This window comes from Streptomyces sp. NRRL B-3229, from assembly GCF_000719505.1.
In the GTDB taxonomy this organism is placed as follows: Bacteria; Actinomycetota; Actinomycetes; order Streptomycetales; family Streptomycetaceae; genus Streptomyces; species Streptomyces griseorubiginosus.
This window is the reverse complement of record NZ_JOGP01000022.1, coordinates 55,225-112,895: the sequence shown is the minus strand read 5'-3', so window position 1 is coordinate 112,895 and position 57,671 is coordinate 55,225. Positions and strand designations below refer to the sequence as shown.

Here is a 57,671-nt window from a genome sequence, read left to right as displayed (position 1 = left end):
ATCTGGCGGGCCGCGCGGGAGAGCGCCTCGCCGGCGCGGGGCCGGTCACCGCCCTCTCTGGCCGCGTGCGCGGCGATGACGAAGTACTTCTGGGCCGTGGGTTCGAGGCCGACGTCGTGGGACATCCAGCCCGCGAGGACGGCCAGGTTGGCGGCGACGCCCCACAGGCGCCGCTGGAGATGGTCGGGGTGCCGGTAGGCGAGCATGCCGCCCACCTCGTTGAGCTGGCCCACGACCGCCTTGCGTTGCAGCCCGCCCCCGCGGGCCGCGTCCCAGGCCCGGAACACCTCGACCGAGCGCTCCAGTTCCTCGATCTCCTGCGACCCGATGGGGGCGGCCTCGTAACGGTCGAACCCGGCGGGGTCGGCGTGCAGGGGGTCGTCGAACTGGGGGGCATCGGCGCTGAGGGCCGGATCGGTGTGCAGCCAGTCGTACATGGCACTGCTGAGTACGGATCCCGCGGTGAGCGCGGCACCCGCGCCCACCAAGCCGCGTCGGTTGAGCATGAGGTCCATTCCCGTGAATTCGGTGAGGACCGCAGCGGTTCGGTCGGGCGCCCATGGCATGCCGTCGGGAGCTTCCGCGCTCCCGTCGCCCTGCCGTTTCCCCGTACGCCCGTGCCGGACCAGACCGAGGTCCTCGATGGTCACGACACGGCCGAGACGCTCGGTGAACAGGGCCGCCAGCACCCGCGGCACCGGATCGCGCGGGATCTCTCCCATGTCGATCCAACGCCGGACCCGGGAGGTGTCGGTCGAGAGCTGGGGGTGGCCCATGGCCGCCGCCTGCCGGTTGACCAGCCTCGCGAGTTCACCCTTGGACCAGCCGGCCAGGCCGAACAGGTCCGAGAGTCGGGTGTTGGGTTGTCCGCTCACGTCAAGCCCCCAGGTTCTCGGCTGAGTTGACAGTAGCCCCGTGTCAGTTGCTCCGGGACTATTCGCCAGGGTTCGCCAGGGTGCGCCAGATGGTGTGCCACGCGGCATATGCGGTGAGGTAGGAATGCGCCACCCCGACCCGGACCGCACAGGGACATTCCCCAGGGTGCACCCGGTGATCCGGGTCGGGCAGCGCACCGCCTCCCCAGGCACCACGCACCGCAGATCCACGCACCACAGATACACGCACCAGAGCTCCTCCAGCACCACCGCTTCTCCAGGCACAGCAGGCACACGAAGGGATCTGTCTCTCCCATGTACGCAGCATCGTCCTCCGTGTCCGCCCCGCCCCGGTCGCCGCATCTCCGCCCGGCGGGTGGCGGCCCCTACCTCGACCCCGCGCGGCCGGCGGCCCCCGTACCGGGTACGGGCAGGACACGGCGCGTTCCGGGGCTCGGCACCCAACCGCTCAGCGGGAGACTCGACTTGTCCGGCCCCCAGGGCGCCCAGCTGCGCACGGCGATCGCGTCGGTGCACCGGATCTGCCCGGAGTTCGCTCCGGTGCAGGTGCTGCGCCGCAGCGGGCGCTCCGTGCTCCTGGTCGGTACGACGGGACGCAGCACGGCCGTCGCCAAGTGTTTACTCGACCAGTCCCCGGTATGGGCCGAACGGATCCGGCACGAGATAGCCGCTTACCGCTCGTTCGTCCGGCACCGGCCCCCGGTACGCGTCCCCAGGCTGATCGCAGCGGACCCGGACAACTGCACCCTGGTCATCGAACGGATGCCCGGCCGGGTCGCGGCGCTGCACCGGCACCCGGCGGAGGCCCCGCCGCGCGCGGACATCAGGGCGGCCCTCGGCTCGGTATGCCGGCTCAACGCCTGGCGGCCACCGGCGGGCACCTTCGACGCCCCGCTGGACTACGCGGCGCGCATCTCCCGCTACCACGAACTGGGACTGCTGACCGACCGGGACCTGGGCGACCTCCAGAAGCTGCTGCACGGCATCGCGCACTCGGCGGGCCGGCAGGGCATGGGCCAGTTCTGCCACGGCGACGCCCTGCTCTCGAACATCCTGCTCTCACCGGCCGGTCCAGTGCTGGTGGACTGGGAGCACGCGGGCTGGTACCTGCCGGGCTACGACCTGGCGACGCTGTGGTCGGTCCTCGGCGACGCCCCGGTGGCGCGTCGTCAGATCAGCCAGATCGCCCAGTCGGCGGGCCCGGCCTCCCGGGACGCGTTCCTGGTGAACCTGATGCTCGTCCTGACCCGTGAGATCCGGACCTACGAGACGGCCGTGCAGCGTTCGATGCACGACACGACCCCGGCGGCACCGGCCGTGGCCCACCCCGGTGCTGCGCCGTCCGGCGAGGAACAGCGGCTGCTGCTGAGGCGGCTGCACGACGACTGCCAGCTGGCCCGTCGGGCCGTACGTGCGGCGGTCGGCACTCGCTGACGGGGCGATGGCCCGCGGAGCGCAAGTGGAGCGGCGCCCCGCGGGCCTCTGCATGTCCGGACGCCTTCGCGGCCCCGGCCATTGGTGTACACCACTGACGCCCCGCAGGCCCGCGGGCCACCGCCACGAAACTCCCGCGGACCCGGATTGACATGGGAAATCCCCTGCCCCTGGGCATGATTGACGGATCGTCGACGAGCCGGTAGCACTGACGCACGCCCGGCCCCGCTCGGCTCATCGCGCTCGATCGCCCCAGGAGGACGCATTGCGAGGATCCGCCACCACCCCCCACAGAGCCACCCGGAGAGTCTTCGGCACCCTGGCCGGCACCGCCCTGCTGCTGCCCCTGCTCGGCGCCGCCCCGGAGCAGTCCGGGGACTCCGCCGCCGGGCTCCAGCAGGCCTTCGCCGCGGCGGCCGCCGAGTACCACGTGCCGCAGAGCGTCCTGCTCGGCGTCTCCTATCTCCAGTCCCGCTGGGACGATCACGCCGGGGCGCCCAGCGTGACCGGCGGCTACGGACCGATGCACCTCACCGACGCCCGGTCCGCACTCGCCTCGGCACCGCACCACAGCGAGGGCACCGAGGACGCCCGCGGCGACAGTGCCCGCGCGGCCCTGCTCCCCGACCGGAAGGTGCCGCCGGCCGGCGAGGTCCCGGCCCGGCTGGAGACGCTGCCGAAGGCGGCCGACCTGTCCGGCCTGAGCCCCGAGGACCTGCGGACCGACCCCGCGGCGAACGTCGCGGGCGGTGCCGCGCTGCTGGCCGCGGCCCAGAAGGAACTGGGCGAGCCGCTGACCGAGGACCCCGCGGACTGGTACGGCGCGGTGGCCCGTTTCTCCGGCGCGGACGACAGCGGGACGGCGGCCGCGTACGCCGATGACGTCTACGACGTCCTGCGCACCGGCGAGGCACGCACCACCGACGCCGGTCAGCAGATCGCCCTGGCCGCACGCCCCGACCTGGTCCCGGACACGGCGCAGCTCGCCCGTGCGGGCCTCAGGAAGCCGAAGGCGGGCGCCACCGAGTGCCCGAGGACGGTGTCCTGCGAGTGGATCCCGGCGCCCTACGAGGAGTTCGGCGACAACGACTACGGCAACCACGACCTCGGCAACCGGCCGGCCTCGCAGAGCATCAAGTACATCGTCATCCATGACACGGAGGGCGCCTGGGAGGGTGTCCTCAACCTGGTGCAGGACCCGACCTATGTGTCGTGGAACTACAGCCTGCGCTCGACCGACGGTCACATCGCCCAGCACGTGAAGGCGAAGGACGTCGCCTGGCACGCCGGCAACTGGTACATCAACGCCAAGTCGATCGGTCTGGAGCACGAGGGCTTCCTGGCCAATCCGGACGCCTGGTACACCGAGGCGATGTACCGGTCCTCGGCGCGGCTGGTGAAGTACCTCTCCGCGAAGTACGGCATCCCGCTGGACCGGCAGCACATCCTCGGCCATGACACCGTGCCGGGGCCGACGACCGCGACGATCCCGGGCATGCACACCGACCCGGGCCCCTACTGGGACTGGCGGCACTACTTCGAGCTGCTGGGCCACCCGATCCGGGCCACCGCGCCCAAGCAGGGCGGACTGGTCACGATCCGGCCCGACTACGCCACCAACCAGCCGCAGTACACCGGCTGTGTCACCAGCGGCCGGCCCTGCGCGTCCCACGGTTCGAGCGAGGTGCGGCTCTACTCGGCCCCCGACGAGAACTCCGCCCTCATCACGGACATCGGCCGGGGCGGCCGGCCCCCGACGACCGACGTCAACGACCTGTCGTCACGGGTCTCGACCGGCCAGCAGTACGCGGTCGCCGGCCGGGACGGCGACTGGACGGCGATCTGGTACCTGGGCCAGAAGGCCTGGTTCAGGAACCCGGCCGGCAACCGGACCGCGGTGAACGCCGCCGGTCTCGTGATCACCCCGAAGAAGGGCCTCGACAGCGTCCCGGTGTACGGCCGCGCCTACCCCGAGGCCTCCGCGTACCCGGCCGGCGTGCCCGCGCAGGCGGTGTCGCCACTGCCGTACAAGGTGCTGAAGGACCAGAAGTACGTGGTCGGGGACCGCGTGCCCGGCGAGTACTACTACGCGGTCACCTTCGCGACGGACACGCACAAGGTCGTGGTCGGCAAGGATCTCTACTACGAGATCCAGTACGGCCACCGGGTGGCGTTCGTGCGGGCGGCGGACGTGGACGTGAAGCTCTCGCTGACGCGCTAGGCGGGACAGCTCCGCCGGTAGGTCACATCGGGCAGGTGGCGGCTCCACTCCTCGCGGGTGAGGCCGCCACCGGCACGTCGGCACACGGTTGCGGCGGCTCGGTCCGGTCCGACGAGGTAGGTCCGCGGCGGTGTGTGATCGCCCACCGCGTGGAGGCTGTCGCCGTCCGCACCGAAGGCCAGGGCCGTGACCGTGTCGCCCGGGGTCGGCAGGGGTGATCCGATGCGGCGCCGGGACGCCACGTCCCACAGCTGGAGGGTGCCCTCGTCGCCGGCGACCGCGAGGGTCCGGCCGTCGGGGGCGAAGGCCAGCGCCGAGACGTACTGGTAGGTGGTGGTCTCGGGGTCGGCGAGCACCCCGAGGCGCCGGTGCAGGCGACCGTCCCACAGCTCGACCCGGCCGGACCCGTCGCCGACCGCCAGGTGTGTGCCGTCGGGGCTGAAGGCCAGCGCACTGCCGCCGCTGGGCAGGCGTCCGGCGGGCAGCCGGGTGCCCGAGGGAAGGCGGTAGGCCTCCCCGCCGGTGGTGACGACGAGGTCGCCGTCAGGATGCAGGGCGACCGCTCCGCCGGTGCTGGTCAGGGTCCGGGTGGTCGCGCGCCGCTCCAGGTCCAGGATCCGGACGCTGCCGACCGAGGGACTCGGCAGGTCGGTCAGCAGCAGGGAACGGTCGCCGGGACCGAAGGCGAGGTGGGCCGGCGGGGTCCGGCCGAGGTCAGAGGTGGTCAGGACCGTGGAGACTCGGCGGTGCGGGACGTCGTAGAGCCAGAGGCGTGGCGGTGCGGGCCGCGCGTTCGACGACTCGATGCCGTAGGCGAGGGTGCGGCCGGTGGAGTCGAAGGCGAGGTGGGCGGCGCACCCGTACAGCTCCACCGCCGGGTCGGGGACGCGGCAGGGGGCCGTGCCGAGGTCGGTCAGGGGCCGTCCCCTGGCGGTGAGGAGCCGGAAGCGGATGCGGGCGCCGTCGGGGTCCGGGCGGGCCGTGGCCAGGAGTGCGCCGTCCGGGCTGTAGGCCATGCCGATGGTCTGCGTGGTCGTCCAGTCGGGAGTGACCGCGTCGCCCAGGACGAGGGTGTGCACGCTGGGGCCCCAGGTGCCCTCGGGACCGCCGAGGTAGCGCAGGGTCCGGCGCGCGGGGTCGAGGCGGATGTCCTTGACGGTCTCGCCGGCGAGCCGGTGCCGGAAGACCGGGAAGACAGGGGTGGCCAGCCTCCAGACCAGGATCTCCTCGCCGTCGGAGGCGGCCATGAAGGCTCCGTCGGCGCTGAACCGGGCGATCTTCAGACCGGGGTACTCGAGGTCGGCGATCCGGCGGCCGGTGTCGATCCGCCAGGCCCGGAAGCCGGTGGGGCCGACGACGCCCAGGGCACGCCCGTCCGGACTGAAGGTGATCTGTTCCTGGAGGCACTGCCGGGCGGTCGTCCTGGGCAGCCAGGGGGCGCTGATCTCCCGGCGCGTCCCGACGTCCCACAGTCGGAGCCGGGCACCGGGGACGCACAGGGCGAGACGGCGGTCGTCGGGGCTGACCGTCGCGTCGGGTGTGGACCGGTAGGTCTGGATCGAGGTGCGCCTGTCCTGTCGGAGTTCCGCCACGACGGCCATGAGCCGGGGCCAGCCGATGTCGCTGACGTCGACGCTCGCGGGACGTAGGGGGTCTTCGATGTCCAGCAGTTTCCGGCGGGTGCGCGGGTCCCAGAGCTGGGTGTGGCCTCGGGTGCCCAGACGGTCGTAGACCACGAGGGTGCGGCCGCTGGGACTCATCTCCACTCCGCCGTCGGCGTCCGTGAGGGGGGTGCGGTCCTGGCGGCCGGTGGCGAGGTCGCGGACGGTCACGCGGGTGCCGTCGAAGACCGGGAGCCAGGTGGTGTCGCCGTGCGGAAAGCCCGCGTTCTCCATCGTCGCGCCGAGGCCGGGCTGCCGGCTCAGGTTCCGGTGGGTGCTCACGTCCCAGCGGGTCACCCGGTCGGTGCCGACGCTGATCAGGGTGCGTCCGTCGGCGCTCAGCCGGCGCATGGTCCGCTTGCCGCCGTCCGGATCGGTGAACACGTCCTGCTCGCGCTGGTCGGCCGCCGCGAGTAGCGCGGACCGGGTCTCGGGCAGGTCGGCCACCCGCCACGCCGCCAGGCCCAGCCGCATCGAGGTGACCGGGTCGGAGAGTCTGAGGCTCTCGGCCACGCCGACGAGCCGGCGGGCCTCCGCCTCCAGCCGGCGCCGCTCGCCCTCCCGGTTCTGCTGCCAGGCCACGAGTCCCGCGAGCAGGCAGAGGGTCACCAGCACGGACAGGGCGCCGACCCGCCCACGGCGACGGAACCGCTCACGCCGACGTGCGTGTACGGCGGTCCGGAGGAACTCCCTCTCCAGCGGGGTGAGTTCCGCGGAGTCGCCGGTGAAGTGCTCCTCGGCGGCGGCCAGTCGCCCTCCCCGGTACAGGGTGTCCGGGTCGCGCCCGGCTCCCGCCCAGGTGCCGGCCGCCTCGGTGAGCAGGCGTTGGGCGCGCAGCCGTTCGCGGTCCTCGTCGATCCAGGTGCGCAGCCGGGGCCAGGCGGTGAGCACGGCCTCGTGGGCGAGGTCCACGGTCTCGCCGTCGACGGTGATCAGCCTGGCGCGGGCGAGCTGTTCGAGGACGTGGGGGGTGTCGGGCCAGTCGGCGCCGGTGAGTTCGGCGCGGTCGGCGGGATGCCGGGTGTCGGGGGTGCCCTGGCCGGGGGTGACGAGGCGCAGCAGGACACGGCGGGCGGTGTCGGCCTGCGCCGGGCTGAGGCTCGCGTGGAGTTCCTCGGCGGTGCGGGCGATGGCCCCGTGGATGCCCCCGGCCGCCTCATAGGCCGCTTCGGTGAGTGTCCGGCCGTGGCGTCGGCGCCAGGTCTCCAGCAGGGCGTGGGACAGCAGGGGCAGCCCGCCCGGCTCGTCCGCGAACTCGTCCAACAGCCGTGCCGTGAGGGCGCGTTCGACGACCAGGCCACCGAGGGCGGCGGGCCGGACGATGGTCTCGCGCAGTTCGTCAGGACCCATGGGTGCGACCAGCAGCGTGGCGTCCTGGGCGGCCTCGGCGAGCCGGCGGTGGCGGGTGAGATGGCCGTAGAAGTCGGCGCGTACGGCGATCACGACGCGGGTGCGCCGTCCGGCGGCGGGGAGGAGCAGGTCGAGGAAGCGGGTGCGCTCGTCCGGGTCGGTGCAGAGGGTGAAGAGTTCCTCGAACTGGTCGACCACGATCAGGGACGCCTCGGACCCCAGGGTCTCGCCATGGGTCCGGGCGGGGTGCGGCCCCGGGGAGAGGACCTGCGTGCGGCCGGCCGTCCTCGGGATCAGACCGGCGCGGAGCAGGGAGGACTTGCCGCTGCCGGAGGGGCCGGCCAGGACGACGACGGGGTGGTCGGTGACCATTCCGGCGAGCCGGTCGACCAGCCGGTCGCGGCCGAAGAACCGCTCGTGGTCACCGGTGTCGTACCGCGCCAGGCCGAGGTAGGGGGCCCGGCCCGGGTCGTCGGCGGCCCGCCGTTCCTCGGTCGCCTCCTCGGACGCCTGCTGCCAGCGCCGCTCCCAGTCGGCGGGGTCGCCGTCGCAGGCGGAGACGTAGGCGAGGGCGACCTGGAGCGAGGGGAGCCGGTCGCCTGCCGCGGCCTGGGCGAGGGTCGCCGGGGAGTAGTGGGCTCGGGCCGCCATGGCCCGGTAGGTGGGACCCCCGGCTTCCTGGCGTAACTTCCGCAGTTCGTGGGCGAATCGGGCGACAGGGCCCTCGGTCGGGTCCAGCGGTCGCTCGCGTCGCCCCATGACTCTCCCCCTGCGTTCCCGTCGGCGCGGCCGGTGGCCGATCTTCGCACGCTAGGGACGGACGCCGGTGCGGGGCAGGGCAGTTCCGCCCGTGCGGCAGAGGCGTGTGGCTGGAGGCCGGGAATTGTCTGGAGTGGTGAAAGGGGGCTGCCGGACAATTCCGGGGTCACGAAGACTTGGATCACGGCACCCCGGGGCTTCGCCGAGGCGGGCGGAGCGGGGGATCCCGGGTGTGACCGTGCGGGGCCGGACGACCGACCGTGCCCGCGGGCGGCTCCGGAAGGCCAGGGACGGGGGAACTGGCCTTCCGGAGCCCACGGCGACACCGCGCAGGAGGCGTTCAGCCCTGCTGGAACAGCTCCGCCGGCAGGGGCTTGAGGAGGGCGTACAGATCGTCCGTGATGGGGCGGTCCCAGGCGGCGATGGTCACCAGGACCTGGTCGCTGCGGTCGAACTGGACGCAGGAGATCCGGCTCTCGGAGAGCTTGAGGCGGCGCACGATCAGGAGGTTGTCGCCCTGCATCACCGGTACGTCCTCGGTGTCGGTGACGGTCACCTCCTCGTCGTTCTCCAGCGCGATCAGCAGCTGCGCCACCTCGAAGGGGACCTGGCCCTCGGGCACCTCACGCGCCGGGGAACCCTCGGGGAGGTTGCCGATGATCATCGCGGGGCCGCGGCCGCCGAAGAGGTCGTAGCGCAGGAAGACGCCCTGGCAGGTGCCGTCGGGGGCGGGCAGCAGCCCGGCGCCGAGGTTGCCGGGCCAGTCGCCCGGATCCATGGCCAGTACGTCGAAGTCTGGACCGGCGGGGGTGGCGCGACGGCGGAGGAACGACATGCGCCCATGGTAACGGGGTGTACAGGTTGTCGGGCGACTGCGGGTAGTGGGGGCTGGTCGCGCTCACGCGGCGGAGCCGCACAGTGATGCGGCCCGCGCCCCTAGGTGGGATCACTCACCGGTCGTAGACCAGTACGGTCCGTCCCCAGCTTGCGGCAGACCGCTGACAGGAGGCGGACCGCCGCCTGCTCGTCCGTGTTCAGTTCCTTCGCGATCTCGCTGTCCGTGTGGCCTCGCGCCGCCAGGTCCGCCGCTCGGCGTTCGCGGGCCGTGAGGGTGTCCGTCTCCGTACTGTGCAGGCGGCGGGGGCGGAGGCCGGCGGCGGCCAGTTCCTCGCGGGCGGTTTCGATCAGTCCGTCGGCTCCGCACTGCACGGCGGTGTCCAGGCCGCGGTAGAGGTTCTCCGCCGCCTCCCGGGCGCGGCCGGAGCGGCGGAGCTCCGTGCCCAGGGCCACCAGCGCGCAGGCGAGTTCATACGCGGCCGGGGAGCGTTCCAGGTGGGTGACCGACTCCTCCAGGAGCTTCACGCGGGCCGAGCCGGGCACCACCTCGGCGGCCAGCCGCAGCGCCTGGCCGACGGCCGACGGGGCGCCGAACTGGCGGGCTCGCGCCACCGCTTCGAGAGCGGTGACGACCGCGCGGTCGGGGGCCTCCTGGCTCTCGGCGCGGGCGAGGTGGAGCTGCCACGGGCACCAGGAGGGGTTGCGCACACCGCGGGGTTCCAGGCGTCGGCCCGCGGCGGCCAGTTCGACGGCGGCCTCCTTGGTGAGGCCGCGGGCCAGGAGCAGTTCGCCGTACACGGTCTGGGCGTCCGGGAAGACCACGGCGGCCGGGAAGGGCGCCCCGAAGCAGTGGTCGTCGGCGACCTGGGCGGCCTCGGTGACCCGGCCGCGGGCGAGCAGGACCTCGATGAGGACGCCCAGGGCGTACCACTGGGCCGGGGTGCCGGGACCGACGCGCTCAGCCAGGCGCAGTCCGGCGCGCACGAAGTCCTCGGCCTCGGCGAGACGGCCGCGGCGGTAGCGGACGTAGGCGAGGAGGGTGTAGGCGAAGGAGAGGTGGCCGCCTCGCCAGCCCTGGCGTTCGAAGTCGGCGATCCCGGCGGCGAAGAGTTCCTCGGTGCGGCCGGGGCGGTCGGCGTAGGTGAAGGCGAGGGCGACCAGCACCGGCACTTCGAAGCCGCGGTCCGGCTCGGCCCAGCCGAGGCCCCCGGCGAGGGCCCGTTCGGCGTGGTGCAGGGCGATGTGGGCGGGCTCGCCGCGCAGGACGGCGTCCCAGGTGCGCAGGCCGATGATGTACCGCTCGGTGAGGTCGCGGCCGGTGAGGCGGTCGGCCAGGCGGGCCATGCGGCGGGAGCGGGAGGGGTGGTCGGGTTCGTCGGCGCGGAAGGCGTCCCACATGAACTGCTCGGCGACCATGCGCAGTTTGACCCGGGCGTCACCGGTGACCTTGATCTCGCGGGCCAGGGTGTCGGAGGCCTCGGCGAGCCGGTCGCTGTGCGCGAGGACCTGGGAGAGCCGGTAGACGATGCGGTGGCGCAGGTCCGGTGCGGTGATGGGCTCTTCGAGGGCGGCGCGCAGGAGGTTGACGGTGGTGGCCGGTTCGGTCAGCAGGGAGGCGCTGCCCAGTTCGTACAGGACGGCGGCGCGGTCCCCGAGGTCCGGGGGTTCGCGCAGGGCACGGGCGAGGTAACGGCGGGCCGCGTCGGGAGCGCCGGAGCGGAGGGTCTCGGCGGCGGCGGCGCGCAGCTGCTGGACGACCCAGGGGTCGCCGTCGGGGTGGGTCTCCAGGAGGTGGCGGGCAGCCGCGGCGGCGCCCCGTCCGTCGTCGACCACGCACCAGGCGGCCTGGCCGTGCAGCGCGACGCGGACGCCGGGCGGGATGGCCCGGTAGACGGCGGTGGCGATGAGCGGGTGGACGAACTCCAGGGACTCGACGCCGGTGAGGATACGGGCGCCGCGCAGCGCGTCGGCCGCGTCGGCGGCCTCCTCGTGGCCGAGTCCGGCGACGGCGGCCGCGAGGTGGGGGTGGATCTCGGTGCCGAGGACCGCGCAGGCCCAGGCGAAACGGACCGTGGAGGTGCCGAGGCGTTCGATGCGGGCGATCAGGCCGCTGCCCTTGACGGCGGCCGCGAGATCGCGGAGGAGGTGGGCGGCGTCCTCGGTCGGGGTGACCCCGCGGTCGTGGACCTTGGCGGTCAGCTCGACGGTCTCGAACGGGTTGCCCGCGGTGACGGCCCAGCACTCGCGGCAGAAGGCGTCGTCGGCCCGGGTGCCCAGCGTCTCCCGTACGAGGCTGGCGACGGCGGCGGCGCTCAGGGGCTCCAGGTCGAGGGGGCGCCCCCCGGCGCGGCCGGGCAGCGCCCTGAACGGCTCGGCGTGGTCGGGGAGTTCATCGGGCCGGTAGGCGACGACGACCAGGATCGGGAGCTCTTCGGCACGGGGTGCGAACGCGGCCAGCCAGCGCAGGGATTCGGGGTCGGCCCAGTGGGCGTCGTCGAGGACGAGCACCATCGGGGCCCGCAGGACGGCGAGATGGGTGAGCACCCAGTCGAGTCCGTCGCGCAGGCCCTGCGGATCGGGCGGTGCTCCGTCGGTCGGGGCGCACAGGCCGAGGGCGGGTCCGACGATGTCGTACCAACTGCCCAGCTGGGCACGGAGATCCGCTTCGGCGGCACCGGCGAACTGCGGCTGGAGGAGTTGCCGGGCGACATGGAAGGCGACCCGCTGCTCCTGGTCGCCACCGCGGGCGGCAAGGACGGTGCAGCCCCGGGCGGCGGCGCGGCGGCGGACCTCGGCGAGGAGGGTCGTCTTGCCGATGCCGGGGCGGCCGGCGACCGCGAGCAGGGCGCCGCGCGCGCGTGCATGCGGTTCGGTCCCGTCCGTGCGCAGCCCGGTGAGCTCTCCCAACGCCTCGTCCACAGCGGAGAGTTCGCTCTCCCGCTCCAGGAGAGTCCTTCTGCTCCGCGCACTGCGCTGCGTCATGGCGCACCCCCCGTCACGGTGCTGGACCCGCGCGGGGAGCGAGCGCACACCGTGACCTACAGGCAGCTCAGCGTACGCCTCCTGAGTGCCGCGCGAGCCCGACTCGACGCACTCCGGTCGGCGCTAGCAGAGGTGTTCGCACAGAACGGTGAATCCGTGGATCAGTGCTCCGGCGGCTACGGCGGAGCCGGCGCGGACGTCGGCATCGAGCACCGCGTTCGCGTGGGTCAACCGGCCGGTGGTGAACAGCAGTTCGCCACGGATTTCGGTGATCGGCCTGTTGCGGTCACGCCCTCCTGGCACGGCGTGCCGGCGGGGTCGGTCAGGTCGTCGGCGACCCCGCCGCAGCTGTCGTTCAGGCTCGCGCCGCCCGGTGGACGCGGGTCACGTGAGGTCGAACTCGCCCTCCCGCGCTCCTGACACGAACGCGCCCCACTCCGCCGGGGTGAAGATCAGGGAGGGGCTCTCCGGCCGGTGGCTGTTGCGCATCGCGATGAACCCCTCGACGAAGGCGATCTGGACATCCCCCAGACCACGGCTGCTCGAGTGCCAGTCGGCGTTGCTCAGGTCCAGCTCCGGCTTGTCCCAGCCCATGAGCGGCTGCTGCTGGATGGTGGTCTCCGCCACGTCCGTGCTCCTCCCGATCGCTTCGTCCGCGGCCAGCCTAGCGATCGGCCTCGGCCGCCGACAGGCCACGTGAGGGGGACCTTTGCGCGGGCATTTCACGCATCCGGGGGCTGGGACCCCACCAGCCACATCGAGAAGAACTGCGAGCCGCCGCCGTAGGCGTGGCCGAGCACCCTGCGGGCGCCGTCCACCTGGTGCTCCCCGGCCTGTCCGCGGGCCTGGAGCGCGGCCTCCGCGAAGCGGATCATGCCGGAGGCGCCGATCGGATTGGTGGAGAGCACTCCGCCCGACATGTTGACGGGCAGGTCCCCGTCCAGCTCGGTCGCCCCGGCCTCGGTGAGCTTCCAGCCCTCGCCTTCGTCGGCGAAGCCGAGGTTCTCCAGCCACATGGGCTCGTACCAGGAGAACGGCACGTACATCTCGACGGCGTCGATGTCCCGGCGCGGGTCGGTGATCCCGGCCTGCCGGTACACGTCGGCCGCGCAGTCCTTGCCGGCCTGCGGCGACACGGCGTCCTTGCCGGCGAACAGGGTCGGCTCGCTGCGCATCGCGCCGCCCAGCATCCAGGCCGGGGGCCGGGGCGCGCGGGCCGCACCCGCCCGGTCGGTGAGCACCATCGCACAGGCGCCGTCGGAGGAGGGACACGTCTCGGAGTAGCGGATCGGGTCCCAGAGCATGGGCGAGGCCTGGACCTTCTCCAGGGTGATGTCGTGTTCGTGCAAGTGTGCGTACGGGTTCTTGAGGGCGTTGCGGCGGTCCTTGTACGCCACCAGCGAGCCGACCGTGTCGGGGGCCCCGGTGCGCCGCATGTACGCGCGCACGTGGGGTGCGAAGAAGCCGCCCGCCCCGGCCAGCAGGGGCTGCTGGAAGGGGATCGGCAGGGACAGGCCCCACATGGCGTTGGACTCGGACTGCTTCTCGAAGGCCAGGGTGAGCACGGTGCCGTGCACGCGGGCCGCGACCAGGTTCGCGGCGACGAGGGCGGTGGAGCCGCCGACGCTGCCCGCCGTGTGCACCCGCAGCATGGGTTTGCCCACCGCGCCGAGCGCGTCGGCCAGGTACAGCTCCGGCATCATGACGCCCTCGAAGAAGTCGGGCGCCTTGCCGATCACTACGGCGTCGATGTCGGCCCAGGTCAGCTCGGCGTCCTCCAGGGCCCGGACGGCAGCCTCCCGGACGAGCCCGGCGATCGACACGTCCCGGCGCGCGGCGACGTGCTTGGTCTGGCCGATGCCTACGACGGCCACGGGCTCCTTGCTCATCGCGGATCCCCTTCGAGTACGGCGACCAGGTTCTGCTGGAGACAGGGCCCGGAGGTGGCGTGGGCGAGGGCACGGTCGGACTCGCCCCGGTGGATCCGGGCGGCGGCCTCGCCGATGCGGGCGAGGCCGGCGGCCATCATGGGGTTGGCGGCGAGGGCCCCGCCGGACGGGTTGATCGTCACACCGTCACCGAGCCTGAGCGCCTTGCGCAGGACGACCTCCTGCGAGGTGAACGGGGCGTGCAACTCGGCGGTGTCGACGGGCCGTTCGAAGACACCGGCCTTCTCGGCGGCCAGCCGGGTCGAGGGCGAGTCGGTGAGGTCGCGGACGCCGAGGGAGTGGGCCTCGATGCGGTGGTCGATGCCGCGGATCCACGCGGGGCGCTCGCACAGCTCCCGGGCCCGCTCGCCCGCCGCGAGGACGACGGCGGCGGCTCCGTCGCCGATGGGCGGGCAGTCGCCGGTGCGCAGCGGCTGTACGAGGTAGTCCCCTTGCGGCACCGGTCCTCTGAGCTGTGCGTGCGGGTTGTCGGTGCTGCGGCTGCGGGCGCCGATCGCGGCGAGTTCGCGCTCGTCCGTGTCGCCCGCGTCGATCAGCGCCTGGGCCTGGAGGGCGGCGAGGGCGACGGAGTCGGGCCACAGGGGGGCGACGTAGTAGGGGTCGAGCTGCCGGGTGAGCACATCACGCAGGGAGCCGGGCGAGGACTTGCCGTAGGAGTACACCAGCGCGGTGTCGGCGTCCCCGGACACCAGCTTGGTCCATGCCTCGTACAGGGCCCACGCCCCGTCGGTCTCGACGTGCGACTCGGAGATGGGCGGCCAGGCGCCCACGCCGTCGAGGGCCAGGGTGAAGGAGAAGGCGCGGCCGGCGAGGTAGTCGCAGGACCCGGAGCAGGTGAAGCCGATGTCGGCTGTCTTCAGGCCGGTCCGGTCGAGGACCTCGTGCAGGACCGGCATGAGCATCTCCACCTCGGACAGTTCCGCGGTGGAGCGCAGGGTGTCGGACTGGGCGAAGGCGACGACCGCGATGTCCCGGCTCACAGCAGCTCCTTGTAGGTGTCGTACTCCGCGTCGGGTTCGCCGGTCGGCCGGTAGTGGTCGGGATAGCGGCCGTCCTCGGTCCACACCGGCTCGACCCTCAGGCCCATGCGCACCTGGTCGTAGGGGATCCCGCCGATCCGGCCGTGCAGGGCGAGGTCGGCGCCGTCGAGGGCGATGTGGGCGTAGACGTACGGCACTTCGATGTCGAGGTTCTTCGCCTTGATGTTGACGATGCAGAAGGTGGTGACCGTGCCGGCGGGACCCACCTCGACCTGTTCCGAGGTGGCGACCCCGCAGGTGGGGCAGGCGCCCCTCGGGGGCACGTAGACCTTGCGGCAGGAGGGGCAGCGCTCGCCGACGGCCCGCCGTTCGGATTCCAGGGCCTTGATGTAGGCGGTCTGGGCGCGGCCCGGTGAGTAGGTGTAGTCGAGCCGGGCCTCGGCGACGATGCCGGTGACCGGGTCGTCGAATTCGCCCACATGGACGGTGACTTCGGCGGCGTCCGTGTGGTCCGGCTCGAAGCAGGCGATGTCGGTGATGGCGCCGACGCGTTCCTCGGCCCAGCGGATGCGGACCCGCATGCCGGTGTGCACGGCCTCGGGGCCGGGGGCGTCGAGGGCGTGCAGCAGGGCGGTGTCGGCGTTGTCGAGCCTGACCAGGACCCAGGCGAAGGGGGTGTCCAGGGGCTGCCCCCGGCGCGGGGCGGGGTTCCAGGCCCAGGTGGTGACCGTGCCGGTGAGACCGACGTGGACGAGGTCGCTGAGTTCGTCGGCGGTGACGGGGTCGTACTCGACCGGGGGGACCAGGGTGCGGCCGTCCCGTGTCTTCACGCCGAGGACGACCCGTTCGCGCAGGGCGGTCAGGAAGGCGCTCTGGACCGGGCCGAGGGAGCGGGTGAAGGGGAACTCGACGACGAGGGGGGCTTTGAGGACTTCGGGCATGCCCGGGCTCCTTCAGTGGCGTTGGTAGTCGGGCGGTCGCTTCTCGGCGAAGGCACGGGCGCCTTCCTTCGCGTCGGCGGTGTCGAAGATCGGCCAGCCCCGCTTGAGTTCGGCGGCCAGGCCCTCGCTCTCCGTCAGCTCGGCCGTCTCGTAGACCGATGCCTTCACCGCCTCCACCGCCAACGGGCCGCAGGCGTTGACCAGTTCGGCGATCTCCAGCGCCTTGTCGAGCGCGGTGCCGTCCGGGACCACGTGTCCGATCAGGCCGATGTCGGCGGCCTCCCGCGCGGTGTACGGGCGGCCGGTGAGCAGCATCTCCAGCGCGTGGGTGCGCGGGATCTGGCGTTGCAGCCGGACCGTGGAGCCGCCGATCGGGAACAGGCCGCGCCTGACCTCGAAAAGGCCGAAGGTCGCGGACTCGCCGGCGACCCGGATGTCGGTGCCCTGGAGCATCTCGGTGCCGCCTGCGACGCAGTGGCCCTCGACGGCCGCGATCACCGGCTTGCGGGGGCGGTGGTGGCGCAGCATGGCCTTCCAGTGCAGGTCGGGATCGGCGTCGAGCCGCTCCCGGTAGTGCTCGCCCTCGATGCCCTTGCCGGCCAGCGCCTTGAGGTCCATGCCGGCACAGAACGTGCCGCCCGCGCCGGTGAACACGATCGACCGGATCGAGTCGTCGGCGTCGGCCTCCACCCAGCCGTCGTGGAGGCCCACGAGCATCGGCAACGAGAGCGCGTTCTTCGCCTCCGGCCTGTTGAGCGTGAGCACCAGCGTGGCGCCCTCGCGGCGGATGTCGAGGTGTTCCGTCCCAGCCATCGCCCGTCTCCCCTCTGCCAGAACGAGAACAGGTTGCAGGAGCCGCCGACGCACTTCAAGGGTTTTCTGACAGACAGTCAGATTTCTTCGCGCGAACTCTTCACAGTCACGCCGCCCTTTGCTCTGATGACCGGCGAACCGTCACAGAACCAGGCCGTGTGGGGTCAGGAGGAGCGGTGGAGTACAACCTTGCCGACCTGTTCGAGTCGGTCGTCGACGTGGTGCCGGACCGTGAGGCGCTGGCGTACCTCGACATTCCCGGTACGGGCACGGAGCGCCGGTTGACGTACGCGGAGCTGGACGCCGCGGCCAACCGCATCGGTCATCATCTGCTGGACAGCGGGATACGGGCGGGCGAGCATGTGGGGCTGCACCTGTACAACGGGGTGGAGTACGTGCAGACGCTGCTGGGCTGCCTGAAGGCTCGGATCGTCCCGGTCAACGTCAACTACCGTTACGTCGAGGAGGAGTTGGTCTACCTCTACCGGGACGCGGATCTGGTGGGGCTGGTCTTCGACGCGGAGTTCACGGACCGGGTGGCGGCCGCGCAGCCCCATGCCGAGGGCCTGCGGCACCTGGTGCGGGTCGGTACGGCCACGGACCAGGGCGGGCTGTCCGCGATGCCCTTCGCCGAGGCCGAGACCGCAGGATCACCGGAGCGCGGCTTTCCCGCGCGCTCGGCCGACGACCAGTTCATCATCTACACCGGGGGCACGACCGGGATGCCCAAGGGGGTGATGTGGCGTCACGAGGACCTGTTCTTCTCGGGGTTGGGCGGCGGCGCACCCACCGGGGAGCCGGTCGGGCGGCCCGAGGAGCTCGCCGAGCGGGTCGCCGCGGGCGGAGCCGGCATCACCTTCTTCCCGACTCCCCCGCTGATGCACGGAACCTCCACCCTGACCACGCTCATCGGCTTCAACTTCGGCCAACGGGTCGTGCTGCACCGCAAGTTCGTGCCCGAGGAGGTGCTCAGGACCGTCGCGGCGGAGAAGGTCAGCGCCATGTCGCTGGTGGGCGACGCGATGCTGCGGCCCCTCATCGACGCGCTGGAAGGGCCCATGAAGGGCACCGACATGTCGTCCCTGTTCAGCGTGTCCTCGTCGGGCGCGATCATGTCGGACACCGTGAGCCGGCAGTTCCGGGCGCTCGTGCCGAACGCCATGCTGCTCAACAACTTCGGCTCCTCCGAGTCCGGCTTCAACGGCACGGCCACCGAGGACTCGGGTCCCGAGCGCGGCTTCCGCGTCCGGGTCAACGCCCGTACCCAGGTGGTCGACCCCGCGACCCGTGAACCCGTGGCCGTCAGCGAGGTGGGGCGGGTCGCGCAGTGCGGCCATGTGCCGCTCGGCTACTACAACGACCCGCGGAAGACGGCCGAGACCTTCTTCGAGAAGGACGGTGAGCGCTGGGTGCTGCTCGGCGACATGGCCACCGTCGACGAGGAGGGTGTGGTCACCGTCCTCGGGCGGGGCTCGCAGTGCATCAACACGGGCGGCGAGAAGGTGTACCCCGAGGAGGTCGAGCAGGCGCTCAAGGCCCATCCGGACGTCTACGACGCGCTGGTGGCCGGGGTGCCGGACGTGAAGTGGGGACACCATGTGGCCGCCGTGGTGCAACTGCGCGAGGGCGCGGGCGGGATGTCCCTGGACGAGCTCCAGACGCACTGCCGTACCCGGCTCGCGGGCTACAAGGTGCCGCGTCAGCTGGTGATAGCGGACGCCATCCACCGCTCCCCGAGCGGCAAGGCGGACTACCGGTGGGCGCAGAAGGTGGCGGTGGCGGCCGACGGGTGAGGGCCTGATCCCGGGCGTGATCCCGACCCCGCGTGCGATTGAACGGAACGTGACGTGCGACCGTACTGATGGTGGCAGGCTCGGTCACCGGGCCCTGTTCGTCATGCCGTCGCGGCAGGACCGCACGTCACAGCAAGACCGCACGGAAGGACCACCGGGTGTCACTCTTCACTCGCTCTCGCCAACTGCCGGGCACCGCTGGGGGCGAGGCGGACGCGGACAGCGGGGGTGCGACGGGGGAAGAAGTGACGGAAGGGACAGGTGAGGGGACTGCGTCGGCGCAGGATGCGGCCGAGGCCCCTGCCGGGGTGACTGCGTCGGCGCAGGACGCGGCTGAGGCCCCTGCCGGGGACACGGCGTCGGCACCGGACCCGGCCGAGCCCCCCGCCCCGGACGTGACCGACTCCCCCCTCTCCACGGACGTACGCGACTCCCCACGCCCCGGCTGGTTCGGCTGGCGCCGCCGCTACCCCCGTACGGCACGCGGGGTGTCCGTCGGGACGAGCGTGCTGGCCGGGCTGCTGGTCCTGCTCGTGCTGCTGTTCCCCAACCGGCTCGACCACATGAACGTCCGGTCCTTCTTCAGGCTGCCCGTGGAGGCGATCGTCCTCGCGGCCGTGCTGCTCGTGCTGCCGCCGAAGGCGCGCCGGATCGCGGCGGTCTGCTCCGGGGTGTTCCTCGGCCTGTTCAGCCTCCTGAAGTTCATGGACATGGGCTTCTACCAGACCCTGGCCCGGCCGTTCGACCTGGTCTTCGACTGGATCATGCTGGGGAACGCGACGGACTGGCTGAGGGAGTCGTTCGGCCGCACCGGCGAGGTGCTCGCGATCATCGGGGTGATCGTCCTGATGATCGCGGTGCTCGCGCTGTGCACGCTCGCGGTGATACGGCTGTCGAACGTCATGTCCCGGCACCGCCCCGTGGCCGTGCGCACCACGCTCGTCCTGGCGACGGTGTGGGTGACCTGCTTCATGGTCGGCGTGCAGTTCGGCGGGGTCACCTTCGCCACGAAGGGCAACACCGAGTTCCTCGCCAACCGGGTCCAGCACCTGCGCAACGGGCTGGGGGACGCCAAGGTCTTCGAGAAGGAGTCCGCGGTCGACGCCTTCGCGGCCACTCCTCCCGACCAGCTGCTGAACGGGCTGCGCGGCAAGGACGTCATGTTCACCTTCATCGAGAGCTACGGCCGGGTGGCCATCGACGACCCGGCGATGGCACCGGAGATGGACGCGACGCTGAAGAAGGGCGACGAGACGCTCAAGTCGGCCGGGTTCGCGTCCCGCAGCGGCTGGCTGAGGTCCCCCGTGACGGGCGCCGGCAGCTGGATGGCGCACTCGACGTTCCTGTCCGGCCTGTGGGTCAAGAACCAGCAGCGGTACCTGAACCTCACCTCCAGCAAGCGGGCGACCCTCACCAGCTACTTCCAGAAGACCGGTGACTGGCGCACGGTGGGCATCGTGCCGGGTGTGCGCAAGTCCTGGCCCGAGGGCAAGTACTTCGGCCTCGACCACATCTACGACTCCAAGCACCTCGGCTACAAGGGCCCCTACTTCAGCTGGACGCCGGTGCCGGACCAGTTCAGCCTGGAGGCCTTCCAGAAGCTGGAGCACGGCAAGAAGAACCGGGACCCGATCATGGCGGAGATCATCCTGGCCTCCAGCCACAACCCCTGGTCGCCGATCGCCCACACCATCGACTGGAACGACCTCGGCGACGGGACGATCTTCGAGCAGATCAAGAAGGAGGGCACCAACCCGACCGAGGTCTGGAAGAGCCAGGAGCGGGTGCGCACCGAGTACCGCAAGGCCATCCAGTACTCCGTGGACAGCCTGACCCAGTGGATGCAGCGTTACGGCGACGAGCGGACGGTCCTCGTCTTCCTCGGCGACCACCAGCCCGTGCCGACCGTCACCAAGGGCTCCACCAACTGGGACGTGCCGATCACGATCGTCGCCAAGGACCCGAAGATCCTGGACCGGGTGGCCGACTGGCACTGGACCGACGGCCTCAAGCCCGCGGACAACGCCCCGGTCTGGGCCATGGACAAGTTCCGGGACCGCTTCATGACGGCGTTCGCGAAGTGATGGCGAGCGGGAAATGACGGCGAGCGCGTCGCGGAAGGACGTGCGTCCTCCCCAAGGGCCTCCCGACAGCCCTCCGTCAGCCCGCGAACCGGTCCCGCAGCTCCCGCTTGAGGATCTTCCCGCTCGCGTTCCGCGGGAGCTCGTCCACGAAGAGGACCCGCTTGGGTGCCTTGAAGTGGGACAGCTTCTCGCGGGCGTGGGTGAGGAGTTCGGCCTCGGTGACCTCGCCGCGCGGGACGACGACCGCCGTGACGGCCTCGATCCAGCGCTCGTCGGGCAGGCCGATCACGGCGACCTCCGCGACGGCGTCATGGGTGTAGAGCGCGTCCTCGACCTGGCGTGAAGCGACCAGCACACCACCGGAGTTGATGACGTCCTTCACCCGGTCGACGATCGTGAAGTAGCCGTGCGCGTCCCGCACCGCGAGGTCTCCGGAGCGGAACCAGCCGTCCCGGAAGGCCGCTTCGGTCTCCTCGGGCTTGTCCCAGTACCCCTCGCACAGCTGCGGCGACTTGTAGACGATCTCCCCCGGCGTGCCGTCGGGCACGTCCTTGCCGTCCTCGTCGACGACCCGCGCGTCGACGAAGAGGACCGTTCGGCCACAGGAGTCCATCCGCCCCTTGTGCTCGTCGGGCGCCAGCACGGTCGCCAGCGGGCCGATCTCGCTCTGGCCGAAGCAGTTGTAGAACGCCAGCTTCGGCAGGCGCTCCCGCAGCCGTTCCAGAACCGGCACCGGCATGATCGAGGCGCCGTAGTACGCCTTGCGCAGCCCGCTGAGGTCGCGGGTGTCGAAGTCGGGGCGGTTGGCCAGGCCGATCCACACCGTCGGCGGGGCGAACAGACTGTCCGCGCGGCCCTGTTCGATCAGCTCGAAGAGACGGTCGCCGTCCGGCGCGTCCAGGATGACGTTCGTCGCGCCGACCGCGAGGTACGGCAGCAGGAAGACGTGCATCTGGGCCGAGTGGTACAGCGGCAGCGAGTGCACGGGCCGGTCCCCCGCGCTCAGGTCGCAGGCGGTGATCGCGCTCAGGTACTCGTGCACCAGCGCGCGGTGGGTCATCATCGCGCCCTTCGGCAGGGCCGTCGTCCCGGAGGTGTACAGCAGCTGGACGAGGTCCTCGCTGCGGGGTTCGGGCCCGTCGTACGGCGCGCTCGCGTCGAGGCGTGCGAGCAGGGAGCTCTCGGCGTCCCGCAGCGGCAGGGTGCGCACTCCGGTCGGGAGCCTGTCCATGAGGTCGGGATCGGCCAGGACGAGCGTGCTGCCCGACTGGCCGAGCAGGTACGCGAGATCGTCCCCGGTGAGGTTCTGGTTGACCGGCACATGCACCAGCCCGGCCCGGGCGCAGGCCAGGAAGGCGATGAGATAGGCGTCGGAGTTGTGGCCGTAGGCGCCGACCCGGTCGCCGCGCGAGAGGCCCTCACCCAGCAGGACACTCGCCGCGCGCGAGACCGCGTCGTCGAGTTCCTCGTAGGTCCACGAGCGCTCGCCGTACTCCACCGCGACGCGCGCCGGGGTGCGCCTGGCGCTGCGCCGCAGCACCCCGTCAACCGTACTTCCCTGTCCAGGCGTCATACGGGACAACCTACCGGTTGGTACGCTCAACCGCTCCTTCCCTCAATGACGTTGGGAGGCACGATGCGCACCCGCCCCAGACGCACGGTCGTCGCGGCCGTGGCCCTGTTCGCCGCCGTCGGCACACTGCCGGCCGCAGCCGCGCAGGACCAGTACCAGGAACAGCGCCATCCGTCCCACGGCGGTCTGTCCGCCACCATCCGCTACACCGAGTACGGCATCCCGCACATCCTCGCCAGGAACTACGCAGACCTGGGCTTCGGCACCGGATGGGCGCAGGCCGCCGACCAGGTGTGTGCCCTCGCCGACGGGTTCGTGACCGTACGCGGCGAGCGCTCGCGGTACTTCGGGGCCGACGCGGCCGCCGACTCCGCACTCTCGTCCGCCACGAAGAACCTCTCCAGCGACCTGTACTTCCGCGGGGTGCGGGAGGCGGGCACGGTGGAGAAGCTGATGGCCCAGCCCGCGCCGCTCGGTCCCGGCCGTGAGGTGAAGGAGCTGATGCGGGGCTTCGCCGCGGGCTACAACACCTGGCTGGAGAAGAACCGGATCACGGACCCGACGTGCCGGGGTGCCGCATGGGTGCGTCCCGTGTCGGTCCAGGACGTGGCCGCCCGCAACTTCGCGCTCGCCGTGCTCGGCGGCCAGGGGCGGGCCGTGGACGGCATCACGGCCGCCCAGCCACCCGCGTCCACCACCCCGCCGGCCGGCACCACGTCCACCGGCACCTCGTCGGCCGGCGCCACCGGTACCCCGTCGGCCGGCACCTCGTCCACCGGTACGCCGTCGGGGGCCACCCCGGACGCCCAGGACGCCGCCCGGGCCGCCCGTGAGCTGTTCGCCGCCGACTCCGCGGACATGGGCTCCAACGCAGTCGCGTTCGGCGGGTCCACGACGGCGAACGGCCGCGGGCTGCTGTTGGGCAACCCGCACTACCCCTGGCAGGGCGGCCGCCGCTTCTGGCAGTCGCAGCAGACCATCCCGGGCGACCTGAACGTCTCCGGCGGCTCGTTGCTCGGTTCGGCGACGGTCTCCATAGGTCACAACGCCCAGGTGGCCTGGAGCCACACCGTGGCCACCGGCGTCCCGCTCAACCTGCACCAGCTGACCCTGGACCCGGCGGACCCCACCGTGTACCTGGTGGACGGCAGGCCGGAGCGGATGACCGAACGCAGGGTGACCGTCGCCGTCAAGGACGGTGCACCGGTGACGAGGACCCAGTGGTGGACGCGGTACGGCCCGGTCGTCACCTCGCTCGGCGCCGCGCTCCCGCTCCCGTGGACGGCCACGACCGCCTATGCCCTGAACGACCCCAACGCCACCAACCTGCGCGCCTCCGACACCGCCCTCGGTTTCAGCAAGGCCCGCGGCACGGCCGACGTGCTCGACGCGCTGAAGCGCACACAGGGCCTGCCGTGGGTCAACACGATCGCCGCGGACTCGCGGGGCCACACGCTGTTCACGCAGTCCCAGGTGCTCCCCCGGATCACCGACGAGCTGGCCCAGCGCTGCTCCACTCCTCTGGGCAGGGTCACCTACCCGGCCTCCGGGGTGGCGATCCTCGACGGCTCCCGCGGCGACTGCGCCCTGGGCAGCGATCCGGACGCCGTACAGCCTGGGATCTTCGGGCCCGCGAAGATGCCGGTCCTCAAGGACGCGCCGTACGCGGAGAACTCCAACGACAGCGCCTGGCTGGCCAACGTGCAGCGTCCGATCACCGGGTACGAGCGGGTCTTCGGCACCATCGGCACCCAGCGCTCGATGCGTACCCGAGGGGCGTTGCGGGACGTGGCCGCGATGGCCGCGCGCGGTCAGTTGACCGTACGGGACCTCCAGGCACAGCAGTTCGCCAACCGGGTGACCGCGGGCGACCTCGTCGCGGCGGACGCGGCGAAGGCGTGTGCGGCACTGCCGGGCGGGACGGCAACCGGCAGTGACGGCAAGGCCGTTGACGTCGGTGCGGCCTGCGGGGTGCTCGCGGCCTGGGACCGCACCGCGGACACCGGCAGCCGGGGCGCGCTCCTCTTCGACCGGCTGTGGCGGAGGCTGCCGGTGTCCCAGTTGTGGAAGGTGCCGTTCTCGGCGGCCGACCCGGTGGGCACGCCGAGCACGCTCAACACGGACGCTCCGGCCTTCGCGGCAGCGCTCGCGGACACCGTCACCGAGCTGAGGGCGGCCGGCATACCGCTCGACTCCCGGCTCAGCGAGCACCAGTTCGTCGTGCGGAACGGGAAGCGGATCGCCGTGCCGGGCGGGACCGAGTCGCTGGGCGTGTGGAACAAGGTCGAGCCGGTCTGGGACCCGGCGAACGGCGGGTACACCGAGGTGACGACCGGGTCCAGCTACATCCAGGCGGTCGGCTGGAACGGCAGCCGCTGCCCGGTGGCACGGACGCTGCTGACGTACTCCCAGTCCTCGAACCCGGACTCGCCGCACTTCAGCGATCAGACACGGCTGTTCTCGGCGGAGCGCTGGGTGACGTCCCGGTTCTGCGAGAAGGACATCCTGTCGTCGCCGGCGCTGCGGGTCGTCCGGGTCCGCTCCTGAGGCCCTGAGGCTCACACCGGCCGGGAGCGCCCCTCCCAGTACGGGTCCCGCAGGCGTCGTTTGTACAGCTTGCCGTTGGGGTCGCGGGGCATCTCGGTGATGAAGTCGACGCTCTTCGGGCACTTGTAGCCCGCGAGCCGTTCGGCGCAGTGGGCGAGGAGGTCGGCGGCCAGGTCCGGCCCGGGGGTGTGCCCCGGGGCCGGTTCCACCACGGCCTTGACCTCCTCGCCCCAGTCGTCGTGCGGGATGCCGAAGGCGGCGGCGTCGGCGACGGCGGGGTGCTGAAGGAGCACGGACTCGATCTCGGCGGGGTAGATGTTGACCCCGCCGGAGATGATCATGTCGATCTTGCGGTCGCGGAGGAAGAGGTAGCCGTCCTCATCGAGGTAGCCCAGGTCGCCGACGGTGAAGAAGTCGCCGATGCGGTTCTTCCGCGTCTTGGCCTCGTCCTTGTGGTAGGCGAAGCCGCCGGTGTTCATCTTCAGGTACACGGTGCCGAGTTCACCGGGCGGCAGCCGGTTGCCGTCGTCGTCGAAGATCGCGAGTTCGCTGATGGGCCAGGCCTTGCCGACCGTCCCGGGCTTCTTCAGCCAGTCCTCGGCAGTTGCGAAGGCTCCACCGCCCTCGCTGGCCGCGTAGTACTCCTCCACGCAGGGCCCCCACCAGTCGAGCATCGCCCGTTTCACGTGGTCGGGGCAGGGGGCGGCACCATGGATGGCGTGCCGCATGGACGACACGTCGTAGCGCGCCCGGACCTCGGCGGGGAGGGCGAGCAGGCGGTGGAACTGGGTCGGGACCATGTGGGTGTGAGTGCACCGGTGGGCGTCGATCAGCCGGAGCATCTCCTCCGGGGTCCACTTGTCCATCAGCACCAGCGGGTGGCCGATGTGCAGGGACGCGGCCGCGAACTGGAGGACGGCCGTGTGGTAGAGCGGTGAGCAGACGAGGTGGACGTTGTCGTCGAAGGGCCGGATGCCGAAGATGCCGAGGAAGCCGCCCAGGTACGCCTCTTCCGGGGTCTTGCCGGGCAGGGGCCTGCGGATGCCTCGGGGGCGGCCCGTCGTGCCCGAGGTGTAGTTCATGACCCAGCCGAGCTCGCGGTCTGCGGGCGGCGACTCCGGCTGCCCGGCGAGGAGTTCGGCGTACGGCCGGAAGCCCTCGACCTCGCCGACGGCGTACCGGTGGGTCGCCGGAAGGCCCGCCTCGTCGGCCGCGTGCCGTGCCGCGTCGGCGAAGCGCTCGTGGGCGAGGAGCACCTTGGCGCCCGAGTCGGCGACGATCCAGGCGATCTCGGGGGCGACGAAGTGGTGGTTGATCGGCACCAGGTAGAAGCCGGCCTGGCTGGCGGCGAGATGGGCGGTGAAGAACTCCGCGCTGTTGGGCAGGACCACGGCGAAGGCGTCGCCGCGTTCGAGCCCGGCGGCGCGCAGGCCGTGCACGAACTGGTTGGCGGCGGCGTGCAGACGGCCCGCGGTCCAGGACCAACCGTCGGGGGCGATGAGGACCGTGCGCCGGGGATCCTGGGCGGCCTGGGCCCAGAAGCCCGCGGGGGGTGTGCTCGTCACTGGCCGCTCCTTCCGGCGATGCGGTTGATGCGATCGACGGCTTCCTCGAAGCCGCGGGTGAGGTCGTCGAAGACGGCCTGGACACTGCGTTCGCTGGTCATCCGGCCCACGATCTGCCCGACGGGCGTCCCGAGCAGGGGCTCGACCTCGTACTTCTGGATCCGTGAGACGGCGTCCGCGACCAGCAGCCCCTGGAGGGGCATGGGGAGGGTGCCGGGTCCGTCGGCGGAGTCCCAGGCGTCGGTCCATTCCGTACGGAGCTGACGTGCGGGTTTCCCGGTCAGGGCGCGGGAGCGGACGGTGTCGCCCGAGCCGGCCGCGAGGAGCTTCTCGATCAGCTTGGGTGAGGGCAGTTCGGCCTCTGTGGTGGTCAGCCACAGGGAGCCCAGCCACACACCCTGGGCTCCCAGGGCCAGTGCGGCGGCCACCTGTTGTCCGCTGCCGATGCCGCCGGCCGCGAGCACGGGCAGTGGGGCCACGGCGTCGACGACCTCGGGGGTGAGCACCATGGAGGCGATGTCCCCGGTGTGGCCGCCGGCCTCGTAGCCCTGCGCGACCACGATGTCGATGCCGCCCTCCTTGTGCTTGAGGGCGTGCCGGGCGCTGCCCGCGAGGGCGGCGACCAGGACGTTCCGCTCGTGGGCGCGGGCCACCACGTCGGCGGGCGGGGAGCCCAGGGCGTTGGCCAGCAACCGGATCGGGTAGTCGAAGGCCACGTCCAGCTGATTGCGGGCGACCTGCTCCATCCAGCCCGTGATGCGCCACCCGGACACCTCGCCCTCGGCGAGTTCGGGGACGCCGTACCTGGCGAGGGTGTCCCTGACGAACTGCCGGTGGCCCTCGGGGATCATCGCCTCGACGTCGGCCTCGGTCACGCCCTCGACCTTCTTGGCGGGCATGACGACGTCCAGGCCGTAGGGCTTGCCGTCGACGTGGGCCTCGATCCAGTCGAGGTCGCGTTTGAGTTCGTCGGGTGCCGTGTAGCGGACCGCGCCGAGCACCCCGAAGCCGCCGGCCCGGCTGATGGCCGCGGCGACGGCGGGGAACGGCGTGAAGCCGAAGACGGCGTGCTCGACTCCCAGTGTCTTGCTCAGCTCCGTCTGCATGGGCGCAGGATGCCGCAGTCCTCCGGACGACGGAAGAGGTTTTCTGATGCTCCGTCAGATTCAGTTCGCGACGCGACGGACCAACCCGCGTCAGCTCGCCCGCAGAACCCTCTCCGGCGAGGCGCATCCGGCCGACGGGGCGCGGATCGAGGTGAACGGGTGGACCACCGCCACGGATTGAACATCCGGTGGGGTCCGGCCGCCAGACCGAGAAGTACGCCGTGGCTGCCCCCAGGAACGCGTTCGAGGCACGGCGCCGGCCAACTTCGCGATGAGAGCGCCCGTTTGATTTAGCGTGTTTTGGCCTTACTCATCGCATGATTCCGTCTTCATCATTACCTATTCGGATTCATCCGTTCTGCTCTACGCTTGGTGCCGGGAACGAGCGGGGTGGGGGCGCCATGGGGGGATCAGGGCTTCCGGACATACCCGGAGCGGGCCGTGCACCGGCCCGTCGAGCCGCGGAAGTGCAGCAGTGGAACGCAGGCTTGCAGGGTCGACTGCACAGTCCGGGAGATCTTCCGGTCGCTTCCGGCCCGGACAGGCAGGAATGCTGGGACATGTTGGGCGCGGCCTTGCGTGTGCGACTCAGCGAGAAGGCCGGGAGTGTGCTCGAGTGGTGGGCGTCACAGGACAGTGCCGGCGGTGTCAGCGCGGTGGTCCTGGGAACGTCCGGACTGTGTGTGACGGACCCGATCACGAAGCCGGACGGTACCCGGGCGCACCGGCTTCAGACGATCCGGCTCGCCCCAGGCTCGTTCGCTCACCAGTCCTTCACCGGTGCACCCGCCGTGGGCGGGACATGCGTCCGGGTCGGCGGCACCACGGGCGCCCGCCAGGGACCCGGGCCACTGGCGGCTCAGCCGCCCGAACTCGTACTGCCGCAAGGCGCACGTGACCTGCTGGGGAATCTGCCCGAGGGCGCTCAGCGCTTCCTCCAGAACCCGTTCCTCGGAGACGACCGAAGGGTGTACGCCCACTGGTACTACGAGGAGCGGGTGGAACTGGCTCACTCCGACATGTGGGTGTGGTGCTGTTTCACCGCGGACCGCACGGTGACAGTCGCCGCGGGGCACCGGCGGCTCGCGCGGGGCATGCATCCCCATTGCGCCGTCTGGACCGTGCTGTGCCGACGGGCTGCCGTCCTCCGGGCCGGGTAGCGGGGTGGTCGGTATGCGGAGGCGGACCTTCAGCGAACTTTCGGGCCAGGACCCGTACGAGATCCTCGGGGTACCTCACGACGCGACGCCGGAGCAGATCGGGCGCTCCCGTCGCGAGGCCCTCAAGACCTGTCATCCGGATCTTCACCACGGCGACGTGGAGCGCGCCGCACTGATCAATGCCGCCCACGACGTCCTCAAGGACCCGGCCGACCGCGCGGAGTACGACCGCTGGGTCCGTGAGCAGCAGGCGCCGCCGGAACCCGAGCCGCGCGTCGAGGACCGGGCTGCGTGGGAGGAGGAGACGGTCGAGGACGTGGCCTCCCACCCGGGCTCCGGTCCAGCCCCGGGACCGGGCCCGGCGGGCTGGCACGGCGGTGCCTGGCAGAACGTCCCGCACGGCCCGGGAGCGGAAAGGTGGCTGCCGTTTTCCGCGCCGACCGGTCCACAGCACGTATGGCACAACTTCATGCCTGTCTCGCCGGCCCGGCCGCCGTCCGCGTTCATCCCGGCCTGCGTCGTCGCCATGCTGACCTTTCTCCCCTTCGGCATCGCCGCGTTGATGGCCTCGTCGCAGGTACGGACCCGATGGGCCAGGGGTGACGTCGCGGGCGCCCAGGCCGCTTCCCGCCAGGCGTTGCGGAGGTGCGCGTACGCCTACGCAGTGGCCCTCCTGTACGTCGTGGTCCTGTGGGCGGCCACGAAGAGCAGTACGCCATGAGTACCTTCGAAGCGCTGGCCGTGACCGTCGTGGCACTGCTGCCGGGAGCCCTCTACGTCTTCGCGGCAGAGCGCCAGACGGGCATCGTGCGATCCGGCCTGGCCGATCGCACCCTGCGCCTGACTGCGGTCTCCGCTCTGTGTCACTGGGCACTCGCCCCGCTCACCTGCTGGATCGTCGCGGACGTCTGGCGCACGGGACGTCTGAGCCGGCATGCCGTCCCCTGGAGCCTCTGGTGGCTCCCCGCTCCCTACCTGCTGCTGCCGTTTCTGCTGGGCACGGCGGTCGGTGTCGGGTTCCGGCACAGGCACCGCTGGGCCCTTGTCCTGTACGGGCACACCCCCGAGCCGAGGGCATGGGACGCGTTCTTCAGTCACGCTCCGAGCGCCTGGCTGAGAATCAGGCTCAAGGACTCTGCCGCCGGAAACCACGGATGGATCATCGGAGTGTACGGCCGTGACCGGGACGGGCGGCTGGACTCCCGCGCCTCGGGCTATCCCGAAGCCCAGGATCTCTATCTGGCCGACACCGTGGAAAGCGACGATCAAGGCCGGTTCGTGCTGGGGCCCGACGGCCGTCCGAAGCTACGGCACACCGGCCTGCTGGTGTCGTGGCAGGAAATCAGTCATATCGAAGTCATCAGGGGGTAGTCCATGCCGGACCGCGAGAACGACACGGAGCACGGCGACGCGACCGATCCCACCGAGTCGGTGGCGACCGGCGAGGGCCGCGGGTACGGCAGGTCCCCGCACACCGCCGACCAATTGCCCCTCCCACCCGCCTGGGCGATCGCTCCGGCGCCGCCCGAGCCGTCGGCGGAGCCGGGCGGCCCGGACACCCAGCCACAGATCACCGCCGACGACGACTCGTGACAGACCATCAGGCTCCTGTGTGGACGAAGGCTCCCCAGTCCCAGGGATTCGCCATGACCGGGCCGCCGCGGCCTCGCAGGAGCGCCCGTTGCGCGCCCGTGAGTGCCGCTGCCAGGTCCTGACCCGCGTCCCAGCGCTCGTACAACTGCTTCAGCAACGGGCCCGTGATGTTGTCGAACACCGTCCACTGAGTGGAGAGGACGGATCCGAAACCCGCCTGGAGAAGTGCGGTGGGCAGGCCGATCGCCTCATCCGGCAGTTCCGTCCCGACCCGGGCGGTGGAACAGGCGCACAGCAGGGCGGTACGGGCCCGTCCGGGTCCTCGCGCCAGGAGGTCCCGGACGGACAGCCGACCGCCCGCGCATCCGAGGCCGCTCTCCAGAGGCGTGTCCGGCAGCGACTGCGCGTGTCCCGCGAAGTGCAGTACGTCGCACTCGTCCAGGGCGCGCAGCAGCCTTTCGGGAGTGGCCTCCTCGCCGGAGAGCAACCAGGGGCGGACACGGGTCAGCTTCCGTACGGCGTCGAGCTCTACGCGAGCGTCGGGCCGGCCGACGGGACCGTCCGACAGTGGGGGTTCGGTGGCCAGGAGGAGAGCGGGGGCGGATGCAGCCGCCTGTCGTGCGGCCGTCAACACACCCACGCTGGGCGCGTAAGACAGCACCGTCTCCTCCATGAGGAACCACCAGTCGTCGACACGCGGCGCGGCACACACGCCCGCGGCGTGCAGCGGAAGCATGCCCAGTAGCCCACCGGGCAGAAGAACCGCACACCCACAGCCGCGCAGTTCGGCGGCGACGGGCCTCATGGCGCAGTGCCACAGCTGCTCCACCAGACGGCGGGCCAGCCTGCCGCTGGTCTCGCCGGTGCGGGGGGACCGCTCTCCCGGTCGCAGGGTGTCCGCCTCCCCGAGCAGCACCAGCAGATTCCGAACCGTCTGCCGATCGAGGTCCGGCAGGTCCACCCCGATCGGGGCATCATGGGCCTGCGCCCCGGCGGGCACGATGAGGGCAGCACCGCCGTCGGCCGCGGCCACGAGGAAGACCAGTGCGGTCGAGTCCGCCGCCGAGCACACATCCTGCCAGGCCGCCGGCAGCGACCGCGCGATACCGTCACGGCGGCGCAACCGCTCGGCCAGGAAGGCGTACTCCCGGTGCGTGGATTCCGCCCGGGCCGGATCCCCGGTCGGCGCCGAAGACATCGCGGCCCGACGCTGCCTGTCCAGCTCTCCGGCGAGCTGTGCAAGACGCAGCGCGTCCGTGTCGTCCTCGCCGGGCGTACTGCCGAGAGGGGTCAGCGCCTCCGAGAGCAGCACGGCACGCGCGCTCTCCAGGACCACCACCGCGTCGGCGCGGTCATCGGGATCGGCGGACAGGGCCAGTTCCCGTACACAGTCGGCCGAGACGTCGGCGGCCTGAGCGAGTACCTGTTCCTTCTGACTCCGGTCCCGTTGCAGTCGGGTCAGCGCGGGCAGCACGCGAAAGGCCTCGCCGTATCTGCGCGCCGAGTCCCGGCGCCTGCCTCGGTGCCGCAACCAGCCCGCGTGCTGGGTCGCCGCGTCCCAGGACGCGCGCAGGTTGCCCTGGAGCCCGGCCCTGTATGCCTCCTCATAAGCGCGGGCCGCAGCGGTCGCCGCGGCAGAATCCCTGCGATCGGACTCAGCCCGCAGCATTCGGGCTGACGCAAGGGTCTGGAGAAGCCCCGCGCGTACCAGGGGGTCCGCTGTCTCCGGCCGGTCCAGGACCTCGGTGACCAACTGCTCCGCACGGAGAAGGTCCTCGGGGCCGCCACGGGCGATGAGCGCGTTGGCGAGCAGACTGCGGGAGCCCCACCAGGTCAGGACTGAACCGGCGTCGGCGGTCGGGGGAGGCAAGCCCTCCAGCAGGCGGAGGGCTTCGTCGATGTCGGCACCTCTGCGTTGTTCCACCGGGGTGTCCTGCCACCGGTAGGTGAGAAGGTGCGCGCGGACGCCGGCCCACTCGGGCGGCAGAGGACGCGTCGCTCCGGGGTCCCGCCGACGCCCCGCCACCTGCTCGGTGAGTGCGATCGCCTCGGTCAGGTCGGCACGGACTTCGGCCCACCGCAACTGCTGTTCCCGTCCGGGCAGGAGCATGACCTCGCGGTCCTGGTTGTAACGCATCCCGAGGATGCCGGCCAGATGGCAGCGCACCTGGTCGAGGTGGTCCGCCACCGCGGCCCGCCCGGCGGGAGGCAAGTCCTGCGCGGCGTTGAGGCAGGAACGGAAGGCTGCGACAGCCTCGTCCAGAAGTGCTCGGTCGCTGCCACCGAAAGCGATGAATCGGGCAGTGCCCAGGTACTCCCACACCCACAGACGACGCAGGGGTCCCGGCTCGATGTCCAGCACCCCTTGGGAGAACACCTGTTGCCTCAGGCCATGTCCTACGGAAGCGGCTGTCCCGGCCGTCGCCAGCCGGGACAGGATCCAGCGGCGCAAGGCGACTGCGGCATCGACCGGCCGGTCGGTCGGCGGGCTCTCCAACTCGTCGTGCAACCAGATGGCCTCCTCCAGCAGGTCCGGTCCCGCCGGATCCGTCACGGCCAGTACTTCCCGGGCCCTGGCCAGCAGGGCGTTCCGATCCCTGTCGATTCCCTGCCGCTCAGCCACCCCAGCCGCCGGGGCCGATCGCGGGCGGGGGCTGGGGGTGCACGATCTGGCCGTGGGCCAGCCAGCGATAGAGGGTGAAGTGGTACGGAGCGGGCCACACGCGCAGAGCCACCGGGGAACTGCTCCCCAGGGTGAGATACACGCAGGTCGCGTCACAGGTGGACATACGGATGTCCTCGAACCAGATATCGATCCACTGTTGCCGGCCCTGGACCGCGAAACGGTGATTCGTCAGGTACATCCGTCCGGCTTCGACGGGACGATATCGGGCGGCCGCTTCCTGCATAGCGCGCTGTTTCCGGGCGTGGTTTCCTATTGCGCTCCCCATGGTCATGGCGAGACCGACGAAACCGAATCCGAAAGACGTCGTGTGAAGGTAGGTGCCGTCCCCCTCCAGGTACTGAAGCACCTGGGTGTCCTCCTGAGCGAAGCAGCCCTCTCCCGCCGGCAGATGCACCGGAACCTGTATGGCCGCGGGGCGCCACCCTGACGTGAGTCCCTGCGCCAACCGGTCCGCCGCAGCCATGGCGGTGTGCGCCTGCTCCGCCGACTGCTGCCACATCCAGTCGTTCATACTTCCCCCCAATCCATCTCACACTACACCCGGAATGCGATATTCAACGGAAAAGGGATTGAAATCGCAAAGGTGTACGGAATAGGGCCTACAATTCCGCGCCGGAGACGGTCGATGTGCCGCAAAGGGCCCCCGTCGGGGCCGGACTCTCAAGCCCCTCTAATCCGACGCGTCATCAAGCACCGCCATCGCCGCATTGTGCCCCGGCACCCCGCTCACCCCTCCCCCGCGCACCGCGCCCGCCCCGCACAGCAGCACGTTGGCGTGCCGGGTCTCCACGCCCCAGCGGCCGGTGTCCTCCTGGGCGTACGGCCAGGACAGTTCGCGGTGGAAGATGTTGCCGCCGGGCAGCCTGAGGTCGCGCTCCAGGTCGAGCGGGGTCTTGGCCTCGATGCAGGGCCGGCCGTCCGCGTCGGTGGCCAGGCAGTCGGTGAGCGGCTCGGCGAGGTGCGCGTCGAGCTGCGCGAGGGTCGAGGCGAGGAGTTCCTCGCGGACTCCGTCGTTGTCGTGGTCGAAGAGCCGGGCCGGGGTGTGCAGACCGAACAGGGTGAGGGTCTGGTAGCCCTGCTCGACGAGTTCGGGGCCGAGGATCGTCGGATCGGTGAGGGAGTGGCAGTAGATCTCGGAGGGCGGGGCCTCGGGCAGGCGCCCCGCGGCGGCCTGGGCGTGGGCGGTGGCCAGCTGCCGGTAGCCCTCGGCGATGTGGAAGGTGCCGGAGAACGCCTCACGCGGGTCGACCTCGGCGTCCTTCAGCCTCGGGAGCCGCTTGAGGAGCATGTTGACCTTGAGCTGGGCCCCTTCGGCGGGGGGCGGGGGCTGGTCGCCGGCGAGGGCGGCGAGTTCCTGCGGGGAGGCGTTGACCAGGACGTGCCGGGCTTCGACGACGCCTTCACCGTCGGCGGTGCGGTAGGTGACCTCCGCCGCGCGTCCGTCCGAGGAGATGCCCACCACCTCGTGCCCGGTGGCGAGGACCGCGCCGGCGTCCCGGGCCGCGCCGGCCAGGGCGTCGGTGAGGGCGCCCATGCCGCCGACGGGCACGTCCCAGGCACCGGTCCCGCCGCCGATCACGTGGTAGAGGAAGCAGCGGTTCTGCGCGAGGGAGGGATCGTGGGCGTCGGCGAACGTGCCGATGAGCGCGTCGGTCAGCACGACTCCCCGGACCAGGTCGTCGGCGAAGCGGGCCTCCACGGCCACCCCGATCGGCTCCTCGAACAGAAGCCGCCACGCCTCCTCGTCGTCCACGCGCCCGCGCAGCTCGTCGCGGGTGGGCAGCGGTTGGGTGAGCGTGGGGAAGACGCTCTTCGCGACGCGGCCCGTCAGGTCGTAGAACCGCTGCCAGGCCCGGTACTCGCTCTCGCCGCCGGTGAGCCTGGCGAAGGCCTCCCGGGTGCGGCGCTCGCCGCCGCCGACGAGGAGACCGGTCGGCCTGCCGTCGCGCTCCACGGGGGTGTACGACGAGACGGTGCGGGTGCGGACACGGAAGTCCAGGCCGAGGTCGCGGACGATCTTCCTGGGCAGCAGGCTGACCAGGTAGGAGTAGCGCGACAGCCGGGCGTCCACGCCGGTGAAGGGCCGGGTGGAGACGGCGGCACCCCCGGTGTTCCCGAGCCGTTCGAGGACCAGCACGGACCGGCCGGCCCGGGCCAGGTAGGCGGCGGCGACCAGGCCGTTGTGGCCGCCACCGACGATGACGGCGTCGTAGCTCCGCTGAGGTCCCTCGTGTGCAGGCATGGTTCTTCGTAACACGTGATGATCTAGGTCGGCCAGAGGGGCGGCAACTGGCGGGACTGGCGCGCCCTGCGGGACTGGCGCGCCCGGCGGTCAGCGCGGTCCTGCACCTGCACACCCCTACGCCTGCGCTCCCCTACGCCTGCGCTCCCCTACGCCCGCTGCTGCCTGAGGGCCGCCACTCTCCGGTAGAGCTCCACCGCCTCCGCGCCCCGGCCGAGCTGTTCCAGGCAGTGGGCCTCGTCGTTGCGGCTGGCGAGGGTGTCGGGGTGGTCGGCGCCGAGGACGTGCTCGCGGGCGGCGGCCACTCTGCGGTACTCGGTGAGGGCGTCCGCCCAGCGGCCGAGCCAGCCGAGTCCCACGGCCACCTCACGACGGCTGACCAGGGTGTCCGGGTGGTCGGGCCCGAGGACGCGTTCACGGATCGCGCACACGTCCCGGGACTCGGCGAGCGCCTCCTCCCAGCGGCCGAGGCGGCCGAGGTTGACGCCGAGGCCGTGCCGGGCGCGCAGGGTCTCGGGGTGGGCGGGGCCGTGGATGCGGGTGCGGTCGTCGATCAGGTCGCGGTAGAGCTGGAGGGCGTCCGCGCTGCGGCCGAGGCGGCCGAGGCTGATGCCGACCTCGTAACGGGCGGCGAGGGTGTCCGGGTGGTCCGGGCCGAGGGCCTGGGCGCGGGCCTCCGCGACCTCGCGGTAGGTCCGGAGGGCTTCCTCCCAGCGTCCCAACTGGCCGAGCGCATAAGCGACTTCGTACCGGGTGACCAGGGTGTCGGGGTGATGGGGGCCGAGCACCCGGGTGCGGGCCGCGGCCACCTCGCAGGCCATCCGGTACGAGTCCTCCAGGCGCCCGAGCCTGCTGAGGTTGAAGGCGAGGTTGTGACGGCAGCGGAGGGTGTCGGGGTGGTCAGGGCCCATCTGCCGTTCCCTGGCCTCGAGGACCGAGTTGTAGACCTGGTGGGCGTCGAAGTGCCGGCCCAGCCGGCCGAGGACGTACGCCATCTCCTGGCGGGCGGCGAGGGTGTCGGGGTGGTCGGCGCCCAGGATGCGGGTCCTGGCCGCGGCCACGTGCTTGTACTCGCGCAGGGCGTCGGCGGCGCGGCCGGTGCGGCTGAGGGTGAAGGCGACCTCGTAGCGGCTGGCGAGGGTGTCGGGGTGGTCGGGGCCCAGCAGGTGCTCGCGCTCCGTGGCGACCGCGCGGTGCACCTCGCCGGCCTCCGCCCAGCGGCCGAGACGCCCCAGGCTGAGTCCCGCGTTGTGCCGTCCGGCCAGCGCGGTGATGGTCTGCGGGGACGGCAGCGGCGGTTCCACGGGCACCGGGGTCTCGATGCGGCCGGTGGCGGGGCGGGCGATCCACTCACCGGTCAGGCCCGCCGCGGGGTCCGGGGGCGTGGTGGCGAGGCCGGCGCCGGTGGCCTTGTGGCCGGTGGTCATGCCGCGGGTCCAGGAAGGCAGCCGGGTCTCTGGAGGGAGCTCCGGTCGGGGCGCCGGAAATTCGGGCTGCGGGGTCACCACGGTCGGCACGTACGCCGGTGTCGTACGGCCGAAGGTGATCCGGCGCCCCACCTCGCGGGCGTCGTGGGGGCGTTGCTCGGGGCGCTTGGCCAGCAGGTCGAGGATGACCTTGTCGAGGTACTCGGGGAGTTCGGCGCGGTGGCTGCGCGGAGGCGTGGGCGCGGTGTCGCGGTGGCCGACGAGGATCGCCCAGGCGTCGCCCAGGTCGAACGGTGGCGCCCCGGTGGCGATCTCGTACAGCACGCAGCCCAGGGAGTACAGGTCGCTGCGCTGGTCGACCTCGGTGCCCCCGATCTGCTCGGGCGACATGTAGTGCGGGGTGCCCATCGCGATGCCGGTACCGGTCAGCCGGGAGGTGAAGCCGATGTCGTGGCCGAGACGGGCGATGCCGAAGTCGCAGATCTTCACGGTGCCGTCGGTGAGCCGGACGATGTTCGCGGGCTTGAGGTCCCGGTGCACGACGCCCTGCCGGTGGGTGTAGGCGAGGGCGGCGGCGACCTGGTCGGCGATCTCGACGACGTCGGCGACGGGCAGCGGGTGCTGTTTGTTGTCCTCCAGGAGCTGGCTGAGGTTGCGGCCCTCCAGGAGCTCCATCACCAGGTAGAGCACCCCGTCGGACTCGCCGAAGTCATGGACGACGGTCACCCCGCGGTGGCTGAGGGCCGCCGCCACGCGTGCCTCGCGGCGGAACCGCTCCCTGAGGACCCGGGTGAAGTTCTGGTCGTGCTGCCCGCCCAGCGGCTTGAGGCACTTGACGGCGACGTGCCGGCCCAGCGACTCGTCGCGGGCCCGCCACACCTCGCCCATGCCGCCGCGTCCGATCAGATCGAGCAGCCGGTACCGCCCCTGGATGAGCCTGCTGTCCCCCATCTCCTGCGACCGCCCCCGTCGAACTCGCCCCGCCCTCCCCTGGCCCGTCCAGTATGGCGACCTATCGTCCGAGTTTGTACGGGGCGGGCCGGGAGCCCGGGCCGAGCCGGGCCATGGCCCGCAGGATGTGCTGGGGCGGAAGTTGCCAGCGCACCCGTGCGGGCACGCAGCGCAGCAGGGTGCCGGTGGCGCGCAACTGACGGGTGACGGAGGCCGGTTCGGGGGCCGGCCTGCCGTACAGCTCGTGGGCGTACGGCGGCAGGGCGGCGTACGCCAGGTGCGCCACGCGCCGCCACAGCAGCTCGCGCGCCGGCACGAGGAGGGGGTGCGTCGGCGGGCGGAGGAGGAAGTCGTCCACTTCGCGGGCCTCGGGCGTGACGGCCAGTTCGGGGAGCACCTTCTCGAAGTAGGCGGCCATCTCGGCCTGGTTCGCTGGTACGGCGTCGGGGTCCAGGCCCACCAGGCGGGCGCTGACCCGGTGTTCGCCGATGTAGATGTCGGCCTGCTCGTCGGTGAGGCGGAAGCCGGAGCGCCGGGCGACCTGGAGGTAGGAGTCGATCTCGGCGCAGTGCACCCACAGCAGGAGGTCGGGTTCGTCGACGCCGTAGCGTTCGCCGGTGTCGGGGTCGGTCGCCCCGAGCATGCTGTGGATCTTCCGGACCCGGGCGCCGGCCTTCTCCGCCGCCTCGGTGGTGCCGTAGGTCGTGGTGCCCACAAAACTGGCGGTGCGCATCAGCCGGCCCCAGGCCTCGCGCCGGAAGTCGGAGTTCTGCGTGACACCGCGCACCGCGCGCGGGTGCAGCGCCTGGAGGTAGAGCGCGCGGACACCGGCGACCCACATCATCGGGTCGCCGTGCATCTGCCAGGTCACGGACCTCGGACCGAACAATCCCGGATCACCCGTCATGCCGGAAGGCTAACGCCGTACCCGCGGCATCCCCAGACCGATCCACGAGATGATCTCGCGCTGGATCTCGTTGTTTCCGCCACCGAAGGTGAAGATGACCGCCGAGCGGTAGCCGCGCTCCAGCTCGCCGTGCAGGACGTCGCCCACCGAGCCCTCCTTCAGGGCGCCCGCCGCCGCGACGATCTCCATGAGCCACGCGTAGGCGTCCCGGCGGGCCTCGGAGCCGTAGACCTTGACGGCGGAGGCGTCCTGCGGGGTGAGGGTGCCGTTCTGGACGGCGTTCACCATCCGCCAGTTGAGGAGCTTGAGCGCGTCGAGCCGGGTGTGGGTCTGGGCGAGGCGGCGGCGCACCCACGGCAGGTCGATCACCCGGCGGCCGTCGGCGAGCTTGGTCTCCATGGCCCAGCGCTGGACGTTCTGGAGGGCGCGGATCGCCATGGTGCCGTGGGCGGCGAGGGTGACCCGCTCGTGGTTGAGCTGGTTGGTGATCAGCCGCCAGCCCTGGTTCTCCTCGCCGACCCGGTGCGAGACGGGGACCCGGACGTTCTCGTAGTAGCTGGCCGTGGTGTCGTGCGAGGCGAGGGTGTTGATGAGGGTGCAGGAGTAGCCGGGGTCGGTGGTCGGCATCAGGAGCATGGTGATGCCCTTGTGCGGCGGGGCGGCCGGGTCGGTGCGGACGGCGAGCCACACCCAGTCGGCGGTGTCGCCGTTGGTGGTCCAGATCTTGTGCCCGTTGACGATGTACTCGTCGCCGTCGCGTACGGCACGTGTCTTCAGGGAGGCGAGGTCGGTGCCCGCGCCGGGCTCGCTGTAGCCGATGGCGAAGTCGATCTCACCGGAGAGGATGCGCGGCAGGAACCAGGACTTCTGCTCCTCGGTGCCGTACTGCATGATCGTCGGCCCGACGGTGTTGAGGGCCATCAGCGGCAGCGGTACGCCGGCCTGGGCGGCCTCGTCGAAGAAGATGAACTGTTCCATCGCGGTCAGGCCGCGGCCGCCGTACTCCTTGGGCCAGCCGACGCCGAGCCAGCCGTCGGCGCCGAGGCGGCGGATGGTGTCGCGGTAGAAGCGCTTCTGGGCTTCCCGGTCGGTGAAGCGGGCGTGCGCGTTGTCCGGGACCAGGTCGGCGAAGTAGGCGCGCAGTTCGGTGCGCAGCCGCTGCTGCTCGGGCGTGTGGTCGAGATGCACGGCGCCTCCAGGCTCCCAGGCCGGTCCTGACGGCGCACACGGTAGAACGTGTTCCAGAAATTGGGAACGGTCAGGAGGGGGTCTCTCGGGGCGCGGGAGATCCTGGGAACCGGACGTCCGTCTCAGTGCAGGGTCGCCATGAAGTCCGTGCACGCCTGGGCGCACTCGCGGCACGCCTTGGCCGCCGCCTCCGCACCCGGGTGCCGGTCCATGACCTGCGCGCACTCCAGGCAGACCGAGCGGCACCATTCCAGCTGGACACGGATGCCGGCCTCGTCGAGGTGGTTCTCCTCGGAGAGCACACGGCAGGTCGCGTCGCACACCTCGGCGCACATGATGGCCTTGCGCCGCAGTAGTTCCTGCTCCTCGGTGCCGTCCGGATCGACCATGCTGGCACGCAGCGCGCAGGCGCGTGCGGTTTCGGTGCACGCCTGGGCGCACGCGAACCGGTCCTCCAGGAACCGGAAGAGCTCCTGCTGGGAAGTCGTAGTCGTCACAAGGGGCGGGTAGCCGGGGTCCCGGCCGTCAAACCCGGGGTTCCGGGGGTTCCCCGGCCGTCAAACCCGGAGTTCCGGGGGTTCGCGGCACTCCTGGGGGTCGGTTCGCTCGCGGGTCCGGGGGTACTCGGGTGCCATGAACCAAGCCCTGAACAGCGAATGGATGGACATGGCGGCGGGCCGGGGCGGTCTCGCGGCCGGAGTGATCGCCGCGGGTGTGGTGGTCGTGGCGGTGCTGATCGGCGCCTTCTGGCTGGGCTCCCGGGTCAGGCGCCGCGAGTCGCCCCCGCCCACTCCCGAGGAGCAGCCGAAGCTGCCCGAGGGCGGGCCGGTCCGTGAGGTCAGGGAGCACCGGGAGCCTGACGAGGTGCCCCGGGGCGACACCCGGCTGACCCCGCACGAGCTGCCCAACCACGGCAACAGCCCGAGCCGGACCGGTTCGGGGGAGCGGCCGCGCTGGAACGAGGGCAGCAGCGGATCCTTCGGCAGCGGCGGCCCCGCGGGCAGCTGACGGGCACCCCGGTACGCCTTACCGCACCTGGAGGCGGTCGCCCGCTCGCTCACCGAGCCGGGCGGCCGCCTCCAGCAGCAGTGCGTGGACGAAGGCCTGCGGGAGGTTGCCGCGGAGCTGGCGCTGGGCGATGTCGAACTCCTCCGCGTACAGGCCGGACGCGCCGCAGGCTCCGCGATTGCGTTCGAACCAGCGGTACGCCTCGACCGTCCGACCCTGCTGGTGCTCCGCGAGCGCCATGACGAACCCGCACAGCAGGAAGGCGCCCTCGGCCTCCTCCAGGGGGCGGTCGTCGTGGCGGAAGCGGTAGAGGTAGTGGTCGTCGGCCAGCTCCCGGCGGCAGACGGCGAGGGTGGCCCGGGTGCGCGGGTCGGCGGCGGGCAGGGCGCCGCGTACACCGGGCAGCAGCAGGGCGGCGTCCACGGACGGGTCGTCCGGGGTGCGCTGCCAGTGGCCGTCGGGATGGACGCAGGTCCGTTCGGCGGCGTGGAGCAGGGTGTCGGCGAGGGCCGTGCAGGTGGCGGCGAGCGGGTGGCGGGGCGCCGCCGCCGCTACGGCCCGTAGGCCCGCGACGCAGGTGAGCCTGCTGTGGGTCCACTCCCGGTCGTCCAGCTCCCAGATCCCGGCGTCGGGCTCGCGCCACCGGTCGGACACGGCCCGCACCGCGATGTCCACCGCCTTCCAGTGACTCTCGTCCAGTCGCCCGTGGCGTTCGGCGGCCGCGAGCAGCAGAAGGGCCTCGCCGAAGCAGTCGAGCTGGAACTGCTCGCCCACCCGGTTGCCGACACGGTCGAAGCCACCGGGGTAGCCGGGCAGGTCGAGGTCGCGCTGGGCCGGGACGGGCCGCCCGTGCACGGTGTAGGCGGGCACCAGACGGGGTCCGTCGACGTGCAGGCGCGCGGTGACGAAGTCGACGGCGGAGTCGAGGAGTACATGGTCGCCCGCGGCGGCGGCGGCCTGTCCGGCATAGCTCTGGTCGCGGATCCACACGTACCGGTAGTCGTAGTTGCGGCCCTCCTCGGCGCGCTCGGGCAGGCTGGTCGTCGCCGCCGCGACCATGCCTCCGCCCCGCGTGGTGAGCCCGCGCAGGATGGCGTACGCCCGCCGCGCGTCACCGGGGGCGGCCGTGCCGTCGAACGCCGGGACCGCCTCGCGCCAGGCGGCCTCGGTGGCCGCCCAGGCGCGCCGCGGCTCCGGCGGCTCGGCCGGGAAGGGGGACGCGGAGCACTCCAGGACCAGGTCGTGCCGCTCACCGGGCTTCAGCTCGATGTCGAGGGTCAGGCCGTGCTCGCCCGCGGCCGCCCCCGGGGCGCCCTGCCAGCGCAGCCGGTGCCTGCCGGTCCGCAGCTCCCACACTCCGTCGTCGCCGCGGTGCGCGGAGTCGAGCTCCGCCGCGCCGTACTCGCCGTGCGGGTCGAGGACGACGGAGAGGTGGGCCGGGCCGTCGACCGCGTGCAGTTGTCGCAGCAGGACGAGCCGGTCCGGGTCGCCGGGGAAGGCCAGCGCCTCACGGCACTCGACGATCCCCTCCTCGGTGACCCAGCGGCTGCGCCAGATCAGGGTGCCCTGCTCGTAGTAGCCGCCGAAGACGTGCCGCCCCCGGGGAGTGATGGCGTACGCCCCCCGCCCGCCGACCAGCGCGGCGCAGACCGCGTCGTCGTGCCAGGCGGGAGCGCACAGCCACCCGATGGCACCGTCGGGCCCGATGAGCGCCCCGCGCTCACCGTCCGCCAGCAGCGCGTAGTCGTGCAGCGCGTGGGGTGGGTAGGCGGTGGTCATGGGGCACGGGTACCCAGGGGTGGGGAGATCAACAGGGGCCGGGAGGGCGGGGCCGGCGGCCGGGTGGGATGCGCGGAGAAGCTCCGTACGACCCTGGGGGTGACGGCCAACTGCTGTCCATTTCGCAGACGTTGACCGCTGCACCCCGCCACAGCAGAATGAGCCCGCGCTCTTTGAGAGCGCTCTCAGAACCCTGGCCCACCCTGACCTGCCTTGGCCCGCAGCCCCGAGGAGACCCATGACCGGCAGCCCGCGCCCGCCCCTCAGCCGCCGTACGCTCATCGGAACCGGACTCGGGGTCGCGGCCCTCACCGCGACCGGCGCCGGTTCCGCCCGGGCGGCACAGGGCCTCACGGGTGCCTCCGCGCTCTCCCCGGCCGGCCGGGCGCGGGCCTTCCTCGCCGCCGCCATGGACGCGTACCCGGACCACGGCACGATCCGGCTCACCCAGAGCTACAGCGACCAGGCGGGTCTGTTCAGCACCGCGTTCACCTACGACAACGCCCTCGCGATCCTGGCCCACCTGGCCTTCCCCGGCGGCGGGTCCCGGGCCGTGGCCCTCGGCGACGCGCTGCTGTACGCCCAGACCCACGACCCCGTCCACGACGACGGCAGGTTGCGGCAGGCCTACAACGTGGGGCCGTACACCTTCTACGACGGCTCCCCGCAGCCGGACGGGTTCGTCCGGGCCGACGGCACGGCCAACGTCGGGACGCAGTTCGGCTTCACCGGCACCGCCGTGGGTGACATGGCGTGGGCCGGTGTCGCGCTCGCCGCGCTGGCCGGGCGGACGGGGCAGCGGCGCTTCCTCACCGGCGCGGTGCGGATCGGCGAGTGGATCGAGCGGGTCGGACGGACCGACGAGCCGCTCGGCGGGTACAAGTTCGGCGTCGACGGGGCGGACAGGAAACTGCCGTTCACCTCGACCGAGCACAACACCGACCTGGTCGGGCTGTTCGGACGGCTCGCCCGGCTCACCGGGGACCGCGTCTGGCGGGAGCGCCGGGCGCGTGCCCGGGCCTTCGTCGAGAAGATGTGGGAGCCGAAGGGCGGGTTCTTCTACACCGGCACCAACGACGGCGTCACGATCAACAGGTCCCCCATCCCGGAGGACACCCAGACCTGGACCCACCTCGCCCTCGCCTCGTCGGCCCACGCCCGCTCCCTCGACTGGGCCGCGTCCGAGCTGGCCGTCCGGGACACAGCGGACCGTCCCAACAGCACGGTCCCCTCCGGCCAGTCCTACGAGGGCGTCACCTTCAGTTCCGCGAGCCTGCTGGCCGACGAGAGCGCCCCGATCGCCGCGGGGCAGCCCAGACCCGACCGCAACGGCGTCTGGTTCGAGGGCACCGCCCACCTCGCCCTCGCCCTGCGCGAGCGAGGCCGGGCCGGTGACGACAAGCGCGCCCACCGGCTCCTCGGTTCGATCGAACGTGCCCAGGACCTCCTCGGCGACGGCCAGACCGCCGGCGGCACCCCCCTGCCCGCCCGCTCCGGGATCGTCTCGGCGAGCAGCCCCCTCGACACGGGCTTCGGGTTCGGCTACTACCCGTACCGGCACACGGGCGCCACCGCGTGGTACCTCCTGGCGGCGGCTCGCGCCAATCCGTTGCGGGCGTGAGGCGAGGCTTCCCGACCGGGGCACACGACCGCGAACACGGATTCCGGCCTGTTCCGTACCGGCCGCCGCCGTCGCGCTGATGCCGCCCGAGCAGCCGCCCGGCCTCGCCGGGAGCGCGGCCCGCCTCGCCTTCGGACACCGGTCGGCCCGCCGGTGGCCGACATCGCACCGCGCTGGGGCCGGAGTTGGTCGCCCTCACCCATGGGTGCCGACAACTGCGGGATGAAGGTGGCGAGTTGGCCAGCCGACTGGACCGCGTGGACCGGCCGGGCGGACCTGCACGTCCGGGCCTCGACGGCACCGAGCGTCAAGTCGGCGTGCAAACGCTGTCTGACCGTCGTGCCGAATCAGTGGGAGATGGCCGGGCACCCTGTGCCGCGGGACTGGGTGGACCGGGTACACCAGTTGATAGACGCCCGCGCAGTCGGCGATGTCTACACACCCCTGCTCGACGAAATTCTTGATCCGCCCATATGAACCTTGGTGTCCAGGGCGGCCCAGGCTGTGACGGGGCGGGCGGATCCGCCAGGGGAAATGAGCGGCGGAGTCCCCCTGGTACGCGGTACGGTGCGCCGATGTCAGGGATCAGGACGTTCCAGGTCACCTTCGACTGCGCGGAACCCGAGCGCCTCGGCCGCTTCTGGTGCGAGGTGCTGGGCTACGTCGTACCGCCGCCACCCGCGGGGTTCGCCACCTGGGACGATTTCAAGCGTTCACAGTCGCCCGAGGAAAGGGATGCTGGTTCGCCTGCGTCGACCCCTCGGGTGTGGGCCCGCGCCTGTACTTCCAGCGCGTCCCCGAGGGCAAGGCCGTCAAGAACCGCGTGCATCTCGATGTGCGGGTCGGCACGGGACTCGTGGGCGAGGAACGCCTCGCGGCACTCGAAGCCGAATGCACACGGCTGATCCCGCTCGGTGCGGTCCACGTGCAAACGCTGTACGACGGCAACGACTCATGCATTCCGATGCTGGACATCGAGGGGAACGAGTTCTGCATCGACTGAGACCCTTCGAGGCGCGGAGGCAGCAAGCTTCCGCGCCTGCATCCGCGCGAACACGTGCTCGACGCAGGCCCGGACCTTGCGGTGGGAGGTGTTGCGCCCCTCTGATCCAGGGAAGCGGAGGGAACCACTCAGAGCCGCCACCGCTCTTCCGCAGGTCAGCAGCTCACGCGACGCGGGGCGCGCAGCGCTCCCCGTACGTGCAGGCGTCTTCGACAGTCAAGGCCCCGCACCCGCGTCCCCGACGTGACCTTCGGTGTCCCAAGGTCGATACTGCCCACAGCAGTGCTCTCCGCCCGCGCCTGTGTGACCACCACCGACCGCCACGATCGAAAACTGCATCCGTCCGCTGTGAGCTGGCGAAACGCCGGTCACCGATTTGTCTGTTCTGTCAATCCCTGGAGGAGACACCCATGAGGATGATCATCAACGTCCCGGAAACCGTGGTCGCGGACGCCCTGCGCGGGATGGCGGCCGCCCATCCGGAGTTGACCGTGGATGTCGAGAACCGTGTGATCGTACGGCGGGACGCCCCCGTGGCCGGGAAGGTCGCCCTGGTCTCCGGTGGCGGGTCCGGGCACGAGCCGCTGCACGGCGGATTCGTCGGGCCCGGCATGCTCTCCGCGGCCTGTCCCGGCGAGGTGTTCACGTCGCCGGTGCCCGATCAGATGGTGCGGGCGGCGGCCGCCGTGGACAGCGGGGCCGGGGTGCTGTTCATCGTGAAGAACTACACGGGTGACGTGCTCAACTTCGACATGGCCGCCGAGCTCGCCGAGGACGAGGGCATTCAGGTCGCCAAGGTGCTCGTGAACGACGATGTCGCCGTCACCGACAGCCTCTACACGGCGGGCCGGCGCGGCACGGGTGCCACCCTGTTCGTGGAGAAGATCGCGGGCGCCGCTGCGGACGAGGGGCAGCCGCTGGAGCGGGTGGAGGCGATCGCCCGTCAGGTCAACGAGAACTCCCGGAGTTTCGGCGTCGCGCTGAGCGCCTGCACCACGCCCGCCAAGGGCAGCCCGACCTTCGATCTGCCCGACGGTGAGCTGGAGTTGGGGGTCGGCATCCACGGCGAGCCCGGTCGGGAGCGGCGCTCCATGATGACCTCCCGGGAGATCGCCGACTTCTCGGTGCAGGCGATCCTCGACGACATGAGCCCGCGCAGTCCCGTGCTCGTCCTCGTCAACGGCATGGGCGCCACACCCCTGTTGGAGCTGTACGGGTTCAACGCCGAGGTGCAGCGGGTGCTCGCCGAGCGCGGGGTCGCCGTCGCCCGCACCCTGGTCGGCAACTACGTCACCTCGCTCGACATGGCGGGCGCCTCCGTCACCCTGTGCCAGGTGGACGAGGAGCTGCTGCGGCTGTGGGACGCGCCGGTGAGGACGGCGGGGCTGCGCTGGGGGGTGTGAGCAGGCGACCAACGTACCGACCACGCAAGGAGATCCAGTGTTCGACGCCGACTTCTTCCGCCGTTGGATGACGGCGACCGCCACGTCAGTGGACCGTGAGGCGGAGCGGCTCACCGCTCTCGACTCCCCCATCGGGGACGCCGACCACGGCAGCAACCTCCGGCGCGGCTTCACCGCGGTGACCGCGACCCTGGAGAAGGAGGCCCCGGACACCCCGGGCGGGGTCCTCACCCTTGCCGGACGCCAGCTCATCTCGACGGTCGGCGGCGCTTCGGGGCCCCTCTACGGGACGCTGCTGCGGCGCACCGGCAAAGCGTTCGGGGACGCCGCCGAGGTCAACGCGGAACAGCTGACCGAGGCGCTGCGGGCGGGCGTGGAGGCGGTCATGACGCTGGGCGGAGCCGCGCCCGGCGACAAGACCATGATCGACGCCCTGGTGCCCGCCCTCGACGCGCTCGGCAGCGGCTTCGCCGCCGCGCGCACGGCCGCCGAGCAGGGGGCGCTCGCCACGACGCCGTTGCAGGCCCGCAAGGGCCGGGCGAGTTACCTCGGTGAGCGCAGCATCGGACACCAGGACCCGGGCGCCACCTCGGCCGCCCTCCTGATCGCAGCTCTCGCGGAGGCAGCCGGTGAGTGACGCAAACCCGGTCGGGATCGTGCTGGTGTCGCACAGCGCCGAGGTGGCCGCGTCGGTCGCGGAGCTGGCGAAGGGGCTCGCGGGCGGCGGCACCGAGGTGCCCGTCGCCGCGGCGGGCGGTACCGAGGGGGGCGGTCTGGGTACGAGTGCGGAGCTGATCGCCGCCGCGGCCGCGTCCGTGGACCGGGGCGCCGGGGTGGCCGTGCTGACCGACCTCGGCAGCGCGGTGCTCACCGTCAAGGCGCTGCTCGCGGAGGGCGACGAACTCCCGGACGGCACACGCCTGGTGGACGCCCCCTTCGTCGAAGGAGCGGTGGCCGCGGTGGTCACGGCGGCGGCCGGCGCCGACCTCGCGGCCGTCGAGGCGGCCGCGGCGGAGGCGTACAGCTACCGGAAGGTCTGAGGGGCGGCGCGCGACGAGTGCGCAGCGGCGAGGGCCTGGCGGGGAGTTCTCCCCGCCAGGCCCTCGCCGTCACCGTCTCTTGCGACTCTTCGCCGCCTCACCCTGCACGAACTCCCGTGCCAGCCGCTCCCCCAATGTGACGGCGGCCTGGTGGTCCTCGATGGGCTTCACCCGGGAGTCCTTGAACACGATGTAGGTGACACCGGAGGGCGCGCCGCCGCCGCGGGGGTCGGAGCGGATGCCGAGCGCCTTCGCGGTGGCGTAGGACGCCTCCCCGATGATGCCGCTCGGGCCGACGTCCCCGACGACGGCGTACTGCACCCGGTCCTCGTACACGACGGCCGCGACGGCGCCGCCGTGCACCCCGTGGGCCCGGTAGTCCCAGACCGGGCTCGGGGCCGGGACCACGATGAACGGCAGGTTCTCGGCACTGAGATAGCGGCCGTCGGACTGCTGGTAGGCGGTGGCGTCGGAGAAGAGCGGGTCGGTGCGGCTGTTGCAGTGGCTGCCCGGCCGGCCGTCGCAGTCGATGTCCATGTCGGCCTTCCAGAACACGGCCTCCTCGGTGCCGCAGACCGGGATGGTCGCGGACTTGTCCTCGTCGGCGCGGTAGCGACCGCGCGAGACGGGAACGCAGTCCCGCACCCGGGCCAGCAGGTCGGCGGCCGGGACGGTGCCTTCCCGCCGCACCACCGGCTCCGTCCGGGCGGTGGCGACCTCTACGGCGGGGGCTGCCGTGGGGGCGAGCAGAGCGGCGCTTGCCGCGGCCAGCGTCAGCGACTGGACACGCACGATAAGGGACCCTCTCCTCGGGTGCATTGACGGGCACTCAGCCCAATCTGATGCGGTCTCAGCGCAGCGGCCACCGCAAGGGGGCCGGACGGGGCAGGCACCCGGACGGGGCAGGGACGCGAAGGGGGCGGTGCTGGAAAGGGGGGCAGGAGCCGGGGGCTGGAGCCCTCGGCGGACCCCGGCCGCCCGGCCACCCGTACGGGCGCGGGAACAGCGACGACAGCGGCCCGCGCCACCGGCGTGAACTCCCCTTCACTCATGGCGAGTTCGGCCTGGAGAGGTTTCAGCATACGTAACCGTCCCGAGCCCGGCCCACGCGGTCGCCCCTCTTGCCGCGGGCCCACCCTCGACGCCATATTGGTCCGGACCATTGCCGTACTGTCCTGCGGGGAGGCCGAGACGTGCGAGGCGTACCCGTCCCCCTCGCCCTGTGCGCGGCACTCCTGCTCGTCGGTTCCTGCGGGTGCGGCGGTCCGGACGACGGGGGGAGCGGCCCGTTGCCCGCCGCCCCCGGGGGCGTCACCGCGACCGCGGGCAGCGCGACGAGCGTGCATGTGATGTGGAATGCCGTCGGCACGGGGATCGACCGCTACGAGGTGTATCGCGGCACCACAAAGGTCAAGGATGTGCCCGCTTCACAGCACATGGCGGATGTCACCAGACTCCGGCCCGCGACCCCGTACGTCTTCAGCGTGCGGGCCCGCGACCCCGAAGGACGTCTCGGCCCGCCGAGCCCGGAGGTGCGGGCGACGACTCCCGCGGCCGTGGCGGCGGACCGCTCGGCCCCGGCCCGCCCCGGCGAACTGCGCGGCCGGACGGCGGGCAGCCGGGCCGTCCAGCTGAGCTGGTCCGCCTCCTCGGACGACCGGGACGTGGTGTCGTACGACATCTACCAGGGCGGCAGCAAGATCCACAGCGTGGGCGGGGCCCAGACGGCGGCCGTGGTCACGGGGCTGCGTCCGGGCACCCGCTACTCGTTCACGGTCCGGGCCCGGGACGCGGCCGGAAACCTCTCGCCGGCCGCGGCGGACGTCCGGCTCAGCACGCCCGGCGGCGACGACGGCCGGGAGACCGCCCCTACGGACTTCCGCGCCACGGCCCGGCTCGGCGTCGACGGGGCGTACTACCTGGACCTGGCCTGGCTCCCGCCCCGGACGGACGGGGTCGTCACCGAGTACCAGGTCCGTCTCGACGGAGCGGCCGCCACCTCGCTCGTGTTCGGCGGGACACCTCCGCGCGGGAGGACGACGTACAGCTTCTATCTGGGGCGCGAGCCCGGCGAGCGCCACCGGGTGCGGATCAGGGCCCGGCTGCCCGACGGCACCTGGGGCGGGCTGTCGGCCGAGCGGACGGTCACGACGGGCGCCGCCGGCCGGTGACGACCGCCCACCTCCGCGGCCGGCGTGTGCGCCGACCGGAGGATTCCGTCACCCGCGCGGCGGTGCCCCGGGTGCGGGCCGGGCCGTCCGCGCATTGGCTGCCCCTGAGGCAGCACGGGCTTCCCCCACCTCGGCGGCGCCACGGATGTTCCGCCAACCGTGCCGCCGGAGGGCAGTCCATGCGCACTATTCAGCCACTTCTCCGCTCCGGCCTGACCGTCGCGGCCGTCGCCGCGCTGCCGCTCGCCCTGACCGCCGGGCCCGCCGCGGCAGGTCCCGGGATCTCCGTGAGCACCTCCGGATCCACGGTCTCCGTCACCACGACGGCCTGTTCCCGCACCGCCCCCACCGGCGGCTGGGGCACCGCCTCGCTGCTCACCAGCAGCCAGGCCAACTTCAGCCAGGGGCGCCAGGTGGCCCTGTCGGGGACCACCTCGCTCCAGTCGGCCGCCTGGTCGAACGTGAGCCCCGGGACGTACACCGTCATCGTGATGTGCGCCTACAACAACAGCACGGCGGGCACCCAGTCGATCATCGTGTCCGGCTCCGCCACGCCCACGACCTCGTCGACGGCCTCCGCCTCCCCCTCGCGCGGCGTCCTGGGCGGTCTGGGCGGGGCCACCAAGGACTACGGCACCGTGACGCTGGCGGTCGGCGGCGGTCTGGTGGCGGTCGGCGCGGCGGCGACGGCCTGGTTCCTGCGCCGCCGGTCGCGGCCGTACCGCCTCTGAACCCCTGCCGGGCACGGGAGTTCGCGGAACGTCTTCAGCTGTCCGGGAGTTCGCCGAACGCCCTCAGCTGTCCGGAAGTTCGGCCAGCTCCTCCAGCGCCTCGGTGAGCCACTGCGTCCAGAAGGTCTCCAGTTCGATGCCCGCGCGCAGGACCAGGTGCTGAAGCCTGGCCTGCGCGCTGTCCTTGCCGGGTGGGAAGTCGCGGTCCTGGATCTGCTCGTACTCCGCCAACTGCCGCCGGTGCAGGTCGAGATGGCGGCGGAGGTCGGCTTCGAGTCCGTCCGTGCCGACGACTGCGGCCGCGCGCAGCCGCAGCAGCAGGGCGTCCCGGTGCGGCTTGGGGTCCTGCGCCGCGGCCGTCCAGCGTTCGAGCTCGGCGCGGCCCGCGGGCAGGACCTCGTAGCTCTTCTTCTGGCCCCGGCTCGGCCGGTCCTCCGGGATGGCCCGGATGTAGCCCTCGGCCTCCAGTTTTCCCAGCTCGCGATAGATCTGCTGGTGCGAGGCCGACCAGAAGTAGCCGATCGACCGGTCGAACCGACGGGTCAGGTCCAGCCCCGCCGACGGCCTTTCGAGCAGTGCGGTGAGGATCGCGTGCGGGAGTGACATGGAGTCATCCTAGGGACGAGCCGAGCGGGGCCGGGGCTCCCTACAGGGCCGCCGCGACCTCGGTGCCCTGCTTGATGGCCCGCTTGGCGTCCAGCTCGGCGGCCACGTCGGCCCCGCCGATCAGGTGCGCGCTGCGGCCCGCCGCGACGAGCTCCTCGTACAGGTCCCGGCGCGGCTCCTGGCCCGTGCACAGCACGATGGTGTCGACCTCCAGGACGGTGCTCTCCTCGCCGACGGTGATGTGCAGGCCGGCGTCGTCGACCCGGTCGTAGCGCACGCCCGGGACCATGGTGACGCCCCGGTGCTTGAGCTCGGTGCGGTGGATCCAGCCGGTGGTCTTGCCGAGCCCGGCGCCGACCTTGCTGGTCTTGCGCTGGAGGAGGTGCACGGTCCGGGGCGGCGCCGGGCGCTCGGGGACGCCGAGTCCGCCGGGTGCCGTGTAGTCCATGTCCACGCCCCACTGACGGAAGTACGTCGCCGGGTCCTCGTGCGCCTTGTCGCCGCCGTCGGTGAGGAACTCGGCGACGTCGAAGCCGATGCCCCCGGCGCCGAGGATCGCGACCCGATCGCCGACGGGGGCGTTGTCGCGCAGGACGTCGAGGTAGCCGACCACGCTGGGGTGGTCGAGGCCGGGGATGTCGGGGGTGCGCGGGGTGACGCCGGTGGCGACGACGACCTCGTCGTACTCCGTCAAGTCACCCGAGGAAGCCGGGGTGTTGAGCCGTACGTCCACGCCGTGGGCGTCGAGCTGGTGGCGGAAGTAGCGGATCGTCTCGTCGAACTCCTGCTTGCCGGGGACCTTGCGGGCCACGTTGAGCTGACCGCCGATCTCGCTCGCGGCGTCGAAGAGGGTGACCTCGTGGCCGCGTTCGGCGGCGGAGACCGCGCAGGCGAGACCCGCGGGACCGGCGCCGACGACCGCGACCCGCTTCTTGAGCCGGGTCGGGGACAGCACCAGCTCGGTCTCGTGGCAGGCACGCGGGTTCACCAGGCAGGAGGTGATCTGGAGGCTGAAGGTGTGGTCGAGGCAGGCCTGGTTGCAGCCGATGCAGGTGTTGATGGCCTCGGGGCGCCCCTCGGCCGCCTTGTTCACGAAGTCGGGGTCGGCGAGCATCGGGCGGGCCATCGACACCATGTCCGCGTGGCCGTCGGCGAGCAACTGCTCCGCCAGCTCGGGGGTGTTGATGCGGTTGGTGGTCACCAGCGGGACCGACACCTCGCCCATGAGCCGCTTGGTCACCCAGGTGTAGGCGCCGCGCGGCACCGAGGTGGCGATGGTGGGGATGCGGGCCTCGTGCCAGCCGATGCCGGTGTTGATGATCGTGGCCCCGGCCGCCTCGACGGCCTTGGCGAGCGTGATCACCTCGTCCAGGGTGGAACCGCCCGGGACCAGGTCCAGCATGGACAGCCGGTAGACGATGATGAAGTCCTCGCCGACCGCCTCCCGCACCCGCCGCACGATCTCGACCGGGAAGCGCATGCGGTTCTCGTACGACCCGCCCCAGCGGTCGGTGCGCCCGTTGGTCCGGGCCGCGATGAACTCGTTGATGAGGTAGCCCTCGGAGCCCATGATCTCCACGCCGTCGTAGCCGGCCTGCCGGGCGAGGCGGGCGGCGCGGGCGTAGTCGTCGATGGTGCGCTCCACCTCGGCGTCGGTGAGCTCGCGGGGCGGGAAGGGGCTGATCGGTGCCTGGAGGGGGCTCGGGGCGACGAGGTCCTGGTGGTAGGCGTACCGCCCGAAGTGCAGGATCTGCATCGCGATCCGGCCGCCCTCGCGGTGCACGGCCTCGGTGACGGTGCGGTGCTGCTCGGCCTCCGCGTCGGTGGTGAGCTTGGCGCCGCCCTCGTAGGGCCGGCCCTCGTCGTTGGGGGCGATGCCGCCGGTGACGATCAGGCCCACCCCGCCCCGCGCGCGGGCCGCGTAGAACGCCGCCATGCGTTCGAAGCCGCGCTCGGCCTCTTCCAGGCCGACGTGCATCGAGCCCATCAGGACGCGGTTGGGCAGCGTGGTGAAGCCCAGGTCGAGCGGGCTCAGCAGGTGCGGGTAACGGCTCATCGGGCCCCTCCGTCGCGGTCTCGTCCTCCCTGTTGTAGAGGACCGCGACGCGTTTATGCAACTAGTTGCATAACGGGGTGACGAGAACCACGTGGCGCCCTCGCGCGCCGGGCGACGTACTCAGCGGCTCTCCAGCCGCACGTGCAGTTCGCGTTCCTGGTCCCCCGACATGGAGGCGAGGTCCCGCACCGCGAACATCGAGTCCAGCGTGGTCCGCAACTGCTCGATGGCCCAGTAGCCGCCCTGCGCGTCGGCCTCCACGGAGGACGACAGCCGGGCGGGCGGCGGGCAGGAACGCGCCTCGGTCACCTCGAACGTGCCCAGCCACACCATCGGCCGCGACTCGTGGAGTTGCTGCGGCACCTCGTCGGCGCCCCGGTCGGACTCGAAGCACGCGGTCAGGGTGTCGAAGACGATCCGGGCGTCCTCCGCGCTGCATCCGCTGATCTCCAGGGAGACGGACTCGTCGTGCGTTCGCTCACGATCCATCGTGGTCGCTCCTTCCGTGACGATGACCGGACCGCCGGGTTCCCCGCGAACCGCGCCACCCCCTCAGAAAACCACCACCTCCGCCGGAGCACTACCGGCGGAGAAGGGGCCCTGCCGACGGCTGCTGCATGGACGACCGGCGACGTCGCGGGACAACCGGGCACCTCGGACGGCGGCGGCCGACGTCGGAGCCCGACCGGCGACCCCCGAGCCCGACCTGCGACCTCGGAGCCCGACCGGCCGCCTTCGGCGCAGGCGCCTGCTCCGCGGCACGACCGGCTGCCCCTCCGCGCGCACCGCATCCCCACAACGCGCCCCACGCCCCCTCACCCCACCCCCAACGGCGTCACCGGTGCGGCTCGTCCCTGTGTGGGTCGAACAGAGGGACCGCGATTCCGGCGAGTACCAGGCCCGCGGCCACCAGGATCCCCTCCGGGAGGGCCATGCCGGAGGTCAGGAGGAGGACGGCGACGGCGAGGGTGGCCCAGGCCCCCGTGCGCCGGTACTCGCGGGGCCGGGCGGGGCGGCCCGAGCCCAGCGCGCGGGCGAACCGTGGGTCGTCACGCGCCAGCCGCGCCGCGAGGTCGAGCAGGCGTTCGTCGTCGGGCCGGCCCATGACTCCTCCTTCGCACGGCGGACGTCCGCTACCGTTCCGCGTCCGCCCCGACCGGGACGGAGACCGGCTGCGGGGTGGTGTCGTCGTCCCCGGGCGTCCCGGCACGACGACGTGACCCCAGGGCCCGGGCCAGCAGATGGGCCCGCCCCGCGGCCACGGGACCGAGAACGGCCAGGACGAGGACGTACCCGGCGATGAACGGCGCCAGACGTGCGTCGAGTCCCGCGCTCGCCGCCATCGCGCCGAGGATCAGGGCGAATTCGCCGCGGGCGACGAGGGTGGTGGCGATGTCGGCGGCGGGCTGGGCGCCGTAGCCGTAGAGACGGGCGACGAGCAGACCGGCGACGATGTTCATCACGACCGTCACGGCGGCCGCGGCGGCGACGGGCCCGGCGACGGACGTGACGACACCGGGGTCGATGGAGAGCCCGAAGGCGAAGAAGAAGATGGCCGCGAAGGCGTCGCGGAGCGGGTGCACCAGGCTGCGGATGCGCGGCCCCGAGGGCGTGCCGGCCAGGATCAGGCCGACCATGAAGGCGCCGATGGCGTCGGCGACGCCGAGCACCTCGGAGACGCCCGCGACGAGGACCGCGGCGCCGAGGAAGCTGATGACCAGGAGTTCGTCGTCCCGGACGTGGATCAGCCGGCCGATCCAGCGCGTCCCGTAACGGGCGGCCACGGCCAGCACGATCAGGAAGCCGAACGCCTTGCCCGCCTGGAGGAGCATCTCCACGGGTCCGCGTGCACCGCTGACGACCGGCTGGAGTGCGGCGAGGTACAGGGCGAGGAAGATGTCCTCCACGACGATCACGCCGAGGATCAGCCGGGTCTCGGGGCGGCCGATCCGCCCCAGGTCGATGAGGATCTTGGTGACGATCGCCGACGAGGAGATGCCGAGGACCCCGGCGAGCACGAGGGCCTCCCGGGTTCCCCAGCCGAGCGCGAACCCGAAGCCGAGTCCGGCACCGACGTTCGCCAGGAGGTAGATCCCGCCGGCGGCGAGCAGGCGCCTGCCGCCGTTGCGCAGGTCGTCGACGTGGAACTCCAGGCCGAGGTAGAACAGCAGCAGCACCAGGCCGAGCGCGGAGAGCATCTCGAAGTCGTGCGGATCCTCGACCAGCACCAGGCCCGGGGTGTGCGGGCCGAGCAGGATGCCGGCGAGCATGAAGAGCGGGATGGTCGGCAGTCCGATGCGCCCGCCGAGCCGGGCGAGGAAGGCCGCGGCGAGGAAGGCGCCGCCCATGGCGAGGAGGGTGTCAGCGTGTCCCACGGGTCACCTCCCCCGGGGGCGCGGTCGGGCGTGCGTGCTGTGCCGTTCGGGGATGGATGCGACAACTCCTTCGTCAGTGGATGTGCGTTCCACCGTCGCATCCGGTCCCCCGGCCCGGACATCGGTGCCGACCCCCATTTCCGCGAGGGCCGGCACTTCTCGTGGCGGGGCTCAACTCCTGGTGAAGCGGTACGTCTTGCTGTCGGTCAGCACACAGAAGCCGGGTGAGACGACGATCACGCGCAGGGTTCCGGTGCGGCGGTCGTAGTCGATGCCCTCGGTCTCGAAGGAGCCGGAGCAGGAGCTGCGCAGGGGCAGTTGGCGCAGTGCCGTGACATGTCCGGTGACGTTCGCCGAGCCGGTCGGGGCGGCGGACAGGTCGACCTGGAGGAGCGGCTTGGTGTAGCCGAACAGGGTGCCGGCCGGGTCGTCGGAGGAGCACAGCAGCTGGGTGGCGGTCACGAAGTCGCAGCCCTGCACGTCCCGTACGGCGTGGTCGAGGGTGACGGTGGCCGCCTGCGGGAGGTTCGCGGAGGGGGAGGTGCTCGCGTTGACGCCGGGCGTGGGCAGGACCAGGAAGCGGGTCATGGTGCCCCACTCGCCGGTGAGCATCCACTGTCCGTCGGGCGAGATCGCGACCCAGGAGTTGTTGAGGGCCTCACCGGGGCTGAGGGTGTGGACGTACTCGGACCAGGTGCCGTCCGGTGCCTGCACGCGGTACATCTTCGCGGTGCCGGAGTCGGCCTGGTAGGGCTCGACGTAGTGGCCGTCGTAGGAGGCGTCGGGGTCGCCCACATGGTTCCAGCCCCGCGTGGAGACGCCGATGGGGATGGTGCCGATGCCGGTGTACCGGTTGGCGGAGTTGGCCGGGACCTCGACGGAGGTCAGGCCCTGGCTCTCGGTGAGCGGGTTGGCGCGGTCGGAACCCACCTCGGTCCAGGTGTCGGCGGCCGAGGCCGGCGGTGCGGCGGCCAGGAGGGCCGTCGCGGTGAGGGTGACGAGGGCGGCGAGGACCGCGCGCGAGCGCTGTCTGACGCGCAGGGGCATGGAGGGACTCCTGGGGCTCCTGGGGCGGGGGGTGAGGTGGCTCGGCGGACAGTCTGGCGCCCAGTCGCGGTCATGTACAGACCAAGTGGATGAACACGAGGGCGCCGAAAGGAAGCGGGCGGGCGTTCATCACCCCGGCGCGCTTCACCGGACGCGCGCCCCCGTGTTGAGGGATGGTGGAAGAACACCACCGCGTGGCCACAGAGACGGTTGCACGCGGTAGAACAAGGGGAGTCGGCACCGGGGTACGGCGTGCCGCGAGAACGGTCGAAGGCGGTTCGTGCAATGGGTGCAGCCGGAATACCCGCGTCCGAGGGCAGGGAGCCCCCGCGCGGTGCCGTACGGCCGAGCGGGCTGCTCGACGAGTTGGGCATGGCGTCGGTGGTCACGGACACCGAGGGACGCATCGTGCTGTGGAGCCCGCAGGCCGAGGAGTTGTTCGGCTACACCGCGCAGGAGGCCCTGGGGCAGTACGCGGCCCATCTGATGATCCACGAACAGCACGTCCACCTGGTCGCCAAGCTGTTCGCCGACGTCATGGAGACCGGCCAGAGCTGGGCCGGGGCCTTCCCGGTCCGGCACAAGGACGGCGGCACCAAGCTCGTGGAGTTCCGCAACATGCGGCTGCTGGACGACCGGGGGGACGTCTACGCGCTGGGGCTGTGCGCCGACCAGGAGACGGTGCGCCGCCTCGACCGGGACGTGGCCCTGTCCACCCGAATGGTCTCCCAGTCCCCGATCGGACTGGCCGTGCTGGACACCGAGCTGCGGTACGTCTCCGTGAACCCGGCCCTGGAACAGATGAACGGGGTCCCGGCCGCGGAGCACGTCGGGCGGAAGATCGGCGAGGTCCTCCCCCATCTCGACGTGACCGCCTTCGAGACCGCCGCCCTCGAGGTCATGCGGACCGGCACGCCGCTGGTCGACCAGCACACGGTCGGCCACACGCCCGCGGACCCCGACAACGAGCATGCCTGGTCGGTGTCCCTGTACCGGCTCGAGGACGCCAACGCAACCGTCCTCGGTGTGGCGAGCTCGGTCCTGGACGTCACCGAGCACCACCGGGCGACCGTGGCGGCCGAGGCGGCGCGGCGCAGGCTCGCGCTCGTCGCCGACGCCTCCGCCCGCATCGGCACCACGCTGGACCTCGACCGCACCGCCCGTGAGCTGGCTGGCGTGGCCGTGC

The 57,671-nt window shown here is 72.1% G+C and carries 46 protein-coding genes and 1 pseudogene (2 of these 47 only partly in view); 20 read left to right on the top strand and 27 right to left on the bottom strand.

Annotated elements, in window-relative coordinates; translation table 11 throughout:
* Positions 1-875, bottom strand: partial view of a hypothetical protein gene (locus tag IF54_RS0130695; protein ID WP_030324673.1) — the 5' portion only. The gene continues 619 nt to the left of window position 1, outside the view; the window shows 875 of its 1,494 coding nt (coding positions 1-875); the start codon lies at positions 873-875; its stop codon lies beyond the left edge, outside the window.
* 315 nt (positions 876-1,190) lie between these two features.
* Between IF54_RS0130695 and IF54_RS0130690 the strand changes: the two genes are divergently transcribed.
* On the top strand, positions 1,191-2,330 hold the full coding sequence (locus IF54_RS0130690) for an aminoglycoside phosphotransferase family protein (RefSeq protein WP_030324671.1): 1,140 nt from the start codon (positions 1,191-1,193) through the stop codon (positions 2,328-2,330).
* Positions 2,331-2,595: 265 nt separating this feature from the next.
* Positions 2,596-4,551 carry an N-acetylmuramoyl-L-alanine amidase gene (locus IF54_RS0130685; RefSeq protein ID WP_030324667.1) on the top strand — a complete coding sequence of 652 codons (1,956 nt, stop codon included), beginning with the start codon at positions 2,596-2,598 and terminating at the stop codon, positions 4,549-4,551.
* Here the strand turns inward: IF54_RS0130685 and IF54_RS0130680 are convergent.
* The 8 genes from IF54_RS0130680 to IF54_RS0130640 form a co-directional block, all read right to left on the bottom strand.
* The gene (locus tag IF54_RS0130680) at positions 4,548-8,321 is read right to left on the bottom strand and encodes a hypothetical protein (RefSeq protein WP_030324665.1); all 3,774 of its coding nucleotides are present in this window, start codon (positions 8,319-8,321) and stop codon (positions 4,548-4,550) included. The genes IF54_RS0130685 and IF54_RS0130680 overlap by 4 nt on opposite strands.
* A 340-nt stretch (positions 8,322-8,661) precedes the next feature.
* On the bottom strand, positions 8,662-9,156 hold the full coding sequence (locus tag IF54_RS0130675) for a hypothetical protein (RefSeq protein ID WP_030324661.1): 495 nt from the start codon (positions 9,154-9,156) through the stop codon (positions 8,662-8,664).
* Positions 9,157-9,257: 101 nt separating this feature from the next.
* Positions 9,258-12,140, bottom strand: coding sequence for a helix-turn-helix transcriptional regulator (locus IF54_RS0130670; RefSeq protein ID WP_030324658.1), 2,883 nt, complete (start codon positions 12,138-12,140; stop codon positions 9,258-9,260).
* A 384-nt stretch (positions 12,141-12,524) separates the two neighbouring features.
* Positions 12,525-12,767, bottom strand: coding sequence for a DUF397 domain-containing protein (locus IF54_RS0130660; RefSeq protein WP_030324655.1), 243 nt, complete (start codon positions 12,765-12,767; stop codon positions 12,525-12,527).
* Positions 12,768-12,862: 95 nt separating this feature from the next.
* Positions 12,863-14,029 carry a thiolase domain-containing protein gene (locus IF54_RS0130655; protein WP_030324652.1) on the bottom strand — a complete coding sequence of 389 codons (1,167 nt, stop codon included), beginning with the start codon at positions 14,027-14,029 and terminating at the stop codon, positions 12,863-12,865.
* A complete protein-coding gene (locus tag IF54_RS0130650) occupies positions 14,026-15,069 on the bottom strand; it encodes a thiolase domain-containing protein (RefSeq protein ID WP_030324650.1) in 1,044 nt (347 codons plus the stop codon). The genes IF54_RS0130655 and IF54_RS0130650 overlap by 4 nt, the downstream gene beginning before the upstream one ends.
* The gene (locus IF54_RS0130645; RefSeq protein WP_030324648.1) at positions 15,066-16,010 is read right to left on the bottom strand and encodes a Zn-ribbon domain-containing OB-fold protein; all 945 of its coding nucleotides are present in this window, start codon (positions 16,008-16,010) and stop codon (positions 15,066-15,068) included. Before IF54_RS0130645 ends, IF54_RS0130650 begins: the two co-directional genes overlap by 4 nt.
* A gap of 12 nt (positions 16,011-16,022) precedes the next feature.
* Positions 16,023-16,823, bottom strand: coding sequence for a crotonase/enoyl-CoA hydratase family protein (locus IF54_RS0130640; RefSeq protein WP_030324646.1), 801 nt, complete (start codon positions 16,821-16,823; stop codon positions 16,023-16,025).
* A 176-nt stretch (positions 16,824-16,999) separates the two neighbouring features.
* On the opposite strand from IF54_RS0130640, the gene IF54_RS0130635 reads away from it, so the two are divergent.
* Complete coding sequence (locus IF54_RS0130635) at positions 17,000-18,616, top strand: acyl-CoA synthetase (protein ID WP_030324643.1); 1,617 nt, start codon at positions 17,000-17,002, stop codon at positions 18,614-18,616.
* Between the two features lie 158 nt (positions 18,617-18,774).
* A complete protein-coding gene (locus tag IF54_RS0130630; protein WP_420790678.1) occupies positions 18,775-20,700 on the top strand; it encodes a sulfatase in 1,926 nt (641 codons plus the stop codon).
* Between the two features lie 76 nt (positions 20,701-20,776).
* On the opposite strand, the gene IF54_RS0130625 is transcribed toward IF54_RS0130630, so the two are convergent.
* The gene (locus IF54_RS0130625) at positions 20,777-22,273 is read right to left on the bottom strand and encodes an acyl-CoA synthetase (protein ID WP_030324638.1); all 1,497 of its coding nucleotides are present in this window, start codon (positions 22,271-22,273) and stop codon (positions 20,777-20,779) included.
* 63 nt (positions 22,274-22,336) lie between these two features.
* Between IF54_RS0130625 and IF54_RS0130620 the strand changes: the two genes are divergently transcribed.
* Complete coding sequence (locus IF54_RS0130620) at positions 22,337-24,820, top strand: penicillin acylase family protein (RefSeq protein WP_030324635.1); 2,484 nt, start codon at positions 22,337-22,339, stop codon at positions 24,818-24,820.
* A gap of 11 nt (positions 24,821-24,831) precedes the next feature.
* On the opposite strand, the gene IF54_RS0130615 is transcribed toward IF54_RS0130620, so the two are convergent.
* Together IF54_RS0130615 and IF54_RS0130610 are read right to left on the bottom strand one after the other, a co-directional pair.
* Positions 24,832-26,385, bottom strand: a complete 1,554-nt coding sequence (locus tag IF54_RS0130615) for an acyl-CoA synthetase (RefSeq protein WP_030324632.1) — start codon at positions 26,383-26,385, stop codon at positions 24,832-24,834.
* Positions 26,382-27,491: a nitronate monooxygenase gene (locus IF54_RS0130610; RefSeq protein WP_030324630.1), complete on the bottom strand. Its 1,110-nt coding sequence runs from the start codon at positions 27,489-27,491 to the stop codon at positions 26,382-26,384. The genes IF54_RS0130615 and IF54_RS0130610 overlap by 4 nt, the downstream gene beginning before the upstream one ends.
* 46 nt (positions 27,492-27,537) lie before the next feature.
* Here IF54_RS0130610 and IF54_RS44005 point away from each other — a divergent pair, with 46 nt between their 5' ends.
* The 5 genes from IF54_RS44005 (at position 27,538) to IF54_RS0130585 (ending at position 30,244) form a co-directional block, all read left to right on the top strand.
* Entirely contained in the window at positions 27,538-27,672 is a 135-nt protein-coding gene (locus tag IF54_RS44005; protein WP_267884984.1) for a hypothetical protein, read from the top strand.
* Between the two features lie 502 nt (positions 27,673-28,174).
* A complete protein-coding gene (locus tag IF54_RS0130600) occupies positions 28,175-28,651 on the top strand; it encodes a hypothetical protein (RefSeq protein WP_159002235.1) in 477 nt (158 codons plus the stop codon).
* Between the two features lie 13 nt (positions 28,652-28,664).
* Complete coding sequence (locus IF54_RS0130595; protein WP_030324625.1) at positions 28,665-29,372, top strand: CD225/dispanin family protein; 708 nt, start codon at positions 28,665-28,667, stop codon at positions 29,370-29,372.
* Positions 29,369-30,022: a DUF6338 family protein gene (locus IF54_RS0130590; protein WP_030324623.1), complete on the top strand. Its 654-nt coding sequence runs from the start codon at positions 29,369-29,371 to the stop codon at positions 30,020-30,022. The genes IF54_RS0130595 and IF54_RS0130590 overlap by 4 nt, the downstream gene beginning before the upstream one ends.
* Before the next feature lie 3 nt (positions 30,023-30,025).
* Complete coding sequence (locus IF54_RS0130585; RefSeq protein ID WP_030324621.1) at positions 30,026-30,244, top strand: hypothetical protein; 219 nt, start codon at positions 30,026-30,028, stop codon at positions 30,242-30,244.
* 7 nt (positions 30,245-30,251) lie between these two features.
* On the opposite strand, the gene IF54_RS0130580 is transcribed toward IF54_RS0130585, so the two are convergent.
* The 7 genes from IF54_RS0130580 to IF54_RS0130550 all read right to left on the bottom strand — a co-directional run bounded on the left by IF54_RS0130580 (position 30,252) and on the right by IF54_RS0130550 (position 40,142).
* The gene (locus tag IF54_RS0130580; RefSeq protein ID WP_030324619.1) at positions 30,252-32,798 is read right to left on the bottom strand and encodes a CHAT domain-containing protein; all 2,547 of its coding nucleotides are present in this window, start codon (positions 32,796-32,798) and stop codon (positions 30,252-30,254) included.
* Between the two features lie 61 nt (positions 32,799-32,859).
* On the bottom strand, positions 32,860-33,441 hold the full coding sequence (locus tag IF54_RS0130575) for a hypothetical protein (RefSeq protein WP_030324618.1): 582 nt from the start codon (positions 33,439-33,441) through the stop codon (positions 32,860-32,862).
* 159 nt (positions 33,442-33,600) lie between these two features.
* Positions 33,601-35,172, bottom strand: a complete 1,572-nt coding sequence (locus IF54_RS0130570) for a phytoene desaturase family protein (RefSeq protein ID WP_030324616.1) — start codon at positions 35,170-35,172, stop codon at positions 33,601-33,603.
* Positions 35,173-35,321: 149 nt separating this feature from the next.
* Entirely contained in the window at positions 35,322-37,550 is a 2,229-nt protein-coding gene (locus IF54_RS0130565) for a serine/threonine-protein kinase (RefSeq protein WP_030324615.1), read from the bottom strand.
* Positions 37,551-37,611: 61 nt separating this feature from the next.
* Positions 37,612-38,457, bottom strand: a complete 846-nt coding sequence (locus IF54_RS0130560; protein WP_030324613.1) for an oxygenase MpaB family protein — start codon at positions 38,455-38,457, stop codon at positions 37,612-37,614.
* A gap of 9 nt (positions 38,458-38,466) precedes the next feature.
* Positions 38,467-39,645 carry an acyl-CoA dehydrogenase family protein gene (locus tag IF54_RS0130555; protein WP_030324612.1) on the bottom strand — a complete coding sequence of 393 codons (1,179 nt, stop codon included), beginning with the start codon at positions 39,643-39,645 and terminating at the stop codon, positions 38,467-38,469.
* 122 nt (positions 39,646-39,767) lie between these two features.
* A complete protein-coding gene (locus IF54_RS0130550; RefSeq protein ID WP_030324611.1) occupies positions 39,768-40,142 on the bottom strand; it encodes a hypothetical protein in 375 nt (124 codons plus the stop codon).
* 136 nt (positions 40,143-40,278) lie between these two features.
* Between IF54_RS0130550 and IF54_RS0130545 the strand changes: the two genes are divergently transcribed.
* A complete protein-coding gene (locus IF54_RS0130545) occupies positions 40,279-40,653 on the top strand; it encodes a DUF6479 family protein (RefSeq protein WP_234439100.1) in 375 nt (124 codons plus the stop codon).
* Positions 40,654-40,671: 18 nt separating this feature from the next.
* Here IF54_RS0130545 and IF54_RS0130540 read toward each other — a convergent pair whose 3' ends face one another.
* Positions 40,672-42,432: a glycoside hydrolase family 15 protein gene (locus tag IF54_RS0130540; RefSeq protein ID WP_030324608.1), complete on the bottom strand. Its 1,761-nt coding sequence runs from the start codon at positions 42,430-42,432 to the stop codon at positions 40,672-40,674.
* Positions 42,433-42,670: 238 nt separating this feature from the next.
* Between IF54_RS0130540 and IF54_RS0130535 the strand changes: the two genes are divergently transcribed.
* From IF54_RS0130535 to IF54_RS0130510, 6 genes and pseudogenes are all read left to right on the top strand, one after another.
* Positions 42,671-44,053, top strand: a complete 1,383-nt coding sequence (locus tag IF54_RS0130535; protein WP_030324605.1) for a hypothetical protein — start codon at positions 42,671-42,673, stop codon at positions 44,051-44,053.
* 201 nt (positions 44,054-44,254) lie between these two features.
* Positions 44,255-44,530, top strand: coding sequence for a hypothetical protein (locus IF54_RS0130530; protein ID WP_030324602.1), 276 nt, complete (start codon positions 44,255-44,257; stop codon positions 44,528-44,530).
* Between the two features lie 98 nt (positions 44,531-44,628).
* Positions 44,629-45,056: pseudogene (locus tag IF54_RS39875) on the top strand (VOC family protein).
* Positions 45,057-45,466: 410 nt separating this feature from the next.
* Positions 45,467-46,459 (top strand): dihydroxyacetone kinase subunit DhaK, encoded by a 993-nt coding sequence (gene dhaK / locus IF54_RS0130520; RefSeq protein WP_030324600.1) that lies wholly within the window; start codon positions 45,467-45,469, stop codon positions 46,457-46,459.
* Between the two features lie 37 nt (positions 46,460-46,496).
* Positions 46,497-47,096 (top strand): dihydroxyacetone kinase subunit DhaL, encoded by a 600-nt coding sequence (gene dhaL / locus IF54_RS0130515; RefSeq protein ID WP_030324598.1) that lies wholly within the window; start codon positions 46,497-46,499, stop codon positions 47,094-47,096.
* Complete coding sequence (locus tag IF54_RS0130510; protein WP_030324597.1) at positions 47,089-47,499, top strand: PTS-dependent dihydroxyacetone kinase phosphotransferase subunit DhaM; 411 nt, start codon at positions 47,089-47,091, stop codon at positions 47,497-47,499. Before dhaL ends, IF54_RS0130510 begins: the two co-directional genes overlap by 8 nt.
* Before the next feature lie 69 nt (positions 47,500-47,568).
* On the opposite strand, the gene IF54_RS0130505 is transcribed toward IF54_RS0130510, so the two are convergent.
* Complete coding sequence (locus IF54_RS0130505) at positions 47,569-48,291, bottom strand: glycoside hydrolase family 75 protein (RefSeq protein ID WP_030324596.1); 723 nt, start codon at positions 48,289-48,291, stop codon at positions 47,569-47,571.
* Positions 48,292-48,692: 401 nt separating this feature from the next.
* Here IF54_RS0130505 and IF54_RS0130500 point away from each other — a divergent pair, with 401 nt between their 5' ends.
* Positions 48,693-49,670, top strand: coding sequence for a fibronectin type III domain-containing protein (locus IF54_RS0130500; protein WP_030324594.1), 978 nt, complete (start codon positions 48,693-48,695; stop codon positions 49,668-49,670).
* Positions 49,671-49,849: 179 nt separating this feature from the next.
* Entirely contained in the window at positions 49,850-50,401 is a 552-nt protein-coding gene (locus IF54_RS0130495; protein WP_020138496.1) for a hypothetical protein, read from the top strand.
* A gap of 63 nt (positions 50,402-50,464) precedes the next feature.
* On the opposite strand, the gene IF54_RS0130490 is transcribed toward IF54_RS0130495, so the two are convergent.
* The 6 genes from IF54_RS0130490 to IF54_RS0130465 all read right to left on the bottom strand — a co-directional run bounded on the left by IF54_RS0130490 (position 50,465) and on the right by IF54_RS0130465 (position 56,485).
* Positions 50,465-51,007 (bottom strand): PadR family transcriptional regulator, encoded by a 543-nt coding sequence (locus IF54_RS0130490; RefSeq protein WP_030324592.1) that lies wholly within the window; start codon positions 51,005-51,007, stop codon positions 50,465-50,467.
* Positions 51,008-51,047: 40 nt separating this feature from the next.
* Complete coding sequence (locus IF54_RS0130485; RefSeq protein ID WP_030324590.1) at positions 51,048-53,063, bottom strand: NADPH-dependent 2,4-dienoyl-CoA reductase; 2,016 nt, start codon at positions 53,061-53,063, stop codon at positions 51,048-51,050.
* A 120-nt stretch (positions 53,064-53,183) separates the two neighbouring features.
* Entirely contained in the window at positions 53,184-53,552 is a 369-nt protein-coding gene (locus tag IF54_RS0130480; RefSeq protein WP_030324588.1) for a hypothetical protein, read from the bottom strand.
* A 346-nt stretch (positions 53,553-53,898) separates the two neighbouring features.
* A complete protein-coding gene (locus IF54_RS0130475; RefSeq protein ID WP_030324585.1) occupies positions 53,899-54,168 on the bottom strand; it encodes a DUF3040 domain-containing protein in 270 nt (89 codons plus the stop codon).
* A gap of 28 nt (positions 54,169-54,196) precedes the next feature.
* A complete protein-coding gene (locus IF54_RS0130470; RefSeq protein WP_030324580.1) occupies positions 54,197-55,438 on the bottom strand; it encodes a cation:proton antiporter in 1,242 nt (413 codons plus the stop codon).
* 171 nt (positions 55,439-55,609) lie between these two features.
* A complete protein-coding gene (locus tag IF54_RS0130465; RefSeq protein WP_030324577.1) occupies positions 55,610-56,485 on the bottom strand; it encodes a hypothetical protein in 876 nt (291 codons plus the stop codon).
* A gap of 285 nt (positions 56,486-56,770) precedes the next feature.
* Between IF54_RS0130465 and IF54_RS0130455 the strand changes: the two genes are divergently transcribed.
* Positions 56,771-57,671 carry the 5' portion of a SpoIIE family protein phosphatase gene (locus tag IF54_RS0130455; RefSeq protein ID WP_051735593.1) on the top strand. It continues 1,181 nt past the right edge of the window, so only the first 901 of its 2,082 coding nucleotides appear in the window; the start codon lies at positions 56,771-56,773; its stop codon lies beyond the right edge, outside the window.

Excerpts from the sequence above, each read along its gene's own strand:
- IF54_RS0130690 (WP_030324671.1), top strand. The coding sequence starts at position 1,191 with ATGTACGCAGCATCGTCCTCCGTGTCCGCCCCGCCCCGGTCGCCGCAT.
- IF54_RS0130680 (WP_030324665.1), bottom strand. The coding sequence starts at position 8,321 with ATGGGGCGACGCGAGCGACCGCTGGACCCGACCGAGGGCCCTGTCGCC.
- IF54_RS0130675 (WP_030324661.1), bottom strand. The coding sequence starts at position 9,156 with ATGTCGTTCCTCCGCCGTCGCGCCACCCCCGCCGGTCCAGACTTCGAC.
- IF54_RS0130670 (WP_030324658.1), bottom strand. The coding sequence starts at position 12,140 with ATGACGCAGCGCAGTGCGCGGAGCAGAAGGACTCTCCTGGAGCGGGAG.
- IF54_RS0130655 (WP_030324652.1), bottom strand. The coding sequence starts at position 14,029 with ATGAGCAAGGAGCCCGTGGCCGTCGTAGGCATCGGCCAGACCAAGCAC.
- IF54_RS0130645 (WP_030324648.1), bottom strand. The coding sequence starts at position 16,010 with ATGCCCGAAGTCCTCAAAGCCCCCCTCGTCGTCGAGTTCCCCTTCACC.
- IF54_RS0130640 (WP_030324646.1), bottom strand. The coding sequence starts at position 16,823 with ATGGCTGGGACGGAACACCTCGACATCCGCCGCGAGGGCGCCACGCTG.
- IF54_RS0130625 (WP_030324638.1), bottom strand. The coding sequence starts at position 22,273 with ATGACGCCTGGACAGGGAAGTACGGTTGACGGGGTGCTGCGGCGCAGC.
- IF54_RS0130620 (WP_030324635.1), top strand. The coding sequence starts at position 22,337 with ATGCGCACCCGCCCCAGACGCACGGTCGTCGCGGCCGTGGCCCTGTTC.
- IF54_RS0130610 (WP_030324630.1), bottom strand. The coding sequence starts at position 27,491 with ATGCAGACGGAGCTGAGCAAGACACTGGGAGTCGAGCACGCCGTCTTC.
- IF54_RS44005 (WP_267884984.1), top strand. The coding sequence starts at position 27,538 with ATGCTCCGTCAGATTCAGTTCGCGACGCGACGGACCAACCCGCGTCAG.
- IF54_RS0130595 (WP_030324625.1), top strand. The coding sequence starts at position 28,665 with ATGCGGAGGCGGACCTTCAGCGAACTTTCGGGCCAGGACCCGTACGAG.
- IF54_RS0130590 (WP_030324623.1), top strand. The coding sequence starts at position 29,369 with ATGAGTACCTTCGAAGCGCTGGCCGTGACCGTCGTGGCACTGCTGCCG.
- IF54_RS0130585 (WP_030324621.1), top strand. The coding sequence starts at position 30,026 with ATGCCGGACCGCGAGAACGACACGGAGCACGGCGACGCGACCGATCCC.
- IF54_RS0130575 (WP_030324618.1), bottom strand. The coding sequence starts at position 33,441 with ATGAACGACTGGATGTGGCAGCAGTCGGCGGAGCAGGCGCACACCGCC.
- IF54_RS0130570 (WP_030324616.1), bottom strand. The coding sequence starts at position 35,172 with ATGCCTGCACACGAGGGACCTCAGCGGAGCTACGACGCCGTCATCGTC.
- IF54_RS0130565 (WP_030324615.1), bottom strand. The coding sequence starts at position 37,550 with ATGGGGGACAGCAGGCTCATCCAGGGGCGGTACCGGCTGCTCGATCTG.
- IF54_RS0130560 (WP_030324613.1), bottom strand. The coding sequence starts at position 38,457 with ATGACGGGTGATCCGGGATTGTTCGGTCCGAGGTCCGTGACCTGGCAG.
- IF54_RS0130545 (WP_234439100.1), top strand. The coding sequence starts at position 40,279 with ATGAACCAAGCCCTGAACAGCGAATGGATGGACATGGCGGCGGGCCGG.
- IF54_RS0130540 (WP_030324608.1), bottom strand. The coding sequence starts at position 42,432 with ATGACCACCGCCTACCCACCCCACGCGCTGCACGACTACGCGCTGCTG.
- IF54_RS0130535 (WP_030324605.1), top strand. The coding sequence starts at position 42,671 with ATGACCGGCAGCCCGCGCCCGCCCCTCAGCCGCCGTACGCTCATCGGA.
- IF54_RS0130530 (WP_030324602.1), top strand. The coding sequence starts at position 44,255 with ATGGGTGCCGACAACTGCGGGATGAAGGTGGCGAGTTGGCCAGCCGAC.
- dhaK (WP_030324600.1), top strand. The coding sequence starts at position 45,467 with ATGAGGATGATCATCAACGTCCCGGAAACCGTGGTCGCGGACGCCCTG.
- IF54_RS0130495 (WP_020138496.1), top strand. The coding sequence starts at position 49,850 with ATGCGCACTATTCAGCCACTTCTCCGCTCCGGCCTGACCGTCGCGGCC.
- IF54_RS0130490 (WP_030324592.1), bottom strand. The coding sequence starts at position 51,007 with ATGTCACTCCCGCACGCGATCCTCACCGCACTGCTCGAAAGGCCGTCG.
- IF54_RS0130485 (WP_030324590.1), bottom strand. The coding sequence starts at position 53,063 with ATGAGCCGTTACCCGCACCTGCTGAGCCCGCTCGACCTGGGCTTCACC.
- IF54_RS0130480 (WP_030324588.1), bottom strand. The coding sequence starts at position 53,552 with ATGGATCGTGAGCGAACGCACGACGAGTCCGTCTCCCTGGAGATCAGC.
- IF54_RS0130475 (WP_030324585.1), bottom strand. The coding sequence starts at position 54,168 with ATGGGCCGGCCCGACGACGAACGCCTGCTCGACCTCGCGGCGCGGCTG.
- IF54_RS0130465 (WP_030324577.1), bottom strand. The coding sequence starts at position 56,485 with ATGCCCCTGCGCGTCAGACAGCGCTCGCGCGCGGTCCTCGCCGCCCTC.